General features: G+C 70.3%; 50 protein-coding genes and 2 pseudogenes (2 of these 52 cut by a window edge). 24 read left to right on the top strand and 28 right to left on the bottom strand.

Features of this window, described 5'->3' with window-relative positions; all coding sequences use genetic code 11:
• Positions 1-467: the 3' portion of an ABC transporter ATP-binding protein gene (locus QF037_RS09605; protein WP_307023650.1), read on the top strand. It extends 346 nt beyond the left edge of the window; the window shows 467 of its 813 coding nt (coding positions 347-813); its start codon lies beyond the left edge, outside the window; it ends in the stop codon at positions 465-467.
• On the opposite strand, the gene QF037_RS09610 is transcribed toward QF037_RS09605, so the two are convergent.
• The 13 genes from QF037_RS09610 to QF037_RS09670 form a co-directional block, all read right to left on the bottom strand.
• On the bottom strand, positions 436-2,577 hold the full coding sequence (locus QF037_RS09610; protein WP_373463694.1) for a discoidin domain-containing protein: 2,142 nt from the start codon (positions 2,575-2,577) through the stop codon (positions 436-438). The genes QF037_RS09605 and QF037_RS09610 overlap by 32 nt on opposite strands.
• 78 nt (positions 2,578-2,655) lie before the next feature.
• The gene (locus QF037_RS09615; protein WP_307023652.1) at positions 2,656-4,239 is read right to left on the bottom strand and encodes a glycoside hydrolase family 13 protein; all 1,584 of its coding nucleotides are present in this window, start codon (positions 4,237-4,239) and stop codon (positions 2,656-2,658) included.
• Positions 4,240-4,273: 34 nt separating this feature from the next.
• Complete coding sequence (locus QF037_RS09620; RefSeq protein WP_307023653.1) at positions 4,274-5,134, bottom strand: carbohydrate ABC transporter permease; 861 nt, start codon at positions 5,132-5,134, stop codon at positions 4,274-4,276.
• Positions 5,131-6,090, bottom strand: a complete 960-nt coding sequence (locus QF037_RS09625; protein WP_307023654.1) for a carbohydrate ABC transporter permease — start codon at positions 6,088-6,090, stop codon at positions 5,131-5,133. Before QF037_RS09625 ends, QF037_RS09620 begins: the two co-directional genes overlap by 4 nt.
• Before the next feature lie 5 nt (positions 6,091-6,095).
• On the bottom strand, positions 6,096-7,442 hold the full coding sequence (locus QF037_RS09630) for an ABC transporter substrate-binding protein (RefSeq protein WP_307023655.1): 1,347 nt from the start codon (positions 7,440-7,442) through the stop codon (positions 6,096-6,098).
• Between the two features lie 146 nt (positions 7,443-7,588).
• On the bottom strand, positions 7,589-8,584 hold the full coding sequence (locus tag QF037_RS09635) for a LacI family DNA-binding transcriptional regulator (protein ID WP_307023656.1): 996 nt from the start codon (positions 8,582-8,584) through the stop codon (positions 7,589-7,591).
• Positions 8,585-8,668: 84 nt separating this feature from the next.
• The gene (locus QF037_RS09640; protein ID WP_307023657.1) at positions 8,669-9,364 is read right to left on the bottom strand and encodes a GntR family transcriptional regulator; all 696 of its coding nucleotides are present in this window, start codon (positions 9,362-9,364) and stop codon (positions 8,669-8,671) included.
• Positions 9,365-9,462: 98 nt separating this feature from the next.
• A complete protein-coding gene (locus QF037_RS09645) occupies positions 9,463-10,464 on the bottom strand; it encodes a proline racemase family protein (RefSeq protein WP_307023658.1) in 1,002 nt (333 codons plus the stop codon).
• Between the two features lie 37 nt (positions 10,465-10,501).
• Entirely contained in the window at positions 10,502-11,407 is a 906-nt protein-coding gene (locus tag QF037_RS09650) for a dihydrodipicolinate synthase family protein (RefSeq protein ID WP_307023659.1), read from the bottom strand.
• Between the two features lie 46 nt (positions 11,408-11,453).
• Positions 11,454-12,845, bottom strand: coding sequence for an FAD/NAD(P)-dependent oxidoreductase (locus QF037_RS09655; protein WP_307023660.1), 1,392 nt, complete (start codon positions 12,843-12,845; stop codon positions 11,454-11,456).
• Positions 12,838-13,140 (bottom strand): (2Fe-2S)-binding protein, encoded by a 303-nt coding sequence (locus tag QF037_RS09660; protein ID WP_307023661.1) that lies wholly within the window; start codon positions 13,138-13,140, stop codon positions 12,838-12,840. Before QF037_RS09660 ends, QF037_RS09655 begins: the two co-directional genes overlap by 8 nt.
• Entirely contained in the window at positions 13,137-14,297 is a 1,161-nt protein-coding gene (locus tag QF037_RS09665; protein WP_307023662.1) for an NAD(P)/FAD-dependent oxidoreductase, read from the bottom strand. The genes QF037_RS09660 and QF037_RS09665 overlap by 4 nt, the downstream gene beginning before the upstream one ends.
• Positions 14,298-14,404: 107 nt before the next feature.
• A complete protein-coding gene (locus QF037_RS09670; protein WP_307023663.1) occupies positions 14,405-15,064 on the bottom strand; it encodes an MmyB family transcriptional regulator in 660 nt (219 codons plus the stop codon).
• A gap of 237 nt (positions 15,065-15,301) precedes the next feature.
• Between QF037_RS09670 and QF037_RS09675 the strand changes: the two genes are divergently transcribed.
• On the top strand, positions 15,302-15,958 hold the full coding sequence (locus tag QF037_RS09675) for a helix-turn-helix domain-containing protein (protein ID WP_307023664.1): 657 nt from the start codon (positions 15,302-15,304) through the stop codon (positions 15,956-15,958).
• A 32-nt stretch (positions 15,959-15,990) separates the two neighbouring features.
• A complete protein-coding gene (locus tag QF037_RS09680) occupies positions 15,991-16,521 on the top strand; it encodes a toxin-antitoxin system, toxin component (protein ID WP_307023665.1) in 531 nt (176 codons plus the stop codon).
• Between the two features lie 16 nt (positions 16,522-16,537).
• Here QF037_RS09680 and QF037_RS09685 read toward each other — a convergent pair whose 3' ends face one another.
• The gene (locus QF037_RS09685; protein ID WP_307023666.1) at positions 16,538-17,560 is read right to left on the bottom strand and encodes an alpha/beta fold hydrolase; all 1,023 of its coding nucleotides are present in this window, start codon (positions 17,558-17,560) and stop codon (positions 16,538-16,540) included.
• 222 nt (positions 17,561-17,782) lie between these two features.
• Between QF037_RS09685 and QF037_RS09690 the strand changes: the two genes are divergently transcribed.
• Entirely contained in the window at positions 17,783-18,010 is a 228-nt protein-coding gene (locus QF037_RS09690) for a hypothetical protein (protein ID WP_266885729.1), read from the top strand.
• Positions 18,011-18,019: 9 nt separating this feature from the next.
• On the opposite strand, the gene QF037_RS09695 is transcribed toward QF037_RS09690, so the two are convergent.
• Positions 18,020-18,694: a 4'-phosphopantetheinyl transferase family protein gene (locus QF037_RS09695; RefSeq protein ID WP_307023667.1), complete on the bottom strand. Its 675-nt coding sequence runs from the start codon at positions 18,692-18,694 to the stop codon at positions 18,020-18,022.
• Positions 18,642-19,550, bottom strand: coding sequence for a metallophosphoesterase family protein (locus QF037_RS09700; protein ID WP_307023668.1), 909 nt, complete (start codon positions 19,548-19,550; stop codon positions 18,642-18,644). Before QF037_RS09700 ends, QF037_RS09695 begins: the two co-directional genes overlap by 53 nt.
• Before the next feature lie 271 nt (positions 19,551-19,821).
• Here QF037_RS09700 and QF037_RS09705 point away from each other — a divergent pair, with 271 nt between their 5' ends.
• On the top strand, positions 19,822-20,967 hold the full coding sequence (locus tag QF037_RS09705) for an ATP-grasp domain-containing protein (RefSeq protein ID WP_307023669.1): 1,146 nt from the start codon (positions 19,822-19,824) through the stop codon (positions 20,965-20,967).
• Positions 20,968-21,151: 184 nt separating this feature from the next.
• The gene (locus QF037_RS09710; protein ID WP_307023670.1) at positions 21,152-22,831 is read left to right on the top strand and encodes a carbohydrate binding domain-containing protein; all 1,680 of its coding nucleotides are present in this window, start codon (positions 21,152-21,154) and stop codon (positions 22,829-22,831) included.
• 108 nt (positions 22,832-22,939) lie between these two features.
• Here the strand turns inward: QF037_RS09710 and QF037_RS09715 are convergent, their stop codons facing one another.
• From QF037_RS09715 to QF037_RS09730, 4 genes are all read right to left on the bottom strand, one after another.
• Entirely contained in the window at positions 22,940-24,190 is a 1,251-nt protein-coding gene (locus QF037_RS09715; protein ID WP_307023671.1) for an alpha-L-fucosidase, read from the bottom strand.
• Positions 24,191-24,193: 3 nt separating this feature from the next.
• A complete protein-coding gene (locus QF037_RS09720) occupies positions 24,194-27,247 on the bottom strand; it encodes an alpha-mannosidase (RefSeq protein ID WP_307023672.1) in 3,054 nt (1,017 codons plus the stop codon).
• Positions 27,248-27,340: 93 nt separating this feature from the next.
• Positions 27,341-28,678 (bottom strand): 6-phospho-beta-glucosidase, encoded by a 1,338-nt coding sequence (locus tag QF037_RS09725; RefSeq protein WP_307023673.1) that lies wholly within the window; start codon positions 28,676-28,678, stop codon positions 27,341-27,343.
• Positions 28,675-29,439: a DeoR/GlpR family DNA-binding transcription regulator gene (locus QF037_RS09730; RefSeq protein ID WP_307037072.1), complete on the bottom strand. Its 765-nt coding sequence runs from the start codon at positions 29,437-29,439 to the stop codon at positions 28,675-28,677. Before QF037_RS09730 ends, QF037_RS09725 begins: the two co-directional genes overlap by 4 nt.
• Before the next feature lie 152 nt (positions 29,440-29,591).
• Here QF037_RS09730 and QF037_RS09735 point away from each other — a divergent pair, with 152 nt between their 5' ends.
• The 9 genes and pseudogenes from QF037_RS09735 to QF037_RS09775 all read left to right on the top strand — a co-directional run bounded on the left by QF037_RS09735 (position 29,592) and on the right by QF037_RS09775 (position 41,672).
• A complete protein-coding gene (locus QF037_RS09735; RefSeq protein ID WP_307023674.1) occupies positions 29,592-30,605 on the top strand; it encodes a carbohydrate kinase family protein in 1,014 nt (337 codons plus the stop codon).
• 57 nt (positions 30,606-30,662) lie between these two features.
• On the top strand, positions 30,663-31,949 hold the full coding sequence (locus QF037_RS09740) for an extracellular solute-binding protein (RefSeq protein ID WP_307023675.1): 1,287 nt from the start codon (positions 30,663-30,665) through the stop codon (positions 31,947-31,949).
• Positions 31,949-32,899, top strand: coding sequence for a carbohydrate ABC transporter permease (locus QF037_RS09745; RefSeq protein ID WP_307023676.1), 951 nt, complete (start codon positions 31,949-31,951; stop codon positions 32,897-32,899). Before QF037_RS09740 ends, QF037_RS09745 begins: the two co-directional genes overlap by 1 nt.
• A 14-nt stretch (positions 32,900-32,913) precedes the next feature.
• Positions 32,914-33,753 carry a carbohydrate ABC transporter permease gene (locus QF037_RS09750; RefSeq protein ID WP_307023677.1) on the top strand — a complete coding sequence of 280 codons (840 nt, stop codon included), beginning with the start codon at positions 32,914-32,916 and terminating at the stop codon, positions 33,751-33,753.
• Positions 33,750-36,683: a glycoside hydrolase family 2 TIM barrel-domain containing protein gene (locus QF037_RS09755; protein ID WP_307023678.1), complete on the top strand. Its 2,934-nt coding sequence runs from the start codon at positions 33,750-33,752 to the stop codon at positions 36,681-36,683. Before QF037_RS09750 ends, QF037_RS09755 begins: the two co-directional genes overlap by 4 nt.
• Positions 36,684-36,718: 35 nt before the next feature.
• Positions 36,719-38,551, top strand: a complete 1,833-nt coding sequence (locus QF037_RS09760) for a LamG-like jellyroll fold domain-containing protein (RefSeq protein WP_307023679.1) — start codon at positions 36,719-36,721, stop codon at positions 38,549-38,551.
• Positions 38,552-38,571: 20 nt separating this feature from the next.
• Positions 38,572-40,239, top strand: coding sequence for a histidinol-phosphatase (locus tag QF037_RS09765; RefSeq protein ID WP_307023680.1), 1,668 nt, complete (start codon positions 38,572-38,574; stop codon positions 40,237-40,239).
• Between the two features lie 67 nt (positions 40,240-40,306).
• Positions 40,307-40,507, top strand: a pseudogene (locus QF037_RS09770) (hypothetical protein); the annotation flags it as partial.
• A gap of 334 nt (positions 40,508-40,841) precedes the next feature.
• Positions 40,842-41,672, top strand: a complete 831-nt coding sequence (locus QF037_RS09775) for a PaaX family transcriptional regulator (RefSeq protein ID WP_307023681.1) — start codon at positions 40,842-40,844, stop codon at positions 41,670-41,672.
• On the opposite strand, the gene QF037_RS09780 is transcribed toward QF037_RS09775, so the two are convergent.
• The 4 genes from QF037_RS09780 to QF037_RS09795 are packed head-to-tail and all read right to left on the bottom strand — an operon-like array spanning position 41,663 to position 45,462.
• Positions 41,663-42,118 (bottom strand): MaoC family dehydratase, encoded by a 456-nt coding sequence (locus QF037_RS09780; protein WP_046256236.1) that lies wholly within the window; start codon positions 42,116-42,118, stop codon positions 41,663-41,665. The genes QF037_RS09775 and QF037_RS09780 overlap by 10 nt on opposite strands.
• Positions 42,115-43,629 carry an acyl-CoA synthetase gene (locus QF037_RS09785; protein ID WP_307023682.1) on the bottom strand — a complete coding sequence of 505 codons (1,515 nt, stop codon included), beginning with the start codon at positions 43,627-43,629 and terminating at the stop codon, positions 42,115-42,117. The genes QF037_RS09780 and QF037_RS09785 overlap by 4 nt, the downstream gene beginning before the upstream one ends.
• A gap of 10 nt (positions 43,630-43,639) precedes the next feature.
• On the bottom strand, positions 43,640-44,515 hold the full coding sequence (locus tag QF037_RS09790; RefSeq protein ID WP_307037074.1) for an amidohydrolase family protein: 876 nt from the start codon (positions 44,513-44,515) through the stop codon (positions 43,640-43,642).
• Between the two features lie 29 nt (positions 44,516-44,544).
• Entirely contained in the window at positions 44,545-45,462 is a 918-nt protein-coding gene (locus tag QF037_RS09795) for an SDR family NAD(P)-dependent oxidoreductase (RefSeq protein WP_307023683.1), read from the bottom strand.
• A gap of 220 nt (positions 45,463-45,682) precedes the next feature.
• Here QF037_RS09795 and QF037_RS09800 point away from each other — a divergent pair, with 220 nt between their 5' ends.
• The 5 genes from QF037_RS09800 to QF037_RS09820 all read left to right on the top strand — a co-directional run bounded on the left by QF037_RS09800 (position 45,683) and on the right by QF037_RS09820 (position 50,258).
• Positions 45,683-46,108, top strand: coding sequence for a MarR family winged helix-turn-helix transcriptional regulator (locus tag QF037_RS09800; RefSeq protein ID WP_307037076.1), 426 nt, complete (start codon positions 45,683-45,685; stop codon positions 46,106-46,108).
• 88 nt (positions 46,109-46,196) lie between these two features.
• Positions 46,197-47,570, top strand: coding sequence for an alpha/beta hydrolase family protein (locus QF037_RS09805; protein WP_307023684.1), 1,374 nt, complete (start codon positions 46,197-46,199; stop codon positions 47,568-47,570).
• The gene (locus tag QF037_RS09810; protein WP_307023685.1) at positions 47,567-48,325 is read left to right on the top strand and encodes an IclR family transcriptional regulator; all 759 of its coding nucleotides are present in this window, start codon (positions 47,567-47,569) and stop codon (positions 48,323-48,325) included. Before QF037_RS09805 ends, QF037_RS09810 begins: the two co-directional genes overlap by 4 nt.
• A gap of 86 nt (positions 48,326-48,411) precedes the next feature.
• Entirely contained in the window at positions 48,412-49,593 is a 1,182-nt protein-coding gene (locus QF037_RS09815; RefSeq protein ID WP_307023686.1) for a sensor histidine kinase, read from the top strand.
• Positions 49,590-50,258, top strand: a complete 669-nt coding sequence (locus QF037_RS09820) for a response regulator (RefSeq protein ID WP_307023687.1) — start codon at positions 49,590-49,592, stop codon at positions 50,256-50,258. Before QF037_RS09815 ends, QF037_RS09820 begins: the two co-directional genes overlap by 4 nt.
• On the opposite strand, the gene QF037_RS09825 is transcribed toward QF037_RS09820, so the two are convergent.
• Complete coding sequence (locus QF037_RS09825) at positions 50,255-50,665, bottom strand: VOC family protein (protein WP_307023688.1); 411 nt, start codon at positions 50,663-50,665, stop codon at positions 50,255-50,257. The two genes, QF037_RS09820 and QF037_RS09825, sit on opposite strands and share 4 nt — an antisense overlap.
• Positions 50,666-50,864: 199 nt before the next feature.
• On the opposite strand from QF037_RS09825, the gene QF037_RS09830 reads away from it, so the two are divergent.
• Together QF037_RS09830 and QF037_RS50920 are read left to right on the top strand one after the other, a co-directional pair.
• Complete coding sequence (locus QF037_RS09830) at positions 50,865-52,970, top strand: MMPL family transporter (RefSeq protein WP_307037078.1); 2,106 nt, start codon at positions 50,865-50,867, stop codon at positions 52,968-52,970.
• A 402-nt stretch (positions 52,971-53,372) separates the two neighbouring features.
• Positions 53,373-53,702 (top strand): annotated as a pseudogene (locus QF037_RS50920) (hypothetical protein); the annotation flags it as partial.
• 6 nt (positions 53,703-53,708) lie between these two features.
• Here QF037_RS50920 and QF037_RS09840 read toward each other — a convergent pair.
• Together QF037_RS09840 and QF037_RS09845 are read right to left on the bottom strand one after the other, a co-directional pair.
• Entirely contained in the window at positions 53,709-54,185 is a 477-nt protein-coding gene (locus QF037_RS09840) for a helix-turn-helix domain-containing protein (protein ID WP_307023690.1), read from the bottom strand.
• Positions 54,146-54,436, bottom strand: a complete 291-nt coding sequence (locus QF037_RS09845) for a hypothetical protein (RefSeq protein WP_307023691.1) — start codon at positions 54,434-54,436, stop codon at positions 54,146-54,148. The genes QF037_RS09840 and QF037_RS09845 overlap by 40 nt, the downstream gene beginning before the upstream one ends.
• 249 nt (positions 54,437-54,685) lie before the next feature.
• Between QF037_RS09845 and QF037_RS09850 the strand changes: the two genes are divergently transcribed.
• Complete coding sequence (locus QF037_RS09850; RefSeq protein ID WP_307023692.1) at positions 54,686-56,071, top strand: glycoside hydrolase family 16 protein; 1,386 nt, start codon at positions 54,686-54,688, stop codon at positions 56,069-56,071.
• A 39-nt stretch (positions 56,072-56,110) separates the two neighbouring features.
• On the opposite strand, the gene QF037_RS09855 is transcribed toward QF037_RS09850, so the two are convergent.
• Positions 56,111-57,016, bottom strand: coding sequence for a helix-turn-helix domain-containing protein (locus QF037_RS09855; protein WP_307023693.1), 906 nt, complete (start codon positions 57,014-57,016; stop codon positions 56,111-56,113).
• Between the two features lie 146 nt (positions 57,017-57,162).
• On the opposite strand from QF037_RS09855, the gene tkt reads away from it, so the two are divergent.
• Positions 57,163-57,671 carry the 5' end (the start) of a transketolase gene (tkt, locus tag QF037_RS09860; RefSeq protein ID WP_307023694.1) on the top strand. 1,567 nt of this gene lie beyond the right edge of the window, so 509 of the gene's 2,076 nt are visible here — the first part of the coding sequence; the start codon lies at positions 57,163-57,165; its stop codon lies off the right edge, out of view.

A 57,671-nucleotide genomic window follows, 5' to 3' on the forward strand; every position in this document is an offset into this window, starting at 1 on the left:
CCGACGCGCTGGAGTCGGTGGGACTCGCGGACGCCGCCGGGGCGTATCCCTGGCAGCTGTCCGGCGGGATGCAGCAGCGCGTGGCGATCGCCCGCGCGCTGGCGTACGAGCCCGAAGTGCTGCTGATGGACGAGCCGTTCGCGGCCGTCGACGCCCAGACCCGTGCCGATCTGGAGGACCTGGTACGGCGGCTGTGGCGGGAGCGCGGCATCACCATCCTGTTCGTCACCCACGACATCGACGAGGCGGTGTACCTGGGCGAGCGGGTGATCGTGCTGTCCGCCTCCCCCACCGTCGTACAGGAGCAGCTGAAGGTCGATCTCCCGGACGAGCGCGACCAGTTGCACACACGGGTGGCCCCCCGCTTCGCCGAGCTCCGAACCCATGTGTACGAGCAGATCCAGGCGGCGAAGCGCGGGGTCCCGCAGGACGCGCTCACGAAGTCGGATACACCTCCACCTCACTGAACTGCCCTGCGGGCCAGCCCGTGTTGGCGCTCACGGACAGGCGCAGGTAGCGAAGGCTCGTACCGCTGGGAAGGGAGACGGTGGCCGTGTTGCCGGTGGCGGGGTCGAAGCGGTGGCCCGCGGGCCCCAGGACCGTGGTGTAGGTCGAACCATTGGTGCCGCCCAGCACCGTGACGGTCTGCGTACGCGCACCCCACGCGGCGGAAGGCGGCAGCTTCAGCACCAGGCGCCGTACGGCTTGCGTGGAGCCCAGGTCGACGGTCCAGGACTGCGGAAAGGCGTCGTTGGTCGACTCCCAGTAGCTGTTGGCGTCGCCGTCGACCGCCTTGCCCGGTGTGTAGGCGTCCTGCGATCCGGTGGCGGTGGCCGGCCGGCCCATGGCGAGGTTGCGAGTCGGATCGGGGTCCGGGTTGCCCTGGCCGGGCTGCGGCCAGGTCGAGCAGTCCGACCAGGTGCTGCTCCAACCGGAGTTGCCGCCGCCGTCGGTGAGGTCGAAGGTCCCGGAGCCCGCCGGATAGGGGCAGTTGTAGATGCCGGCGGCCCCGACGCCCGTCGCCGTGACGTTGCGGAAGGTGGCCGCGCCCTGGGCCTCCGCCTGCACCACGACCGTCCCCGTGTTGCGCACGGTGGCACCGTCCACGGTGACACCCCGGACCGGGTACCCCTGTCCGCCGCCGGACACGAACTCGAAGGCGCTGTACGGGCTGTCGGTGATGGTCGTGTCGGTGATGCGGATGTTCGCGTTGATGGCGCTGTCGTAGGAGTCGACGCGCAACGCGCCCATCGGATGGTTCCAGTTGGGGTTCATCGCACCGGTGCGCACCAGTGTGTTGCCGTCGACCGTGATGGTGCCGGCCAGCGGGTGGAAGGGGTCGAGGAACTTCTGGTTGGAGATCGCGATGCCGCTGCCGAGGGCGTTGGTGTCGGAGATCAGGTTGTTCCTCACGGCGATGTCGGTGCCGCCGTAGATCGCGATTCCGTTGGCCAGGTTCGGCTGGCTGATGGTGTTGTCCTCGAAGCTGCTGTCGGTGTCCGGCGCGTACAGGGACCACATGGCGAGCGCGTCGTCGCCCTGGTTGCGCAGGAAGTTGTTGCGGACGCGGACGCCTCGGGCGTTGCCGTTGAGATTGAGGCCGTCGGCCGTCATGTCGAGGAGGCGGTTGTTCTCGACGACGAGGTTGTCGTTGTTGCCCAGCAGCCAGAGGCCGACCTTGAGGTGCTGGAGCCACATGCCGGAGACGCTGGAGTTCGGGCCCAGTGATCCGTTGACGAAGTTGTCGGGGTCGGAGTCGACGCGCTCGGTGACCTCGCCGATGACGGCGAAGTTCTTGATGTGCACGCTTCCGGACGAACCGGACTGGTCGATGAAGCGGGAGGTGTGCACGACCGAGTGCCAACTGCCCGCGCCCTGCAGGGTGACGTTCTGGACGCCGCTGAGCGAGGAGGTCAGCCTGTAGTCGCCCGGCGGGATCCAGACGATCCCTCCTTGAGCGGACGCGATGGCGTCCCGGAAGGCCTGTGTGGAGTCGCCGTTGCCGCTCGGGTCGGCGCCCTTGGAGACGACGGACACGGACCCGGCGGGCTGTGCGGCGGCCGCGACGACCTGCTCGAAGTCGGCTACGTCCACGGTCACTTGGGTGCCCGTGGACTGGAAGGCGACCTTGTCACCCGCCTGCACGTTCTGGCCGAGCACCAGGCGGGCGTTGTCATAGAAGTGGTGGGTCCTGGCGCCCGGGATCCAGGGGGTGTCGACGTAGGAGTACTTGGAGGTGACCGCGAGCGTTCGGGAGATCCGGGTGCCGTTGACGTACACGTCGAGCGAGCCCGACTGGCCGTCCGGGACGCTGTAGGCGAGGTTCACCGCGTTGGCCGCGCCCGGCACGGTGAACTCCACACGCTGCCCGGAGGTGATCCGGACGGCCTGGCGCCCCGATGCCTCCGAGGCGAGCGTGCCCTGTGTGTGGTCGGGGCCGATCTTCGAGCCGGTCGTGGTCGCGGACTCCGCCTCGACCGAGGTGAACGGGAGTGTGGCGCCGACGGCCGCGTGCGCGGTGGGGGCGGTGGCGGTGAGCAGTCCGGCGGCGAGTACCACCACCAAGGCTGCTGGCATGCCCCTGACAGTTCTGTGCATGTGCTGATCCCTTCGGAGTGGGGGTGCAAGGGGATAGCGGAGTACATGCGGCCGGGCTCAGACGCGGAGCCAGACCGCGGTGTCCCTCGGCAGACTGCCGTCCGTGTGTAGTGGACCGCTGGCGAGGAGCAGTTCGGTGTGGGCGGGCAGCTCGGCGGGAGCGTCGGCCAGGTTCACCACGCACAGGGCGGTGGCGCCCCGGGTGAAGGCGAGGACGCCCCCGGGTGCCGGGAGCCAGGCGAGCGGGCCGTCGCCGAGTGCGGGGCGCAGGCGGATCGCCTCGCGGTAGAGGGCGAGCATGGAGGAGGGATCATCCTGTTGTCGGTCGACCGCATACGATGTCCAGTCGACCGGCTGCGGTAGCCACGGTGTCTCCCGCGAACCGAATCCCGCGTACGGCGCCGCGGCCGTCCACGGCAGCGGCACCCGGCATCCGTCGCGTCCCGGATCGACGCCGCCCGACCGGAAGTGCATCGGATCTTGTATGCGGTCGACGGGAACCTCCGCCTCGGGCAGCCCCAGCTCCTCCCCCTGGTACACGTAGACCGCCCCGGGCAGCGCCAGCGACAGCAGGGCGGCGGCACGGGCGCGCCGGGTGCCCAGGGTGAGGTCGGTCGGGGTGCCGAAGGCCTTGGTGGCGAAGTCGAAGCCGGTGTCCGTACGGCCGTAACGCGTCACCGTCCGCGTGACGTCGTGGTTGCACAGGACCCAGGTCGCGGGCGCTCCCACCGGGGCGTGCTCGGCGAGCGTCTCGTCGATGGACCGGCGCAGTCGCCGCGCGTCCCAGGGGCAGGTCATGAAGGAGAAGTTGAAGGCCGTGTGCAGTTCGTCGGGGCGCAGATAGCGGGCGAAGCGTTCGGTGTCGGGGAGCCAGACCTCGCCGACGAAGATGCCGTCGTACTCGTCGGCGATCGCCCGCCAGGAGCGGTAGACGGCGTGGAGTTCGTCCCGGTCGACGTACGGGTGCGGGTCCCGTCCCTCGACGAAGTACGGCAGACGCGGGTCCTTGACCAGAAGGGCCGCCGAGTCGATGCGGACGCCGGCGACGCCCCGCTCGAACCAGAAGCGCAGGATGTCCTCGTGCTCCTGGCGGACCGCGGGATGGTCCCAGTTGAGGTCGGGCTGTTCGGGGGCGAAGAGATGCAGATACCAGTCGCCGTCGTCGAGGCGGCTCCAGGCCGGTCCGCCGAACTGTGACTGCCAGTCGTTGGGCGGGAGTTCGCCCTGCGGACCGCGCCCGCGCCGGAAGTGGAACAGCTCGCGTCCGGGTCCGCCGGCCAGGGCGGCGCGGAACCAGGCGTGCTGGTCGGAGACGTGGTTGGGGACGACGTCGACGATGACGCGGATGCCCAGTTCGCGGGCCTCGGCGATCAGTTTCTCCGCCTCGGCGAGGGTGCCGAAGGCGGGATCGATCGCGCGGTAGTCGGCGACGTCGTAGCCGCCGTCCTTCATCGGGGACAGGTACCAGGGGCTGAACCACAGGGCGTCCACGCCGAGTTCGGCGAGATACGGCAGCCTGGCGCGGACGCCGGCGAGGTCACCGGTGCCGTCGCCGTCGCCGTCCGCGAAGCTGCGGACGTAGACCTGGTAGATGACGGCGGAGCGCCACCACTCCTTCGGCGCATGGGTGGGCTGTCCCACTGGGCTTCCCTTTCTGTGGACGGGGGGGTCGGCGTCAGCCCTTGGTGCTGCCCGCGCTGATCCCGGCGATGATGTGCCGCTGGAAGACCAGGAACAGGGCGACCATCGGGATGCTGGCGATCACCATCGCGGCGATGAGCACGGTCAGCTGGATGTTCTGGGACAGCTGGACGAGTGCCACGCTGATGGGCTGTTTGTCGGTGTCGGAGAAGACCATCAGCGGCCACAGGAAGTCCTGCCAGACGGCGACGAGCGCGAAGATCGACACCACCCCGAGGACCGGCCGTGACATCGGCAGCACGATCGACCACAGGACGCGCAGCTTTCCGGCGCCGTCGATCTCGGCGGCCTCCAGGACGTCGCGCGGGATCTGGTCGAAGAACCGCTTGAGAAGGTAGAGGTTGAAGGCGTTGGCGACGGCCGGGAGCCAGATGGCGAGCGGGTCGTTGAGCAGGCCCAGGTCGGCCACGGTCAGGTATTTCGGCACCACCAGGGCCTGCGCCGGGACCATGAGGGTGGCCAGGATGCCGCCGAGGATCGTCTTGCCGAAGACGGGGTTCAGCCTGGACAGCGCGTAGGCGGCGGCCGTGCACAGAACCAGCTGGAACGCCCAGGCGCCGGCCGCCTGGACCACCGTGTTCCACAGGTGCTGGGGCAGTTGCATCAGGTCCCAGGCGTCGCGGTAGCCGTCCGTGTGCCACCGCTCCGGGAGGAGGATGGGCGGTGTCCGCGCCACCTCGTCGGGGGACTTCATCGCGCCGGTGACCATCCAGTAGACGGGGAAGAGGAAGGCGAGCGTGAAGAGCAGGACGACGCCCGTGAAGACGGTCCAGTACAGGGCCCTGCCGCGGGGGCGGGCCAGGGTCGCCGGGGAGACGAGGGTGCGGGTGCTCACGCGGCGTCCTCCTCTCCGGAGCGGGTCAGGCGCAGATATCCGGCGGAGAAGGCTCCGAGCAGGATCAGGAGCATGACGCTCAGCGCGCAGGCGCCGCCGAAGTCGTTGTAGAGGAAGGCGTACTTGTAGATCAGGTAGAGCACGGTGACGGTGGCGTTCTCGGGACCGCCGCCGGTGATGACGAACGGTTCGGTGAAGACCTGCATCGTCGCGATGATCTGAAGGAGCATCAGCATGAGGATGACGAAGCGGGTCTGGGGCACCGTCACATGGCGGATGCGCTGGAGGAGGCTCGCGCCGTCCAGCTCGGCGGCCTCGTACAGCTCGCCGGGGATGGACTGGAGCGCGGCCAGATAGATCAGGACGGTGCCGCCCATGTTGGCCCAAGTGGCCACGATGGCGAGGGAGATGAGCGCGGTGTCGGCGCCGTTGGACCAGTTCGAGGTGGGCAGGTGCAGGAACCGCAGCGCCTCGTTGGCGAGGCCGGTCCCGGGGTCGTAGAACCATTTCCACAGCAGGGCGCTGACCACCGGCGGGATCATCACGGGCAGATAGACCACGACTCGGAAGAACGCCTTCGCGTGCCGCAACTCGTTGAGCAGCAGGGCCAGTACGAAGGGGATCGCGAAGCCGATCAGCAGGGCCAGCACGGTGAAGGTGAGGGTGTTGCGCCAGGCCGCCGTGAACTCCGGGTCGTGCCACACACGGCTGAAGTTGTCGGTGCCGACCCACTCGGGTGACGAGCCCGGCGTGTACTTCTGGAAGGCGATCACGATGGCGCGGAGCGCCGGGTACCAGGAGAAGACGGCGAAGCAGAGGAGGCCGCCGAGGAGGAAGGCGTGGGCGCCGAGCTGGTCGGTGAGGCGGCGCCGCCTCCGGTCCCCTGCCGGGGGCGGCGCCTTGACCGGTCGTACGGGGATCGTCTCGACCGGTCGTCGATGGGCCGTCCTGGTCATCGGGGTCAGCCCCGGGCCAGGATGCCGTCGATCTTCGCGGAGGCGTCCTTCAGGAGCCCGTCGATGTCGGCGTCCTTCTTGGTGAGGACGGCGGAGACGGCGCCGTCGAGGACGGAGTAGATCTGCTGGGCGTGCGGTGGCTCGATCTTCATGTCGAGGTCCTGGTTGCCGTCGAGGAAGGCCTGGTAGTTCTCCACCGGGACATTGGCGTTGGCCTTCTTGACCTGCTGGTCCTTGGCGTCGGCGGCGCCGGTGAACAGACGCGGCTCGGGGAGGCCGACCGGGGCGTCGCTCTTCTTGGCGCGGGCGTAGTCGCCGAGGAAGCCGTCTCCGGGGGTGAGGAACATGTGGTCGAGCCACTTCAGTCCGGCGCGGATCTGGGCGGGGCTCGCCTTCTTGTTGAACATGTAGCCGTCCCCGCCGATGAGCGTGCCCTGTCCGCCGGGCATGGGGGCGAGGGCGAGGTCCTGGTACTCGCCGCCCTTCTCCTTCACCAGGATCGGGATGTTGTCGGGCGCGGAGAGATACATGCCGAGCTTGCCCGAACCCATCATCTGCTGGACGTCGTTGATGACGAGGAGCTGCTTGCTGCCCATCGAGTCGTCGGTCCAGCGCATGTCGTGCAGGTTCTGGAGGACGGCCCGGCCCTCGGGGGTGTCGACGGTGGCCTTCTTGCCGTCGTCGCTCACGACGTCGCCGCCCTGGGAGTACAGCTCGGCGGTGAAGTGCCAACCGCCCTGGTTCTGGGCGCTGTAGTCGGCGTAGCCGACGGTGCCGTCGCCGAGAGCGGCGATCTTCTCTGCCGCGGCGCGGAGTTCGTCCCAGGTGGCCGGTGGCCGGTCAGGGTGGAGGCCGGCCTTCTCGAAGAGGGCGCGGTTGTAGATCAGGCCCATGGAGTAGCCGGTGCGCGGGATTCCGTACACCTTGCCGTCGACCGTGTACACGTCCCTCAGCTGCTGCTGGATGGTGCCGTAGCTCTTCAACTCCTTGACGTACGGCGTCAGATCAGCGGCCTGCTTGATGTCGACGACGTGCTTGGCGTCGGTGAAGTACGTGTAGAAGACGTCCTCCATCTGGCCGCCGGCGAGCTTGGCGTCGAAGGTCTTCGGGTCCTGGCAGGGGAAGGCGTCGTGGGCGACGACGTCGATGTCCGGGTTCTGCTTCTCGAAGGCGGCGACGTCCTCCTCGAAGAACGCCCGGTCGACCTTGGCGCTCTTGGGCGGCATGCAGTTGACCGTGATGCGGGTCTTCCCGCTCCCCGAGTCGTCGTCCGACCCGCAGGCGGAGGCGGTGAGGACGAGGGAGCAGATGCTGAGCGCGACGAACGTACGGCGGAACCCGGTGCTTCTCATCGGTGGACCCCTCTGGGCATGAGCAAGGAGGGCACGGCGACGGGCGGAGCGAGCCCGCCGTGCTGGCGCCGCACACTCAAGCACCGGCGACATCTGTCCGCAAGATGCCGCGCGGAATCTGTAATTATTCGACAGGAGGAGGGATCTCAGCTGCGAGGCGCTTGGGCCGTGGAACCCCGGACCACCAGTTCCGGCTCGAAGAGCAGCTCCTCCGGGGTCACGGAACCGCCGCCGATCTGTGTGTTCAGCAGTTCCACCGCCGCCCGTCCCATGGCCTCGATGGGCTGGCGGACCGTGGTCAGCGGGGGTTCCGTGCAGTTCATGAACGCGGAGTCGTCGTAGCCGACGACCGACACCTGCGCGGGCACCCGGAGTCCCTTGCGGCGGGCGGCCCGGACCGCGCCGAGGGCGAGCGGGTCGCTGGCGCAGATGATCCCGGTGACCCCCCGGTCGATCAGCCGGGAGGCGGCGGCGTGACCGCCTTCGATGGAGAACATGGCTCGGGCGACATGCTCGTCGGGGAGCTCCCCCAGACCGCGGGCGGCGGCGAGCTTGCGCGCCGACGGCACATGGTCGTCGGGTCCCAACACCAGCCCGATGCGCTCATGGCCCAGCGAGGCGAGGTGGCGCCAGGCCTGCTCGACGGCGACCGTGTCGTCGCAGGAGACCCCGGGAAAGCCGAGGTCGGCGATGGACGCGTTGACGAGGACGACGGGGATGTTGCGGTCGGCGAGCAGCCGGTAGTGGTCGTGCGGGGCGTCGGCCTGGGCGTACAGGCCACCGGCGAAGACGACGCCGGAGACCTGCTGCTGGAGCAGCAGCGCCACGTAGTCCGCCTCGGAGACACCGCCCTTGGTCTGGGTGCACAGCACCGGGGTCAGTCCGAGCTGGGCCAGCGCCCCGCCGATGACCTCGGCGAACGCCGGGAAGATCGGGTTCTGCAACTCGGGCAGCACGAGGCCGACGAGCCGCGCGCGCTCCCCGCGCAGCTGTGTGGGCCGCTCGTAGCCGAGCACGTCCAGGGCGCTCAGCACCGCCTGCCGGGTGGTCTCGGAGACTCCGGGCTTGCCGTTGAGCACCCGGCTGACCGTGGCCTCGCTGACCCCGACCTTCTTCGCCACCTCGGCAAGTCGTCGCGTCATGCGCGCAAGAATAGCGCAAGAAATGCAAGCGGCTTGCGTTCCGATGGATCGGGCTTGCGTGGTTCCGGTCGCTCCGGAATGCCGCTACTTGGCCGCCCACAGACCGCGGACGTGACCGAGATGGCGTGTCATCACCGCGCGCGTCGCCTGCTCGTCGCGTGCGATCAGTGCGTCGATGAGTTCGAGGTGCTCCTCGGCGGAGGCCAGCAGACGGCCGGCCTCGACCAGTGCCGTGAGCCCGTAGAGACGGGACCGCTTGCGCAGGTCGCCGACGACCTCGACGAGATGGGCGTTGCCGGCGAGGGCGAGCAGGCCCAGGTGGAAGCGAGTGTCGGCCTCGACGTACGCCACCAGGTCGCCGGCCGCCGCTGCCTGTACGATCTCCCGGGCCGCCGGGCGCAGCGCCTCCAGCGAGACCGGGTCGGCGGTCCTGGCCAGCTCCGTCACCGTGGGAATCTCGATGAGCGCACGGATGTGGGTGTACTCGTCGAGTTGTCTGTCGGAGACGGCGGTGACCCGGAAGCCCTTGTTGGGAACGGTGTCGACCAGGCCCTCCTTGGCCAGGTCCAGCATCGCCTCGCGCACCGGCGTCGCCGAGACACCGAAGCGGGCGGCGAGGGTCGGCGCCGAGTACACCTCGCCGGGCAGCAGTTCACCGGCGACCAGTGCGGCCCGCAGGGCGTCGGCGACCCGTTCCCGGTAGCTGCTCTTCTTGCCGCCGAGAACGGGCAGGGCCGGGGCGGTGGCAGGGGTGGGGGCGCTGGTGCGCTGGGCAGCCATGAGGGCGGTCTCCTAGTGGTGCAATGTCACGCGACATCGTCATTATCGACCTCCCGGTGAACCTGCCGGGACGCCGAGGACGGCCGCCGGGGGAACACCTAGAGGACGAACCCGGCCGGGAAGGGGTCGGTCGGGTCGAGCAGGTACTGGGCCGTGCCCGTGATCCAGGCCCGGCCGGTGAAGCTGGGCAGGACGGCGGGGATGCCGGCGACCTCGGTGGTGCCGAGGAGGCGGCCGGTGAACTGGGTTCCGATGAAGGACTCGTTCACGAACTCGGTGTGCAGGGGGAGTTCGCCGCGCGCGTGGAGCTGCGCCATGCGCGCGCTGGTGCCGGTTCCGCAGGGTGAGCGGTCGAACCAGCCGGGGTGGATCGCCATCGCGTGCCGGGAGTGCCGGGCGGTGGCGCCGGGAGCGTACAGGTGGACGTGGTGACAGCCGCGGATCGAGGGGTCCTCCGGGTGGACGGGCTCCTCCTCGGCGTTGATCGCTTCCATGAGGGCGAGGCCGGCCTGGAGGATGTCGTCCTTGCGGGAGCGGTCGAAGGGCAGCCCGAACTCCTCCAGCGGCAGGATGGCGTAGAAGTTGCCGCCGTATGCCAGGTCATATGTCACCGTGCGCCCGCCGACGAGTGTGATCTTGCGGTCGAGGCCCACGGAGAAGGACGGCACGTTCTTGAGCGTGACCGACTTCGCGGCGCCGTCCTCGACCTCGACCTCGGCGACGACGAGTCCCGCCGGGGTGTCGAGCCGGATGGTGGTGACCGGCTCGACGACCTCGACCATGCCGGTCTCCACCAGCACGGTGGCCACCCCGATGGTGCCGTGTCCGCACATCGGCAGATAGCCGGAGACCTCGATGTAGATGACGCCCCAGTCGCAGTCCGGGCGGGTGGGCGGCTGGAGGACGGCGCCGCTCATCGCCGCGTGGCCTCGGGGTTCGTTCATCAGGAGCTGCTTGATGTCGTCGCGGTGCTCGCGGAAGTACAGCCGCCGCTCGTTCATGGTCGCGCCGGGGATCGTGCCGATGCCGCCGGTGATCACGCGGGTGGGCATGCCCTCGGTGTGCGAGTCGACGGCGTGCAGGACGAGTTTGCTGCGCATGACGCTCCTGATGAACCTGGGGGATCCGACGGGACGGTCAGGCGAGTCCGGCGGCGACCGCCCGTTCGGTGGCCGCGCGCACCGCGGCCTCCTGCTCGGGCAGCAGCGGGACGCGTGGCGGACGGACGGGGCCGCCGTGCCGGCCGACGATGTCCATGGACAGCTTGATGGACTGGACGAACTCGACCTTGGAGTCCCAGCGCAGCAGCGGGTGCAGCTGCTCGTACAGCTTCTTCGCGGTGGCCAGGTCGCCCGCGACGGCCGCCCGGTAGAGCTCCACGCTCGCGCGGGGCAGTGCGTTCGGATAGCCCGCCACCCAGCCCTTGGCCCCGGCGATCGCCAGCTCCAGGAGGACGTCGTCGGCGCCGATCAACAGGTCGAGCCCGGGGGCGAGTTCGGCGATCCGGTACGCGCGGCGGACGTCGCCGGAGAACTCCTTGACCGCGTGGATGTGGCCCTCGGCGTACAGCTCGGCCAGCAGCTCCGGGACCAGGTCGACCTTGGTGTCGATGGGGTTGTTGTACGCCACGACCGGCAGTCCCGCCTTCGCGACCTCGGCGTAGTGGGCCAGCACGGACCGCTCGTCGGCGCGGTAGGCGTTGGGCGGCAGCAGCATCACGGAGGCGCAGCCGGCGTCCCTGGCCTGCTCGGCCCAGCGGCGGGCCTCGGCGGAGCCGTAGGCGGCGACACCCGGCATCACGCGCTCCCCTCCGATGGCCGCCACGGCCGTCTCGACGACCTTGGCCCGCTCCTCGGGGGTGAGAACCTGGTACTCGCCGAGGGACCCGTTCGGTACGACGCCGTCGCAGCCGTTCTCGACCAGCCAGACGCAGTGCTCGGCGAACCTGTCGAGGTTGACGGAGAGGTCGTCGTTCAGCGGGAGGGCGGTGGCGACGAGGACGCCGCGCCAGGGGCGGCCGCCGATGTTCTCGGTGCTGGTCATCTGGGATCCCGTCTCATCGATAGGGTGTGACATTTTACTGGCGGCCTCAGCCGTCCTCGGGCTCGGCGGCCAGGACGCCGAGGGGCACGGGTCCGGCGAACGGCCGAAGCGTCGGCGTGAGCGCGCACCCGGCGAGCCCCGCGACCGCGGGTCCGCACACCCGCCCCTGACACCAGCCCATCCCGGCGCGCGTCAGCAGCTTCACGGTCCGCACGTCCCCGGCGCCGAGCTCGTCGACGGCCTCCCGGATCGCTCCCCCGGTGACCTCCTCGCAGCGACAGACGACCGTGTCGTCGGTGATCTGCTCGGTCCAGTGGGCGGGCGGCAGGTACACGGCGTCCAGTGCGGCGAAGAACGCGCGCAGCCGGGTGCGGGTGCGCGCGGCCGCGGCCCACTCGCGCGCGTCGGGGGCGATGCCGCGCAGACGTGCCGCGATCGACCGGCCGGCGATGTGTCCCTCGGCCAGGGAGAGGGCGGAGCCTCCGATGCCGGTGGTCTCGCCCGCGGCCCAGACGCCGGGGACGTCGGTGCGCTGCTCGTCGTCGACGTGCACGTCCATCCCGTCGAGCCGGCAGCCCAGCGTCTGGGCGAGGTCGGTGTGCGGGAGCATGCCGTGCCCCACGGCGAGGGTGTCGCAGGCGATACGGCGCCCGGTGCCGGACCTGACCCGCCCGTCAGCGTCGAGCGCGGCGACGGTCACCGCCTCCAGGCGCCGCGCGCCGTGCGCCTCGACGACGGTGTGGCGGGCGAGGGTGCGCACCCGGTGCCGGAGCAACCGGGCCGCGTACCGGGCGCCTTCGGCGACTTTGCCGGGCCGGGCCGCCAGGGCGCGGGTCCGCCGTACGAAGTCCTTCGGGTCGGCGGACTCGACCAGCGCGGCCACCTCCACACCGGCGGCGGCGAGCCCCGTCGCGACGGGGAGCAGCAGTGGGCCGGTGCCGGCGACCACAGCGGTGCGTCCGGACACGGCGAGGGTGCCCTTGAGCATGGCCTGGGCGCCGCCCGCCGTCACGACGCCGGGGAGGGTCCAGCCGGGGAACGGCAGGACCTTCTCGTAGCCGCCGGTGGCGAGGAGGACGGCGTCGGCGCGGACCGCGGCGGGGTGCTCCTGCTCGGGGCCGAGCAGGGCGTGCGCGGTGAAGCCGGCGCCCCGCTGCTCGACGAACCACACGTGATGCTCCGTCAAGAGCCGTACGTGGCCCGCCTGTACGTGGGTGCGCAGGACGTCCCTCAGTCGCTCCCAGGTGCGCCATTGGTGGTGCAGGGCCTGCGGGCGGCGAGCGCGGAGGTCTGCGGCGGGCCGGCGGTAGAACTGGCCGCCGACTTCCGCGGCCGAGTCGATCAAGGTGACTTGTACGCCCCGGGACGCGGCGGCGACGGCGGCGGCGAGTCCGGCGGGGCCCGCCCCGATCACGGCGAGGTGCGGCCGGTCAGTCATCGTGGCCCGTCCCCTCCTGCGTACGGATCGCGTCGCCCGGCCGTAGCGGCACGAGGCAAGCCCGCCGGTTGGGGCGGTCGTTGACGGTCACCAGGCAGTCGAAGCAGACGCCGATGCCGCAGAAGACGCCGCGCGGCCGGCCCTCTGCGCGGGTGGTGCGCCAGGAGGTGACACCGGCGGCCCAGAGTGCGGCGGCGACGGTCTGTCCGGGCAGGGCCTCGATCTCACGGCCGTCGAGGGTGACCGCGAAGGCCGGGCCCGGCCGGGCGTCGGCCAGTTCGAGCGGGGATCTCACGCGGTTTCCTCCACGGGGGCGGGGAAGCGGTCGGGGCGGAACGGCGTCAGGTCCAGCTCGGGCGTCTTCGCGGTCAGCGCCTGGGCGATCAACTGCCCGGTACCGGTGGCCAGTCCGATGCCCGCGCCCTCGTGTCCGCAGGCGTGGTGCAGACCGGGGACGCGCGGGTCGGGGCCGATCGCGGGGAGGTGGTCGGGCATGTACGGGCGGAATCCGAGGTAGGCGCGCATCGCCCGGACGTCCGTGAGGAACGGGAACAGCCGGGTCGCGCCTGCCGCCAGGGCCCGTAGGGCCGGCAGCGAGAACGACCGGTCGAAGCCGACCCGTTCCCGGCTCGCGCCGATCAACACGGGCCCCGCGGCCGTCCCTTCCACGACCGGCGAGGTCTGGAGCGCGGCCGAGTCGCTGGCCACGTCGGCCACGTAGTCGGCGGCGTACACCTTGTGCCGGACCATCCGCGGGAGGGGTTCGGTGACCAGGACGAAGCCGCGCCGCGGGAGGACGGGGAGGCGGGTTCCCGCGAGCGCGGCCAGTTCGGCGCCCCAGGTGCCGGCCGCGTTGACGACCGCCGGGGTATCGATGTCGCCCCGGTCCGTGCGGACGCCGCACACCGCGCCGTCCGGGGTGAGCCGTACGTCCGTGACGGTCCGGCCGGTGAACAGCCGTGCGCCCGAGGCGCGGACCAGGTGGGCGGCGGCCAGCGCGGGCATGACCTGGCAGTCCTGCGGATACAGGACCCCGCCGGGCAGACCGGGGGCGAGGTGCGGCTCGAGGTCGTACAGGCCGTCTCCTACGACGGTTTCGGCGACGACCCCGGCGGCGCGCTGGGTGCCGGCGAACCGTTCGAGCGCGGCGAGCCCGTCCGGCGTCGAGGCGACGACCACGCCGCCCTTGGCCTCGTACTCGACGGCCTCCCCCAACTCCTCGGCGAGCTCCGCCCACAGGCGCCCCGACAGCAGGGCCAGGTCCAGTTCCGGGCCGGGTTCCTTGTCGGAGACGAGGAGGTTGCCCTCACCGGCTCCGGTCGTGCCGCCGGCCACCGGGCCGCGGTCCACGAGGATCACGTCGAGGCCCGCCCGGGCCGCGTACAGGGCGCAGGCCGCGCCCACCATCCCGGCTCCGACGACCACGACATCGCAGGTCAGTCGCTTGCTCACGGCAGTACTATGTCACATACCTCTCTATCTGGGAACGCCGCCACACAGCACCACACGTAAAGAAGAGAGGTGTCCGACGTGGCCGAGGACCGGTGTGGGCCGCGGCCTCACTCCGCCGCGGGGACCACCGTCAGGTGGGCGGCGGAACGGCGTGCGCCACGGGACCTGGCCGTCGCGGGGCGCGCCTCGCGCAGTACCAGGGTCAGCCGGGTGTAGCCCAGCTCCCGGAGGGTGGAGGACGTCTCGTCGACGACACGGCAGTCGGTGGCGCCCCAGCGCGGGTCCGGGTGCAGGACCGGGCGGACCCCGCCGTCGTGGGCGAAGGCCCGCTCGCCGACGGCGCGGATCCAGTGCGGCAGACCGTGCCGGTAGGCCGCCTCCATGATGGGGTCCTGGGCGATGTCCCGGCGGATCGACTGCAACCCCTGGTCATGACCGTGGCGCTCCACGGCGTCCGCGAAGTGGGCGAGCATCGGCAGGCACCAACTGGACTCGTGCTCACCGAGAACCGTGCCCGCGTCCGGATGGAACAGGACGAACCTGAGGAAGTTGTCGTCGGGCATGGCGGTGGGATGCGGGCCCACACCACGGAAAAGTGTCTCGAAAGCGGTGTTCGACAACACGACGTCCCACCGGTGGTCGAGAACGACCGAGGGAAAGGGGACCGCTTCGAGAAGGGTGGCGTAGTCCTGCAGATACGCCCGGGCCTCAAGACTCTCGGGGACGGGCCGCAGCTCCGGCCGCTGCCCTCCTGCCTGTTGTGCCATCGGGAGGTCACCCCTCTTGCCTATGCGGCCTTCACGCGGCGCCCTGATCCTGATGCCCGGGCGCAAGGCGTGTCAACTATCGTGGCATTTCATGCCTGTTGACGGCTGAAATTGGCCACAGTTGTGGCGAGGCCTGGATGTAAGTTCGAACAAGGGGCTACTCTCCCCGGAGTTCACGGCAACCGCTTGTGATGATCTTCTTGTGAGAAGCCAGTGAGAGACGTAGGAGATCTGCCGGTGACGGATGGCTTCGCGAGTCCGGCCGCCGCGGAGACGGCCGCGCTGCCGGGCGTCGTCGCCCGGGTCACCGCGCTCGCCGACCGGCTCGGCGTGCCGCACGCGGAGGTCTTCCACACCGGTCGCCTGTCGGTGGCCTCCGGCGTCCCCGAGCCCGTGGTCAAGTCCCTGCTCGGCGGCCGCCCCGCGGGCGAACCCGACGTACAGGCCCGTTTCCTCCAGCGCCTGGACCTGCTGCGCCGCACCCGGCTCAAGCCCAACGGCCGCAAGTACACCCAGCAGGAGATCGCCGACGGCGCCTTCATGTCACGGCAGCAGGCGGGTGCCCTCATCAACGGCGACCGGCGTCCCACCATGGAGCACTGCGACGCCATCCAGCGCTTCTTCCGTGTGCACGCCGGTTTCCTCACGGCCGAGGACCCCGAGGCGCTCGCCGGGGCCCTGCAATGCACGGAGCAGGAGCTTCTGCAGAAGCTGGCCGACCGTGAGAAGGAGGCGACGGCCGCGGCGGGCGATCCGCTGGAGCGGCTGCTGCAGGACCACGGCGTCCGCGGAATCGCCTGGCGGGCCGCGCAGCTGCCCACCGACCAGCACCGCGACAAGGTCGCCGAATGGCTGGACATGCTCCTGGAGAGCGTCAAACGGCCCGAGTCGTGAGCCGGGGGATGACTGTGGGCATCGGTAGGGAAATGCGTCGCCTGTGCGGCGAGCTGGTGGCGGAACTCACCCTCCCCGCACCGGCGCGTCCGGCGGACCTGTACACCGAACTCTGCGAGGCGATGAGCCGGCGCCGCGGCCGCCCGGTCCACTTCCGTACGGCCGCGTTCCCGCCCGACACGGCGAGTGGGCTGTGGCTCGACATGGCCGACCAGGACCTCGTCGTCGTGGAGGAACGCACCGCTCCCGGGCACCAGTTGGTCATCCTCGGACACGAGCTGTGGCACATGAAGGCCGGGCACTGCAGTCACCACGTCGAAGGCGCCGCGGTCGCGGCCCGCATGCTCAGTGACGACGCCGACCTGCGAGCCACCGTGCTGAAGGTCGCCGCCCGCAGCCGCTTCGACCAGACCGACGAGCAGGAGGCCGAACGCTTCGGCCTGCTCCTCGCCAGCAAGTGCCTGACCTGGCTCGACGGTTCGCCGGCCCGGGGACCGGTACAGCGCGACCGCCTCGCGGGCCGTATCGAGGCGTCGCTCGGCTACCTCGGTCCGCAGAGCTGACCGGCACCGCCGCCGGTCAGGTCGCGCTGCGTTCGCTCGCCTCGCGCAGGTCGCGTTCGGTGGCACGGCTGAGCGGGAGGCCGGGCCGCCCCTCGCACAGCAGCTCGCGCCAGTGCTCACGGCTCCAGTCCGCCGGAGCCGTGGTCGCGGTGAACTCCTCGACCAGGGAGACGAACCGCCCCGGGTCGGCGTGGAACGGAAAGTGTCCCGCCCCCTCGAAGATCTCCAGCCGGCTCCCCGGCATCGCCTCGTGCGCCCCGAACGCGTGCCGCACCGGCACCACACTGTCCCGGTCGCCCCACAACAGCATCGTCGGCATGCCCTCGGTCAGATAACACCGGTCGAGCATGGTCACCACCTGCCCCCGCCAGTCGACCACCGCGCGCAGCGTGCGGATGAAGGCGTTGCGCGAGGTCTCGTCCGGCAGCGCGTCCACGAGGTTCAGCAGGTCGGGGGCGTCCTGCCCGAGATCGGTGTCGAGCAGCTTCATCAGCCCTACGGCGAGCCCCACTTGCCACCGCATACCCGGCAGCCGCAACGACGACAGCATCAGATGGGCCCCGGGCAGCGACACCATCCGCAGCACGGGATTCACCTCGCGCCCCACGCCGCCCGCGCTGACCAGGATGAGCCGCTCGGTGCGCTCGGGGAACTGATAGGCGAACTGCATGGCCACCCCGCCGCCCAGCGAGTGCCCGACCAGTGTCGCCGACTCGATGCCGAGGGTGGTCAGCAGATCGCGCACCCCGTTGGCGTACGCGGCCACCGAGTAGTCGGCGCGGGGCTTGTCCGAGGCGCCGTGGCCGAGCAGGTCGGGGGCAATGACCGTGTGGGTGCGGGCGAGGTCGGGGATCAGCTCGCCCCAGGTGTCGGAGGAGTCCCCGATGCCGTGGATGAGGACCAGCGCGGGCCCCTGGCCGGCCATCCGGAAGGCACGGCGGTAGCCGTGCACGACCCGGTACTGCAACTCGAGTTCACCGTGGCCCACCGAGCGCAGCCGTACGGTGCGCGCCGGGCGCCGGTGCGGGACGTCGACCACGCACGTGCCTCCCCGTTCCCTGGGCCGCCGAGCAGCGGCCGAAAGCCCTTGCATCCAGCGTAGGACGCCTTTCCCACCGGGGATTTCGCGGAGGTTTCACCTCCGCTAAGCGGGCGAACCGGGGAGTGGGCGGGCCTCATTGTCAGTGGTGGGCGGCAAGCTGGAGTTGCACCCCCTTGTACGGGTGCGTGACCGATGAGCCGACTTGGGGAGAGCCGACCGATGCACACCGCCGTACTGACCGACCGCGAGCGCACCGCCGTCCAGGCCTACCTGCGGCTTCTGCACACCGTGCGCGCCGCCTTCGACGGTCCGCCGGACGCGCCGCGGCCACCGGTCGTGCCGCCCGCCGTGCTCGCGGAGGCGGAACAGGCCCTGGCGGACGCGGGCCTCGTGGGCAACGAGGAGGAGTTCTTCCGGCTGCTGCAGAGCTGGTTCCCGCGTCCGTGAGGGACCGGCTCAGGCGTGCGGCACCACGACGGCGGTGGCGACCAGCCCGCGCCGGACGGTCCAGCGGCCCTCGAAGCGGCCCAGCCGCCGGCCGCCCACCGTCGGTCCGGGCACGAGGAGTTCGGCGCTGAAGCCGCCGCCGAGCCGTTCGCCGGGGTGGGCGAAGAGCTCGATGTCGGCCTCGGTGAAGTCGAGCCACTTCCCGGTCAGCGGGAACCACGCCTTGTAGACGGACTCCTTGGCGCTGAACAGCAGCCGATCCCAGTGGATGTCGGGCCGCTGCCCGGCCAGCCCGCGCAGCCGGTCCGCCTCGGCGGGCAGGGAGGTGCAGGCCAGGACCCCGTCGGGGAGCGGCTCGTGGGGCTCGGCGTCGATGCCGAGGGAGGCCAGGTCGGCGGCGCGGACCAGGGCGGCGGCGCGGTAGCCGTCGCAGTGGGTCATGCTGCCGGCCAGTCCGGTGGGCCACCGCGGGGCGCCGCGGGCGCCGGGCAGGACGGGCTGGGGCGGGACGCCGAGTTTCTCCATGGCCCGGCGGGCGCAGGAGCGTACCGCGGCGAACTCGCGTCGGCGTTTGTCCGCCGCCCGCGCCACGACCGCCGCTTCCTCGGGGTACAGCGGCGCGGTCTCGTCGTCACCGTACGTCTCCACGGCCACCACCGTGTCCGGCAGCAGCTCCTCGATCACGGGGCCCGACCTCCTTGGGCAGGATGCGGCGCAGCCGTCCCGGCGGGTCGGGGCGCTCGCGCCACTCCCGGGGGTATCCGACCGACACCTCTTCGAAGCGGACACCGTCGTGCCAGGTGGTCCGCGGGATGTGCAGATGACCGTAGACCATGGTCTCGACGCGGAACCTGCGGTGCCAGTCCGCGGTGAGCGCCGTGCCGCACCACATGGCGAACTCGGGGTACCAGAGCACCTCGGTCGGGTGCCGGTCCAGCGGGTAGTGGTTGACGAGCACGGTGGGCAGGTCGTCGGGCAGCTCGGCGAGTCTGCGGGCCGTCGCCTCGACCCGGGCCCGGCACCAGGCCTCGCGGCTCGGGTAGGGGTCGGGGTGCAGCAGGTGCTCGTCGTTGCAGACGATGCCGGTGCCGTACGCGTACTCCAGCCCCTCCTCCTTGGTCGTGCAGCCCGGGGGCAGGAAGGAGTAGTCGTACAGCAGGAAGAGCGGGGCGACGGCGACCGGGCCGCCGGGGCCCTCCCAGACCGGGTAGGGGTCCTCGGGGGTGGTGACGCCGAGGTCGCGGCAGAGCGCCACGAGGTGTTCGTAGCGCTCGACGCCGCGCAGGGTGACCTCGTCGTCGGGGTGGGTCCACAGTTCGTGGTTGCCCGGGACCCAGACGACCTTGCGGAAGCGGCCGGCGAGCGTCTCGAGGGTCCAGCGGATCGCGGACACGGTCTCGGCGACGTCACCGGCCACCAGGAGCCAGTCCTCGTCCGTCCCGGGGTGCATCCCCTCGACGAGGGCGCGGTTCTCCGGGTAGCCGACATGCAGGTCACTGATGGCCAGCAGTTGTCCGGAACCCCCGGCCCTCGACGTCACCTCTGGCCCCCTCCGAGCACACGAATGGGACCACGACAGCACATCCACGGCGCCCGGACAAGCGGGCCCGGCCCCGCCCGGAGGGGGATCGATCAAGATCGAATAATCCGTAACATGCGCGTTGCACGCCGGGCCCTCGGGAAGCCGTATGATCGCCCCAACACCACCGCCATGAACTTCCCTTCGCGCAGGGCGGTTTGGTGACCCTCCTCACACCCTGGCCGGGTTCGGCCTCCTTCGCCGTGCCCGAAAACCCCGAAAGGCGGCCTGCATGATCTCTCGCGTACGCGTCTGGCTCAACCGCACGTACGCGGAGAACGTGTTTTTCATGGATCAGCTGCGCCGAAATCCCTGTGATCGCGCCGTCAAGATCCATGCGACGCACGGCGACGCGGACTCCCCCGTACTGGCCGCCGCCGACACCGCCGAGCTGGAGCCGGAGGGCCTGTCCCCGGCCGCGTACGTCGAGTACGCGCTCGATCAGTGCACCCGCCGCGGCATCGACGTCTTCGTGCCCCGGCTGCACCAGTCGGCGATCGTGGCGCATCGCGCGGACTTCGCGGCAGCCGGTACGGCACTGCTCGCGCCGCCGCCGGAAGCCGTGGCCGTCTTCCACGACAAGGTGATCGCGTACGAGGCCGTCCAGGCCATCGGGGTGCCCGTGCCGCCGTGGTACCGGGTGCGGACCGCCGAGGAACTCGTCGTCGCCGTCGAGAAGTTGGAGGCGGACGGGTACAAGGCGTGCTTCAAGCCGGCGTCCGGTGCGGGCGGGGTGGGCTTCCGTGTGATCACGCGCGCCCCCTTCTCGCTCGATCACCTCAACGGCTTTCCCAGCCCGTACGTACCGCTGGACACGGTCGTGGAGGCGCTGACACAGGCCGACGAGCCGGTGGACTGGCTGGTCATGCCACGTCTGGAGCAGCCGGAGGTCTCGGTCGACTGCCTCACGGGGACCGACAACCGGATCCGGCTGGCGGTGGGCCGCACCAAGAACGGGCGCCGTCGTGGGTTCACGCTGCACGAGCAGTGGCTGGAGCCGGCGCGGATGATCGCGGAGGGGTTCGGGCTGCACTACCTGTCCAACATCCAGTTCCGGATGTTCGGTGACACGCCGGTGCTGATGGATGTCAACACCCGGCCCGCCGGCGGGTTGCACCAGCTGTCGCTGTGCGGGGTCAACGCGCCTTGGTCGGCTGTGCAGTTGGCGCTGGGTGAGGACCCGGGGGAGATGACTCCGCCGTTCCTGGGTCAGGACTACACGGTGGTGTCGGGGCCGCGGCAGCTTCGGCCTGTGGCCATTCCGCATCAGAGGGCGGAGGTTTCCGAACCTCTTCCTGCGCCGGCGCCGGAGCCTGCGGCGGCTGAGGCGGTTGCCGTCGACTCCGTCTCGGCTGCGGGCCAGGTACTGCCGCTTTAGGTTGTGTACCGGGTGCGGGTCGTCTGCGGCTGATCGCGCAGTTCCCCGCGCCCCTTAAAAGCATCTTCACCCACCGGTATGGACCAATTCCGCCGCTCACTCTTGACAGGCGGATTGGTCCATACCAACTTGTGTTGCGCACTTCGCTGTACTCCCGAACACCCCCATTCTTCAGGGAGATCACGTGCGCACTCCTCTTCCACGGCGTTCCAGACGCCTCTTCGCTCTCCTGGGTACCGCGGCTCTCGCGCTGGCCGGGGCTGTCGCCCTTCCCGGTACGGCCCAAGCGGCCAATGTTCTGACCAATCCCGGATTCGAGTCGGGGGCCCTGAGCCCCTGGTCCTGCGCCGGGAATCTCGGGTCGGTCGTCTCCTCCCCCGTGCACGGCGGCTCCAAGGCGCTTGCGGGTGCGGTGAGTTCGAGCGACATCGCCAAGTGCAGCCAGACCGTCGCCGTGCGGCCGAACACCGCCTACACGTTGAGCGGCTGGGTGCGCGGCAGTTACGTCTACCTCGGTGTCGACGGCGGTTCCTCCACGTGGACCTCGTCGCCGTCGGCGTACAACCAGCTCAGTGTGTCCTTCACCACCGGTGCCTCGCAGACGAGCGCCACCGTCTACACCCACGGGTGGTACGCGCAAGGCACCTACTACGCCGATGACATCAACCTCGACGGCCCGGGCGGCGGTTCGGACACGCAGGCGCCGACCGCGCCGGCGAGTCTGCGGTCCACCGGGAAGACGTCGTCGAGCGTGTCGCTGGCGTGGAACGCGTCCACGGACAACGTCGGTGTCACGGCGTACGACATCTACAGCGGGTCGAACCAGGTGCTCAGCGTCTCCGGGACGAGTGCCACCGTCAGCGGGCTCTCCGGCAGCACCGCCTACACGTTCACCGTGCGGGCGCGGGACGCGGCCGGGAACTCCTCGGCGGCCTCCAACGCCGTGAGCGTCACGACGGACGCGGGCGGCGGGGGCGGTACCGGGTTCAAGCAGGCCGCGCCCTACCTCTACCTCGGCTGGGGTGATCCGCCAAGCGCCACCTCGGTGATGAGCTCGACCGGGATCAAGTGGTACACGATGGCGTTCATCCTGTCTTCGGGCGGCTGCAACCCGGCCTGGGACGGCAGTAGGCCGCTGACCGGCGGCAACGACCAGAGCGTCATCAACTCCATCCGTTCCGCGGGCGGCGACATCGTGCCGTCGATCGGCGGCTGGAGCGGCAACAAGCTCGGGCCGAACTGCTCCACCGCCGAGGCGCTGGCGGGCGCCTACCAGAAGGTGATCGACGCCTACGGGCTCAAGGCGATCGACGTCGACATCGAGAACACCGACGAATTCGAGAACGCGACCGTGCAGGACCGGATCCTGAACGCCCTGAAGATCGTCAAGGCGAACAACCCGGGGCTGCGGACCGTCCTGACCTTCGGGACGTCGACGACCGGTCCCACGTACTGGGGCAACCGGCTCATCGAGCAGGCCAAGGCACTCAACGCCGGCATCGACGTGTTCACGATCATGCCGTTCGACTTCGGCGGCGGCGCCGACATGTACGGCAACACCGTGAACGCGACCGAGGGACTCAAGGCCAAGCTGAAGTCCACCTTCGGGTGGGACGACGCGACCGCCTACGCCCACATCGGCATCTCCGGTATGAACGGGCTCTCCGACCAGCAGGAGCTCACCTCCACCGCCACCTGGACCTCGATCCGGGACTGGGCGAACTCCCACCACATCGCGCGGCTCGCGTTCTGGTCGGTCAACCGTGACCGGCCGTGCCCGGGCGGCGGCGTGGTCAGCAACTGCTCCGGCATCAGCCAGAGCAACTGGCAGTTCACCTCGATCACGGCCGGCTTCACCGGCTGAGCCGGCTGACCGGGTACCCCCACGCCTGCGCCGACTCGGCCAGGCGTGGGGGCAGTTCGACGGCGACGTCGGCCTCGCGGGCCTGGGGACCGTCGTCCCGTGGCGTCGTCAGAACCGTCCCGCGCCTCGGTACAGCTCCAGTTCCCCGTCCAGTTCGACCGCGAGCACCGTGGCGTGCGGGTCGAGGTCGGTCTCGGCGGGCGGGTCGATCCACAGCACGCCGACGGCCTCGTGCAGTCCGCCGACAACACGGTGGGCGAGATCCGTGCCGGTGCCGAGGACGGTGACCTTGCGGACCGGGGTGGCCAGGCCGCGCACGCCGATCTCGGCGCGGGGGATGTCGAACAGGGTGAGGTAGAGCGTACGGCCGTCGGCGGAGAGGGTGCTGGGCCCGTAGTGGTGCCCGGCCGGCAGCCCGCGCACCGTCCCGTACACCGCCTCCGCGTGTTTCGCGATCCACTCCCCCAGCCCTTCGAGGCGCTCCACCTGCGGCTGCGGGATGGTGCCGTCCTCCATCGGGCCGACGTCGAGCAGCAGGTTGCCGCCCCCGCCGATGGTCTCGGTGAAGTAGCGGACGAGCTGGGTGAGCGACTTGTGGTTGTGGTCCTGGTGCTGGTAGCCCCACGAGTCGTTGATCGTGAGACACAACTCCCAGGGGCCACTGGGCGGTTCGATGGGGGCGCCCTGCTCGGGGGTGGCGTAGTCGCCCTCGCTGAGCATGCGGGCGTTGAAGACGACGTCGGGATTGTACGAGCGTATGAGCGCGGCGAGTTCGGGAATACGCCACTGCTCCTCGCTGCGGTCCCACTCGCCGTCGAACCACATCAGGTCGGGCCGGTAGCGCGAGGCCAGCTCGCGGATCTGGCCGTCCCGGTAGGCGATGAACCGCTCCCAGGCCGCCAGGTCCTCGTCCTCGGCCGCGCATTCGGAGTAGCGGTTGTCCTCCTGCTCCGGTGGGCGGCCCGGCTTGCGGGTGGTGGCGTAGTCGGGGTGGTTCCAGTCGGAGTGCGAGTAGTAGAACCCGACCTTGAGGTCCTTCTCGCGCAGGGCCTCGGCGTAGGGGCCGATGTAGTCCTTACCGAGGCTGAGGTCGCCGAACTCCGTGTCCCACAGGGCCACTCCGTCGTGGTGACGGGTCGTCAGGACGGCGTACCGGGCGCCGGCGCGGGCGAACAGGTCGGCCCACTCGCGAGGGTCGTACCTGGCGCCGGTGAAGCGCTCCAGCTGGGACATGTACCGGTCGTGCGGGACGATGTCGTCGTAGAACGACCAGGACTCCTGGACGCCGTCGACGGCGTAAATGCCCCAGTGGACGAAGATCCCCAACTTGGCGTCGGTGAACCAGTGTTGCATGGGCATGGGTCAGTTCACCTCGGCACGCTTCAGTCGCAGGGTGAGGATCTGGAAGGGACGCAGCGTCACGGGGACCGTGCCGTCGACGGCCGCCTCGTCCTCGGTCAGGGGTCGCTCCAGCAGGTCGGTCACCCGGGCCCCGGCGAGCGGGAAGCCGGTGCGCAGGACGCCCTGGGCGCGGCCGCCGCGGGACTCGTAGAGCCGTACGACCACATCGCCCGAGGTGTCGTCGGCGAGCTTGACCGCCTCGACGGTGATGCCCTCGCCGTCGACGGAGACGATCGGCTCCGGCTCGCCCGCCGAATCGGCCACGCGCAGGGGCAGGTTGAGGGCATATCCCTCGGCGACCGCGTCCTCGATGCTCGCGCCGGGCAGCAGGGAGTAGGTGAAGCGGTGCTTGCCCTGGTCGGCCTCCGGGTCCGGGACACGCGGGGCGCGCACCAGGCTGAGGCTGACCTTGGTCGTCGTACCGCCGTCCTCGCGGACCGTGCGGGAGACGTCGTGGCCGTACGTCGAGTCGTTGATGACCGCGACACCGTAGCCGGGCTCCGCGACATGCACCCAGCGGTGGCCGGAGACCTCGAAACGGGCCGCCTCCCAGCTGGTGTTGGTGTGGGTGGGGCGCTGGATGTGACCGAACTGGATCTCGGCGGAGGAGTGCGGGGCGCGGATGTCGATCGGGAAGCCCGCCTTGAGGATCTTCTCGGCCTCGTGCCAGTCGATCTCGGTCTCGAAGTCGATGCGGGGGCTGCCGGCGCGCAGGGTGATGGTCTGGGTGATCTTCGAGCCCTTGCCGAAGGCGCGGGTGACGCGGATCGAGCCGACCAGCACGTCACGTTCGACGACCTGCACGGACTCGATGTCCACAAGGTCCGTGTAGCGGTTCTTGTAGTGCTTGTCGATGTCCCAGGCGTCCCAGTAGTTCGGCAGGTCCGTGTGGAGGCGGAGCAGGTTGCCCTTGTCGGCGAGGACTTCACGCCGGGCGATCCGGTCGTAGACGGAGGCCAGGGTGCCGTCCTCGGCCAGCTCGACGCGGACGAAGCCGTTGTCGAGGGCGCGGTCCTCGACGATGACGAGATCGTCGGGAACGACGTTGTCGACGGGCGCGCTGCCGTTCGCCGGGACCTGCACCCAGCCGGTCGTTCCGTCCGCGTGCCGTACCACCTCGCGCCGCTCGAACGGGCCGGTGTTGAAGACCCGCGTCTGTCCGCCGCCCAGCGCGGCGATCGCCTCGCCGGTCAGCTCCTCCAACTCCACGGCCACCCGTGCGTATTCGGCCTCCGCCTCGCGGTGCACCCAGGCGATCGACGAGCCCGGCAGGATGTCGTGGAACTGGTGCAGCAGGACCGTCTTCCAGAGGCAGTCGAGCTTCTCGTAGGGGTAGGCGTAGCCCGGCGCGTGCAGGGCGGCCGTCGTCGCCCACAACTCGGCCTCGCGGAGCTTGTGTTCACTGCGGCGGTTGCCCTGCTTGGTGCGGGCCTGGGAGGTGTAGGTGGCGCGGTGGAGCTCCAGGTAGAGCTCGCCGTTCCAGACGGGGGCGTCCTCGTACTCGGCGCGGGCCTTGGCGAAGAACTCGTCGGGGTGCTCGACGACGACCTTGGGCGAGCCCTCCAGGTCGGCGAGGCGCCGGGCGCGTTCCATGATCTCGCGGGTGGGACCGCCACCGCCGTCGCCCCAGCCAAAGGGGGCCAGGGAGCGTGAACCGGCGCCCTTCTCGGAGTAGTTGCGGACCGCGCGGTCCATCTCCTCGCCGCTGAAGCGGGCGTTGTAGGTGTCGACCGGCGGGAAGTGGGTGAAGATGCGGGTGCCGTCGATGCCCTCCCACCAGAAGGTGTGGTGGGGGAATTTGTTCGTCTGGTTCCAGGAGATCTTCTGGGTGAGGAACCACTCGTTGCCGGCGAGCTTGGCGAGCTGCGGGTAGGCGGCGTTGTAGCCGAAGGAGTCCGGCAGCCAGACACCCTTGGTCTCGATGCCGAAGTGCTCGATGAAGAACCGCTTGCCGTGGATGAGCTGGCGGGCGATGGCCTCGCCGCCGGGCAGGTTGCCGTCGGACTCGACCCACATGCCGCCGACCGGGGCCCACTGGCCCTTCTTCACGGACTCCTGGATGCGGGCCCACACATGCGGGTAGTTGTCGCGCACCCACTCGTACTGCTGGGCCTGCGAGCAGGCGAAGATGAAGTCGTCGTACTCGTCGGCCAAGGACGTGACGTTGGAGAACGTCCGGGACGTCTTGCGCTTGGTCTCACGGATGGGCCACAGCCAGGCCGAGTCGATGTGCGCGTGGCCGACGCCGGAAATGGTGTGGGCGCTGGCGTGGGCGGGCTTCGCCAGGACCGGGGCCAGCACCTCGCGGACCGCCGCCGCGCTGCCGGAGATGTCGTCCAGGTCGAGGGCGTCCATGGCCCGGTCCAGGGCGTGCAGGATCTCGTGGCGGCGCGGCTCGTGATCACCGAGGTGGACCATGACGCCGAGCAGCACCTGGAGATCGAGGTCGAGGTGCCAGACCTCCTCGTCGAGGACGGCGATATCGGCGCGCTGGAATGTATACAGTGGACGGTCGCCTGCCGTCAGTACATCGCCGAGCAGGGTCGGAGCCGCGAAGTTGTTCGCCAGGATGTCGGGGTTGGACGCCGCCTCGACCAGGTAGTCGATCTGCTCCCCGCCCGCCGCCGGGTTGGCGATCGGCACGTACTGGTTGAGCGGGTTGACCGCCTTCAGGGGACGGCCGTCGGGCAGGTGGACCAGCGCCTCGGCCTGGTTGCCCGGCCAGTCGCCCACGAAGCCGAGGTCGATGACCGCCTCGACGCGCTTCCCGGCGAACTCGGCGGGCACCTCGCCCCGCATCCGGAACCAGGTGGTGCCCCAGGGCGGACCCCACGGGGTGTCCATCGCGAAGGGCGCGTACCGGGCCGCCGCGGCCTCCTCGAAGGAGACCGGCTCCCCCGGTGCCTGCCAGGCCTCGACCTCGAAGGGGACGGTGGCCGCGTAGATCGCGGGCTTGATGCGCTGGTTGTGGAGGCGCTCTACGCGTTCCTCGATCCGGCGGCGTTCGTCGTGCATGAGAGGTCTCCAGGAAGGGAGCGAGCGGGTGGAAGCGGAGGGAGGCGGGCCGGGCGGGGCACCACGAGGGGAAAGCGCTTTCCCCTCATGTGCTCACTTAAGGTACGCCAGGCCCGGATGGACCTCGGTGTAGCCCTCGACCAGTCGGCGGGCGACGTTCACGGAGTCGACGAGCGGGTGCAGCGCGAACGCCTTCACCGCCGTCGCACGGGAGCCGGACTCGGCGGCGGCCAGCACCTCGCGCTCGACCGCCTTGACCGAGCAGACCAGGCCGCTCGCGTGGTCGGGCAGCGGGGCGACGGCGACCGGGTGGGCGCCGTTGGCGTCGACGAGGCACGGGACCTCGATCACGGCATCGTTGTCGAGCACCGAGAGGGTGCCCTGGTTGCGGACGTTGAGGATCAGGGTGGTGCGCTCGTCGCGGGCGATGGCCCGCATCAGCGCGAGGGCGACCTTCTCGTAGCCGCCGGACAGGTCGTCGGCGTCGCGCTCACCGGCGCCGGCACTCTCGCGGTTCTCGGACATGTAGGTGGCCTCGCGCTCGGCGCGGGTGCGGTCCCAGGCGGTCAGGGCGGCCGCGTCCGGGCGGCGCATCTCCTCGTAGAAGGCGGCCTGCTGGTCGGCGAGGAAGGCGCCGCGGGTCTTCTCGGCCTGCTGGTAGGCGCGGACAGTCTCACGGTTGAAGTAGTAGTAGTGCAGGTATTCGTTGGGGATCGCACCGAGCGACTGCAGCCAGTCGACGCCGAAGAGCTTGCCCTCCTCGAAGGAACCGAGCAGCCCGGGGTCGGCGAGCAGCCGCGGGAGTTCGTCGCGGCCGGCGACACGCAGGCCGCGGACCCAGCCGAGGTGGTTGAGGCCGACGTAGTCGATCCACGCCTCGTTCGGGTTCGCGCCGAGCACCCGGGCGATACGGCGGCCGAGGCCGACCGGTGAGTCGCAGATACCGATGACACGGTTGCCGAGGTGGCGGGACATGGCCTCGGTGACGAGACCTGCCGGGTTGGTGAAGTTGATGACCCAGGCGTCGGGGGCGAGGCGGGCGACCCGCTGGGCGATGTCGACAGCGACGGGTACGGTGCGCAGACCGTAGGCGATGCCGCCGGCGCCGACCGTCTCCTGGCCGAGGACGCCCTCGGCGAGGGCCACCCGCTCGTCGTCGGCGCGGCCCTCCAGGCCGCCGACGCGGATCGCGGAGAAGATGAAGTCGGCGCCGCGGAGCGCCTCGTCGAGGTCGGTGGTGGCGGTGACGGTGGGGGCGTCGTCGACGGTCGACGCCTGTTCAGCCAGTACCCGGGCGACTGCATGCAGTCGGCTGTCGTCCAGATCGTGCAGAACGACTTCCGTGACCCGCCCCTCGGCGCGGTCCGTCAGGAGCGCCCCGTACACGAGCGGCACGCGGAATCCGCCGCCGCCCAGAATCGTCAGCTTCACGCCTGTACCTTTCCTGCCACGACCACCGCGACGCCCGCCTCCTCCAGGGAGGCCCTCGTCGCCGCGTTCACCGGCGCGTTCGTCACCACCACGTCCAGGTCCTCGGGACCGCAGACCTTCGCCATCCCCGTACCCGGGAACTTCGCCGCGTCGGCGAGCAGCACGATCCTCTCGCTCGCCTTGATCATGGCGCGCTTGACCGGCACCTCGACGACCGTCGTGTCCATCACCTGCCCACCGGGGCGCACTCCACTGGTGCCGAGGAAGAGCCAGTCGGCGTGCAGCTGGCGGAGGTTGTCCTCGGTGAGGAAGCCGACCAGGGAGCGGTACTCGCGGCGGACCATGCCGCCGAGCAGGACCAGCTCGATGCCCTCGTCGTCGGCGAGCTCCTCGTAGACCACCAGGTTGCTGGTGATCACGGTGAGACGGCGGCCGTGCAGCTGGCGGGCCAGGCGGTAGGCGGTGGTGCCGATGTCGAGCAGCACCGACTGCCCGTCCTCGATCAGCCCCGCCGCATGCGCGGCTATGGCGTCCTTCTCGGCCACGCGCACCTCGGCGACCTCGTCGAAGGGCTGGTCGCCCTCCTCGGCGCGGGCACCGCCATGGACGCGGGTGAGCAGCCCGTCCTCCTCGAGTTTGACCAGGTCACGTCTGATCGTGGCGGGGCTCACACCCAGCTGCTCGGAGAGGTCGGTCACGGCCGCGGGACCACCGGAGCGCAGGGCCCGCAGGATGAGTTGATGTCGTCGTTCTGCCAGCACGATGTGAACAGTACTCGTCATTGCCAATCATTTCCATGCTCACTTCTGCTCAGGTATTGACCAATGTCGCGGAGCGGCGCACGATTCCGGTCATCGAATTTGAAGAGTTTTGACGAGCTCCGTCATGGAGCGCCGGACGAGAGGATGTGCGCGTGGACGACGACCGGCCCGATGTACTGCTGACCGGGCTGCTCTTCTACGACCTCGTCCTCACGGGTCTGGGCGGGCCGCCGACGCCGGGCGAGGAGATCTGGACGGCCGGCATGGGATGCGGCCCCGGCGGCATCGCCAACCTGGCGGTCGCCGCGTCCCGCTTCGGCCTCAGAACCTCCCTGGCGACGGTCTTCGGCGACGACTTCTACGGCGAGTACTGCCGGGACGTCCTCGACGACCAGGAGGGCGTCGACCTCTCGCTCTCCCGCACCGCGGACGACTGGCCCACCCCCGTCACCGTCTCCCTCGCTCACGGAAACGACCGCGCCCTGGTCACCCACGGCCAGGAGCCCCCCTACTCGCAGGACGTGCTGATGGGCGACCCGCCCGAGGCGCGCACCGCCCTCGTGCACCTCGAGGCCGAACCCCGCGAGTGGATCGCCAGGGCCGCAGCGAACGGCACCCACATCTACGCCGACGTCGGCTGGGACCCCACCCGGCAGTGGTCCACGGACCTGCTGGACCAGCTGAAGCTGTGCCACGCCTTCCTCCCCAACGAGACCGAGGCGATGGCCTACACCCGCACCGACAGTGCGGTCGCGGCGCTCGGCACGCTCTCCGAGCTGGTGCCGGTCGCCGTGGTCACGCGAGGCGGGGCCGGCGCGGTGGCCGTGGACCAGACCACCGGCGAGTACGCGGACGTCCCGGCCCTCGACATCGATGTCCTGGACGCGACGGGCGCCGGAGACGTGTTCGGCGCAAGCTTCGTCGCGGCCTCGCTCGGCGGCTGGCCGCTGGAGGAGCGACTGCGGTTCGCGGCGCTCGCGGCCGGGCTGTCCGTCCGGCATCCGGGTGGGGCGCTGGCCGCACCCGGCTGGTACGGCGTCGACCGCTGGTGGCGGTCGCTCGCCGACCGCGAACTGAAGACTGCATACGGTTTTCTGTCCGACCGGATCCCGGCCGACCCCGGGCCTCCCGTCCAGTACGCCCCTGTCACTCCCCCCGCACGGTAGTTCTGACCCCCCGTACATATGCGAAGACCCGAAAACCCCCGAAAGGCGGTGGGAGCTGTGCGGCTCTCACGAAGAGGCCTGCTGCGCGCGGGCCTGGCCGGTACGGCCGCCACGGCGCTCGGCGGCCTGGCGTCCGGCTGTGCCGTTCCGACCGGCTCGACCGGCCGGAACATGGTCCTGTGGTACTGGAGCGGCGGCCTGAGCGACACCGTCGTCAAGAACGCCAAGGCCCGCTACGACAGTTCGGTCGACCTCCAGGCCATCCAGATCGGCGGCCAGTACCGCTCCAAGCTCATCACCACGATCACCGGCAAGGCCCATATCCCCGACATCGCGGGGCTGAAGGGCGAGGACATGGCCGCCTATCTGCCGAACGCGGACCAGTTCATCGATCTGCGGACGCTGGGCGCGGAGAAGTACAAGGACCAGTACCTGCCCTGGAAGTGGGACCAGGGCGTCGCCGACGACGGCACGATGGTCGGTTTCCCGATCGACTGCGGGCCGGTCGCGCACTACTACCAGTACGAGGTCTTCCGCAAAGCCGGACTGCCGTACGAACCCGACGACGTGTCGAGCGAACTGAACACCTGGGAGAAGTTCTTCGACGCGGGTGTGCAGCTCGGCAAGCGCGTCCCCGACGCCAAGCTGCTCACCGACGTCAACGCCGTCTTCGAGAACATCGTGCAGCAGGGCGCGAAGCGTTACGTGGACAAGGACCGCCACTTCATCGGTGACCAGCAGCATGTGCGCGACGCCTGGGCGTTGGCCGTCGAGGCCAAGCGGCGCGGGATCGTCTCCGACCTGGTCAGCGGTACCCCGGACCAGTTGTCGGCCATCCAGGACGGCAAGCTGCCGAGTCAACTCGGCGCCTCCTGGGCCAGCTTCGACATCAAGAACGGCGTGCCGAAGACCAAGGGCAGGTGGAGGGTGGCCGACATGCCGCTGCGGCCCGCCAACAACGGCGGCTCGTTCCTGTCGATCACCAAGGCGTGCCGGGAGCCCGAGCAGGCCTTCCAGATCATCACCTGGATGCTCAACTCGGCCAACCAGGCGCAGGGTTACGTCGACGCGGGTCTCTTCCCCTCCACGCCGGCCTCCTACGACCTCAAGCAGATGCAGGAGCCGGACGACTTCTTCGGCGGCCAGGTCACGACCGACATCTTCGGACCCGCCGCGCAGAAGATCGTCGTCGCCTACAACAGCCCGTACGACATCGCGCTCGGGCAGCCCATCAAGGACGAGATCAAGAACGTCGGCGTCCTCGGCAAGGACCCCGAGAAGGCCTGGAGTGACGCCATGAGCAAGTGCCGTCGCATCGCGAAGCACCTGGGGGTGAGCTACTGATGGCCGTCCTCGAGCAGACCCCGCCCGCCGTGGTCCAGCCCTCCGCGGTCGGACCGAAGAAGGGGTTCCGCAAGTACTGGCACCTCTACGCCGCCATCTCCCCCTTCTATCTGATCTTCCTGGGCTTCGGCCTGTTCCCGGTCGGCTTCTCGCTCTATCTGTCCTTCCACCGCTGGGACGGCCTCGGCTCGATGGAGTGGGCCGGGCTCTCGCAGTACCGGTACCTGCTGAGCGACAGCGACTTCTGGAACTCGATCGGCAACACGATCATCATCTGGGCGATGGCCACCTTCCCCATGATCCTCATGGCGATGATCACGGCCGTGATGCTCAACTCGGCGGTCCGGTTCAAAAGCCTGTACCGCGTCGCGTACTTCCTGCCGAACGTCACCTCGGTCGTCGCCATCGCGATCGTCTTCGGCTCGATCTTCTCCACCAACGCCGGCATGGTGAACGCGGTCCTGCACGCGGTCGGGATCGACCAGGTCGCCTGGCTGAACACGCCCTGGGGCATCAAGGTCACCATCGCGGCGCTGATGACCTGGCAGTGGACCGGCTACAACGCGATCATCTTCCTCGCCGGCCTCCAGACCGTCCCGAGCGACCTGTACGAGGCGGCGCGCATGGACGGCGCCGGGCCCGTCCAGACCTTCTTCCGGATCACGCTGCCGTTGCTGCGGCCCACGCTGCTCTTCGTGCTCGTCGTCTCGACCGTCACCGGCCTGCAGAGCTTCTCCGAACCACAGGTCCTGCTCCAGACCTCGTCCAACGACTCGACGTTCGCGGGCGGTCCCGGCCACTCGGGCCAGACGATGGTCCTCTACTTCTTCCAGCAGACCTTCGACAACAACGACTTCGGGTACGGCGCCGCCGTGGCGTGGGGCATCTTCCTCGTCGTCGTCCTCTTCTCGATCATCAACTGGCGCCTCGTGCAGCGCCGCGGCGACTAGGAAGGGCCCGCATCATGGCATCCATCAAGGGGTCCCGCCGCAGAGGGATCGCGCTGCACCTCCCGCTGATCCTCGGCACGCTGATCTCGGCCTTCCCGTTCTACTGGGCCGTGATCATGTCGACGCACAGCTCGACGGAGATCTTCTCGTACCCGCCGAAGCTGCTGCCGGGCACGCACTTCCTTCAGAACGTCCGCAATCTCTTCGACGCCATCGACTTCTTCGGGTCGATGTGGAACTCACTGCTGGTCGCGGCGTCGGTGACCTTCCTGGTCCTGCTCTTCGACTCCCTCGCCGCGTTCGTCTTCGCCAAGTTCGCATTCCCCGGCAAGGGACCGCTGTTCGGGCTGCTCATGGTCATCTTCATGGTGCCGGCGCAGCTGTCGGTCATCCCGCAGTTCGTCCTCATGGCGAAGATCGGCTGGATCGGCTCGATGACCTCGCTGATCGTGCCGGCCGCGGCCAACGCCTTCGGCATCTTCTGGATGCGCCAGTACATGAAGACCGCCATCCACGACGAACTGCTCGACGCCTCCAGGCTCGACGGTGCCAACTTCCTGCGCCAGTACTGGCACGTGGCGCTCCCGGTGGTCCGCCCCGGCCTCGCCTTCCTCGGCATCTTCACCTTCATGGGGCAGTGGAACGACTTCGCCTGGCCCCTGATCGCCCTCACCAACCCGGACAACGTGACCCTCCAGGTCGCGCTGTCCCAGCTCAACGGCACCCACGGCACCACCGACTACGGCATCGTGATGACCGGCGCCCTGCTCGCCCTCATCCCGCTGCTGATCGTGTTCGCGGTCGGTGCCAAGCAGATCATCGGCGACCTCGCGAAGGGAGCCGTGCGCGGATGACGAGCGATCCCCTGCTCGCCCTGCGTCCCTGGGAGGCACCCGAGGTGACCTCCTGGGGACGGCTGCCCATGAACGCCGTCGACCGGCGCTCCGGAGCACTCCCCCTGGACGGCGACTGGAACTTCCAGCTGCTGCCAGCTCCGGACGCGCCGGTCGGCGGTCCGTGGTCGACGGCGTACGTACCGGGCGTCTGGACCATGCAGTCCATTCAGGGCGCTGACGACCTTCCCCAGTACACGAACATCCGTATGCCGTATGCGGAATTCCCACCCCTGTCGCCTGTATACAGAAACCCGACGGGTGTGTACGAGCGCACGGTCGACATCCCTGCCGAGTGGACCGGCCGCCGGATCGTGCTCCAGGTCGGCGCCGCCGAGAGCGTGCTGCTCGTGCAGGTGGACGGGCGGCCGGTCGGCCTTTCCAAGGACTCCCACCTCGCCGCCGACTTCGACCTCACGCCCTTCGTCCGGCCCGGCGAGCGCGCCACCGTGCGCCTGACCGTCGTCAAGTGGTCCGACGCCTCGCACATCGAGGACCAGGACCAGTGGTGGCACGGCGGGATCACCCGCTCGGTGCTGCTGTACGCGACCGATCCCCTGTATCTCGCGGACGTGACCGTACGGGCCGCGTACAGCGGTGAGCTGCGGGTCGACTGCCGGGTGCGGGACGCGGGCGGCGCGCTGCCGGCCGGGTGGTACGTCACCGGCGAGCTGGACGGGCGGCTCCTCGCCCAGGACGCGGAGTTCGACCGCGCCAACGTCGAGGACGAGCGGGTCTCCGACTTCCTCGGCGAGGTACGGCTGCACACCACCGTCGCCGACGTGCGCACCTGGAACGCCGAGACGCCCGAGCTGTACGGCCTGTCCGTCCGCCTGCACCGCGCCGACGCGACGGTCGCCGACACCTCGTACCACCGCATCGGCTTCCGCGACGTCGAGATCGTCGGCCGGAACCTCCTCGTCAACGGCGAGCGGGTGTTCATCCGCGGCGTGAACCGGCACGACTTCCATCCGCTGACGGGCCGGACGGTGTCGTACGACGACATGCGCGCGGATCTCGTCCTGCTGAAGCGGTTCGGCTTCAACGCGATCCGCACCGCCCACTACCCGAACGACCCCGGGCTGTACGACCTCGCCGACGAGCTCGGTTTCTACGTCGTCGACGAGGCGGACATCGAGGCCCACGACCACGCACACGAGATCGCCGACGACCCGCGCTATCTGAACGCCTTCGTCGACCGGGTCTCGCGGATGGTGCTCCGCGACAAGAACCATCCGTCGGTGATCATCTGGTCGCTGGGCAACGAGTCCGACTACGGCGCGAACCATGACGCCGCGGCGGGCTGGGTGCGCCGGCACGATCCGACGCGGCCGATCCAGTACGAGGGTGCGGCCAAACTCGACTGGGCGGCCACCGACGACGCCTCCGACATCGCCTGCCCCATGTACGCGCCGCTGGAGGACTGCGTCGCCCACGCACTGTCCGGCGAGCAGACCAGGCCGCTCGTCCAGTGCGAGTACTCGCACGCCATGGGCAACAGCAACGGCACGCTCGCGGACCATTGGGCGGCCATCGAGTCAACGCCAGGTCTTCAGGGCGGGTTCATCTGGGAGTTCTGGGACCACGGCATTCTCCAGGATGTGAACGACGGAAGACCGGTCGGGCGTGGGGGCGCCGGGCTCTATGACAACGGTGTCGCCGCGCCCGGCCTTCGCTGGGCGTACGGCGGCGACTTCGGCGAGACGATCCACGACGGCGCCTTCATCGCCGACGGCGTCGTCTTCCCGGACCGCACTCCCAAGCCCGCGATGTACGAGCACCGGGAGATCGCGGCGCCGGTGCGTATCGAGTGCTTCCGGCACGAGGGCATCGTCCTCGGCAACCATCAGCACTTCCGCGGCCTGGACTGGCTGGCCGGTGAATGGGAGCTGTCGCTCGCCGACGGTGACACGCTGACCGCGCCCGCCAGGCTGCCGGATCTGCGGCCCGGTGAGACGGCGGTCGTGCCGCTGCCCTTCGAGGTACCGCGTGAGGGCGGCGAGGCCTGGCTGACGCTCAGGGTGACGACCTCGCGGGACGAGGCATGGGCGCCGCGGGGCACGGTGGTGTGTCTGCCACAGGTACGGCTGCGCGAGGCGGCCCCGGTCCCCGCTTCCCCAGAGAACCGTTCCGTCGAGGTCGACGCCGACGGACTGCTGGTCCACCCCCTGCTCACCGCCGCCCCCACCCTGTCCCTGTGGCGGGCGCCCACCGACAACGACGAGCTGGGCGGCATGGCGCTGCGCTGGCGGACCTGGGGGCTCGACTCGCTCGTCCGCAAGACGGTGTCGGTGCGAGAGGACGACGGCCGGGTGACCGTCGTCGCGGAGTACGCCGGCACCCTCGGCGTCGTGCGGCACCGGCAGGTGCTCACGCCGGTCGAGGGCGGCGTCCGGATCGACGAGGAGGCCGAGCTGTCGGCGGAGTTCGACGACGTGGCGCGGGTCGGGTCGGTGTTCGAGACGGTGGCGGGCCTGGACCTGCTGGAGTGGTTCGGGCAGGGGCCCTGGGAGTCGTACCCCGACCGGAGCGCGGGCGCGCCGGTGGGCCATCACTCCGTGCCGGTCGACGAGTTGTTCACCCCTTATCTGCGTCCGCAGGAGAGCGGCGGTCGCCACGGCGTACGGCGCTTCACGCTCTCGGCGCCCGACGCGACCGGGCTGACGGTCGCGCTCGACGAGCCGCGCCAGGTCTCCGTGACCCGCTACCGGGCCGAGGACCTCACCTCCGTCACCCATCACGACCGACTGGAGCCGCGTGCCGGGTGCGTGGTGCACCTCGACGCGGCCCACCGGGGTCTCGGCACGGCTTCGTGCGGCCCCGACACCTTCCCCTCCTACCTGGTCGCACCGGGTGTCCACCGCTGGAGCTGGACCCTGCGCACTCTCTGAACTCCACCGGATTTCACCCCTTTTACGGAGCACACGTGTGCACTTCGCATGAGCACGGGTCCGAGCATGCCCAGGCGGGCGCCGGACGCCGCAGTTTCCTCCGCGCGACCGCGCTGCTCGGTGCGGCCGCCACGGCCGGCGTCGCGCTGCCGGGCGTGGCCGAGGCCGCCGCGCAGAGCCGTTGGCGGCCCGACACCGACAGCCGGCGCTTCACCCTCGCGGTGATGCCCGACACGCAGTACCTCTTCGACGGGCCGAGCATCGACAAGGCGCCGGTCGAGGCGTCCCTGCGCTATCTACTGGAGCGCTGCGAGGACAAGGGTGCCGAGAACCTCGTCTTCCTGTCCCACCTGGGCGACCTCACACAGAACGGTACGGCGGCCGAAGTCACCGCGATCAGCGAGGCGTTCGGGCTGCTGGACCGGCGCGGTGTCGGCTACAGCGTCCTGGCCGGCAATCACGACGTGAAGTCGTCGACGGACGACCAGCGCGGCTCGACGCCGTATCTGGACGCCTTCGGACCGGACCGGTTCCGGGGCAAGCCGACCTACGGCGGCGCCTCTTCCGACGGCTACAACACCTTCCACCTGTTCACGGCCGCGGGCCGCGAGTGGATGGTCCTGGCGCTGGACTGGCGGCTGTCGGCGAAGGGGTACGCGTGGGCGAAGGACGTCCTCGCCCGGCACCCGAGGACACCCGTCGTCCTCACCACCCACGAACTGGTCGTCGAGGACGACACCCTGTCGGCCTACGGCCAGCAGCTGTGGGACCGGCTGATCGAGGACCACGACCAGATCTTCCTCACCCTCAACGGCCACTACTGGCCCGCCGGCCGCGCGACCCGTAAGAACGCGGCGGGACATGACGTCCACCTGCATCTGACGAACTACCAGAACCGCTACTTCGGCGGCGCGGCGATGATCCGCCTCTACCGTTTCGACCTCGACCGGAACGTCATCGACGTCGAGACGGTCTCCCCGTGGATCCTGGGGCGGGCGGGCAAGGGCCTCAACGAGCTGGAGCGGCAGGAGATCGAACTCAGCGGTGACGCCGACCGGTTCACGGTCGAGGTCGACTTCGCCGAGCGGTTCTCCGGATTCGCACCGGTGCCCGCGCGGGCGGAGCGTCCGGTGTCGCGGCTGCTGATACCGGGCACGGTGGCCTACTGGCGCTTCGAGTCGGCGGCGAAGGACACCGTCCGTGACCTGTCCGGCCGCGGCAACGACCTCTCCCTGGTCACCGTCGGGGGCGGCACGCTGGGCTGGTCCGCCGACCACCACCCCGATCAACCCGGGCACGGCAGCCTGGAGTTCCAGGGCTACAAGTCCCCGCTGAAGGGTGCGTATCTGCGCACGGTCGACGGTGCCCCGATCAACTCGGCGACGTTCAAGGCCGGTTACACCATCGAGGCCTTCTACCGCCTCCCCGCCGACTGGGACCCCTCCCATCACGCCTGGTCCGGCATCGTCAGCCGCACCGGCACCGGCGGCGCCGCCGGCAAGACGGGCGACGACCCCGACGAGCCGCTGGCCACGCTGTCGCTGTCCAACGACCGCGAGCCGCAGTGGGCGATGCGCCCGCTCAACCAGGAGGGAATCGCCACCAACTGGGGCCAGGAGACCCCGCTCGAGACCTGGTGGCATCTCGCGGTCGTCAACGACGGCAGGCACACCACGCTCTACGTCGAGGGCTGCCCCGTGGTCCGCAATCCGAAGGCCACCTCGATCGGCATCGCCTCCGTCGGACTCCCCTGGCTGCTGGGCGGCTACGAGTACGGCGGGAAGATCGACCAGATCCTGCACGGACGCCTCGGTGACGTCCGCGTCGTCGAACGGGCGCTGCCCGTCACCTCCTTCATGACGCACTGACCCCCTTCTCGAGGATCACCATGACCGAGCAGCAACTGCCCGACTGGGCCGACCCCTCCGTCTCGCTCACCGCTCTCGATCCGCAAGGGCTGTCCAGGCGCGGACTCCTGCGCCGCGCAGGCCTGTTCGGCGCCGCCTTCACTCTCGGCTCGGCCGCCGTGCCCGCCGCCGCCTCCCCGCAGCGCCTCGGCGGCGACGATCCGAGGCTGGCGTATCTGGTGGGCGACCACCACGTCCACTCCGTCTACAGCCACGACGCCAAGTACACCTTCTCCCAGCAGGCCAAGGCCGCCGCCACATACGGCCTGGACTGGATGGTGTTCAACGAGCACTCCAACTTCGGACACGCCTACTACGGCGCGAAGCTGGAGCACCAGGAGATCCTCCAGGCCCGTGCGGAGAACCCGCGTCAGCTGATCTTCCAGGGCCTCGAGTGGTACATCCCGGCGGCCGAGCACTGCACGGTGTTCGCGGCGCCCGGCCCCCACGAGGTGGACCTGCTCACGCAGTTCGAGCTCGCTTACGACGGCAAGCTGCTCAACTACACCGAAGGTTCCGCCGGAGCGACCGACACCGCCCGCAACGAGGCGCATGCCGTCAAGGCGATCAAGTGGCTGGCCGAGCAGCGCCGTTCGGGCTATGTCGACGATGTCCTCGTCGTCGCCAACCACCCGCTGCGGCTCGGCATCGACTCCCCGCACGAGATGCGCAACTGGCGGGACGCGGCCCCCGAGATCATGATCGGCATGGAGGGCGCGCCGGGCGCCCAGGGCGCGGCCATCCCCGGCTGGCGCGGCACGACCTCGATCCGCGGCGAGTACGAGAACAAGCCGACCGCCCAGTCCTGGTCCGGCTATCCGGCGGACGCCTACCTCACCTACGGCGGCTTCGACTGGGCGACGGCGACCGTCGGCGGCCTGTGGGACGCGCTGCTGGCCGAGGGCAGACTGTTCTCGATCACCACCAACTCCGACAACCACCGGACCGTCTTCGACACCTGGAAGAACGGCGACTGGCCGGCGGGCCAGAACTTCGACAACACCGGCAGGCTCCCCGACCCGGTGAACACCGACACCCCGCAGCCCGGTAGCGACTTCTGGCCCGGCCAGTTCAGCCGCACCCACGTGGGCGTCACCCGCTACGGCTACCGCGCCGTCATGGCGGGCCTGCGCGCGGGCCGCGTCTGGCTGGACCACGGGCATCTGCTCGACGGGCTCGACGTACGGGTCAAGCGGGACTGCGACACCGGGCGGGGCGTCACGCTGGGCGGCCGGCTGCGCGTCCGCGAGGGCGAGCGGATCAGCCTGTACGTCACCGTCACGACCGCGTCCCGGCCCAACCCGCAGGGAGTCCTGCCCGAGTTGGCGCACGTGGACGTGATCCGGGGCGCGGTGCGCGGCGCGGTCACCGACCGGGACACCTGGCAGGCGCCGGACACCAAGGTCGTACGCGCCTTGGACGTCAGCGGCCGCAAGGGGACGTACACCCTGCGCATCCCGCTGACCGCCGGGGACGAGTCCTTCTACGTCCGGCTGCGCGGCAGCGACGGCAACCGCCATGGTGCGGGGTACCTCGGCGCCTCGGTCGACCCGAACGGGCCGATCCCGCACGAGCCCGGGAACGGTGACCCGTGGGCGGACACGTGGTTCTATTCCAACCCCGTATTCGTCGACGTGGCAGGTGCCTGATGAAGCGTCATCTCCTCGCCCTGGGCTGATTATGGGGATCGCTCGTGCTCGGCGCGGCGGGCACGGCGGCGGCGGTCAGGGACTGGCGAGCCGCGCGGACGGCACACTGCTGTACCGCGGGCTCGCCGCCATCCCGCTGGACCTGCGGCTCAAGGGCTGGAACCACGTCGGCGACCCGGACATCGCGCGCGGGTACTCGTTCGACGCCTACCAGGGCCCGGACACGGCCACGTCGAAGATGTTCGCCGTCACCACACCGGCCGGGAAGTGCGTGAGATCCAGGGCTGCGACTTCTTGAAACCTCCCTTTCGCGAACGAACGGGATTCCTGGCTCACACTGCTCGGCCGCTCGGCGAACGATCGAGTCTGACGCGCTCAACGCCAGCCGGGTTGGAACCAGCCCGGATTCCCCCAAAGCGGGAGGTAGTTGTGCTCGCTTGGCTCTCGCTGAGCACGGTGTGAATTTTTCACATACAGCGATCGTCTCGTTACCGTCGGCGTTCCCCGCGCCTGGGACATTCCACCGAGCCTCTACGCGGCGACAACAGCCGGTACCCGTACCGGCAGGTCACAGGCTGATCGGAGCGAGGTACGGTGACCGCGTGACCACGGAAGAGTCGCTGCGGCCCCAGTCCCTCATGCTCACGTTCCTGGGCGACCAGGTGCTCGGGCGTGACGTGTGCGTGTACTCGGGCAGCGTCATCGACGTGTTCGCCCGTGCCGGGATCGGCGAGCAGGCGACGCGCTCGACGCTGACGCGGATGGTGAACCGCGGCCTGCTGCGCCGCCAGCGCGAGGGCCGCCGGATGTACTTCGGACTGACCGAGCACTCGGAGGCCGTCCTGCGCGACGGTGAGCGGCGCATCTGGCAGACCGGCGCCGTCAACCGGCAGTGGGACGGCACCTGGACGCTGCTCGGCTTCTCGCTCCCCGAGTCCTGGCAGCGGCAGCGCCACGACCTGCGCTCCAAGCTCACCTGGAGCGGCTTCGGCCCGCTCTTCAGCGGTCTGTGGATCGCGCCCGGCGAGGTCGACGTGGCTGAACTCGTCGCCGACCTGGGCCTGTCCGCCCATGTCAAGGTCTTCCGCGCGCACGCCGACACCGGCATGGACATCGGCGCCATGATCGAGGAGACCTGGGAGCTGGCCGAACTGGCCGAGCGCTACGAGCAGTTCGTACGGCGCTGGCAGCCCTGGGAGACCCGGGCGCCGGAAGCCGACGAGGCTCTGGCTCAGCGGCTGCTGCTCCAGGCGGAGTGGCTGCGGGTCATCCGCCGCGATCCGCGGCTGCCGGTCAAGCACCTGCCGGACGACTGGCCGGCCGAGCAGGCGGAGAAGACGTTCCGCGCGGTGCACGAGCGGCTCACCCCGCCCGCGCGGGTTGCCTCGGAACGTCTCCTCGACCTGGTGCCCGTACGCCCTGATCAGGCGTAGAAGCGGGACAGGCTCTGCAGTACGGCCGCCGGCTTGGCGCCGCCCTCGATCTCGATCGTGCCGTCGACGGTGATCTGCACCCCGCCCGCCACGTCCTCGACCTCGGCCAGCCTGCCGACCAGACGGATGCGCGAGCCGACCTTCACCGGCGAGGGGAAACGGACCTTGTTCAGGCCGTAGTTGACCTTCGTCGTGACGCCCTGGACGTCCAGCAGTTCGGTGAAGAGCGGGATAAAGAGGGAGAGGGTCAGATAGCCGTGCGCGATGGGGGCGCCGAACGGCCCCTCGGCGGCCTTCTCGGGGTCGACGTGGATCCACTGGTGGTCGCCCGTGGCGTCGGCGAACGTGTTGATGCGCTCCTGGGTGACCTCGATCCACTCGCTGGTGCCGAGGTCGCTGCCCGCCAGCTTCTTGAGTTCGTCGATGCCGTTCACGGTGATGCTCATGAGGTTCCTTCACTGTTGCCGTACCGGGTACGGACACGGGACTTGAGGAGCTTCCCGGAGGCGGTGCGCGGCAGTTCGTCCGCGATGACCACCGACTTCGGGATCTTGTACTTGGCGAGGCGGCCGGACAGGGCGGCCAGCACCTCGTCGGCGTCGAGCGAGGCGCCCTCGCGGGGCACGACGACCGCGCGCGGCACCTCGCCCCACTTGTCGTCCGGCACGCCGATGACCGCGCACTCGACGATGTCGGGGTGAGAGAGGAGCAGGTCCTCGATCTCGGCGGGGTAGACGTTCTCACCGCCGGAGATGATCATGTCCTTGATGCGGTCGACGATATGCACGTAACCGTCCTCGTCGACCCGGGCGGCGTCCCCGCTGCGGAACCAGCCGTCCGCGAAGGCGGCGGCCGTCTCCTCGGGCAGCCCCCAGTAGCCGGGCATGACATGCGGTCCGCGGACGTGGACCTCGCCGGTCTCGCCGACGTCGGCGGGGGTGAGGTCGGGCCTGACCACCCGTACGTCGCTGAAGAAGTGGGGTACGCCCGCCGAGCCCGCCTTGCTGAGCGCGTGCTCCGCGTCCAGGAACAGCGTGCCGGGGCTCGCCTCCGTCATGCCGTAGCCCTGGAGGAAGGTGAGACCCCGCTCCTGGTACGCGGCGATCAGCGGTGTGGACACCGGGGAGCCGCCGCAGGTCAGGATCCGCAGGGAGGAGAGGTCGGCGCCGGCCCAGCGCGGATGCCGCGCCACCTGCTCGAACATCGTCGGCACCCCGAACATGAAGGTGATCCGGTGCCGTTCGATGAGGTCGAAGGTGGCCGCCGGGTCGAAGGCCTCGACCAGGACACAGGTGCCGCCCTTGAGCAGGACCGGCAGCGTCAGCATGTTCAGCCCGGCCGTGTGGAACAACGGGGCGGAGACCAGGGCGCGTTCGTCGGCGATCAGGTCGGTGTCGACGAGGACGTTGATCGCGTTCCAGGTCAGGTTCCCGTGGGTGAGCATGGCGCCCTTGGGGCGGCCGGTCGTCCCCGAGGTGTACATGATGATGCAGGTGTCGTCCGGGGCGACCGGCTCGTCGACGGGCTCCTCGGAGGCCGACGCCAGCGCCTCCTCGTACTCGGCGCCGACCTCGACGTACACGCGCACGTCGGTGCTGCCCGGGAGTCCGGCGACCAGCCCGGTGTGCGACGGCCCGTAGACGAGGGCCTTGGCCCCGGAGTCGGCGAGCTGGTAGGCGATCTCGGGGCCCGCGAGGCGGGTGTTGAGCGGGACGAAGACCGCGCCCAGGGTGCCTGCCGCGAACAGGGTCTCCAGGTAGGAGGGGTGGTTGGGGCCGAGGTAGGCGATCCGGTCGCCGCGGCGGACGCCCCTGGCGCGCAGGGCGTGGGCCAGGCGCGTGGTGCGTGTATGCAATGTGCGGTAGTCGGTCGACTGTTCGCCGTGGACCAGAGCCGTGCGGTGCGGGGTCTTGCGGGCCCGGCGTGCGGGCCATGACCCCAGTCCCTCGTTGCGCATGCGGGGCCCCTTACGGCTTCGTCAGCCCGAGCAGACGGGCGGCGTTCTCCTTGAGGATCTTCGGCTTGACCTCGTCCTTGATCGACAGCTTCTCGAAGTCCGCGAGCCAGCGGTCGGGGGTGAGGACGGGGAAGTCGGAACCGAAGAGGACCTTGTCCTTGAGCAGGGTGTTCGCGTACTGCACCAGCTGCGGAGGGAAGTACTTCGGCGACCAGCCGGACAGGTCGATGTGGACGCCCGGCTTGTGGGTGGCGACGGCGAGGGCCTCGTCCTGCCAGGGGAAGGACGGGTGCGCCAGGATGATCTTCAGGTGCGGGAAGTCAGCCGCCACGTCGTCGACGTGGAGGGGGTTGGAGTACTTGAGCCTGATCCCGCCGCCGCCCGGGACTCCGGCGCCGATGCCCGTCTGCCCGGTGTGGAAGAGGGCGATCGTGCCCGTCTCCTCGATGACCTCGTAGAGGTCGTACGCCACCGAGCGGTCGTTGGGGAAGAAGCCCTGGATGCTGGGGTGGAACTTGAAGCCCTTCACCCCGTACTCCTCGACCAGTCGGCGGGCCTGCTTGACCCCGGCCCTGCCCCGGAAGGGGTCGATGGAGGCGAACGGGATCAGCACGTCGGAGTTGGCAGCGGCCGCCTCGGCGACCTCCTCGTTGGGGACCGGCGCGGTGCCGGTCGCCGACTCCGCGTCCACCGTGAAGATCACGGCGGCCATCTTCCGCTCGCGGTAGTAGGCGGCCGTCTCCTCGAGCGTCGGCTTCCGTTTGCCCTCGACCTTGAAGTAGGCGGAGGAGGCGTCGTGGAGGTCGTCGTCCAGGGAGGAGTGCCCCTGGGAGGAGACCTCGGCGTGGGTGTGGACGTCGATGGCGACCAGGTCGTCGACGTTCATTGAGGGAGCGGCGTTCGTCGAGCGAGTCATCACGCCTCCGGAAGCTTCGGCGCCGGGATGCCGACGGACTGGAGTTCGGCGCCGACCGACGTCGGGAAGGCGTCGGCCAGTGTGTCGGGGGTCCAGCCGCCGTCGGCGTAGGCCGTCTTGATCTCCTGCGGATGCGACCAGAGTGCCACCTTGTCGCCGCCGATGCCGATGGCCTGGCCGGTGATGCCCCGGGCGGCCTCGGAGGCGAGGAAGGGGACGAGGGCCGCGCAGTCCTCGGGGGTGCCGAAGCCCTCGCCCTTGCGGAGGAAGTCCGGGAGCGGCTCGCCCTGCTTCATGGCGTCGATGTACGGGGCGAAGGCCGGGATCGTCTCGGTCATCGCGGTCGCGGCGACCGGCACGATCGCGTTGACGGTGATGCCGGCCCGGCCCAGCTCCATGGACCAGGTGCGGGCGAAGGCGGCGATGCCGGCCTTGGCGGCGGAGTAGTTCGTCTGCCCGAAGTTGCCGCGCTGCCCGGCCGGGGAGCCGACCAGGATCAGGGAGCCTCCCTCGCCCTGCTCGCGCATCCGGACGGCGGCGGCGCGGGCGCAGGTGAAGGTGCCCTTGAGGTGGGTGGTGATCACCGCGTCGAAGTCGTCGTCGGTCATCTTCCAGAGCACCTTGTCGCGCAGGATGCCCGCGTTGGTGACCAGGATGTCGATCCGTCCGAACTCCTCGACGGCCCTGTTCACGAGCCGCTCGGCGGCCTCGGTGGTGCCGACGGGGACGACCTCGGCGACGGCGCTGCCGCCGGCCTCGGTGATGGACTTCACGGCTGCCTCGGCCACCGCCTCGTCGACGTCGTTGACGACCACGGACGCGCCGTGGGCGGCCAGAGCGTGCGCATAGGCGAGGCCGAGGCCCCGGCCGCTGCCGGTGACGACGGCGACCTTGCCGGAGAGATCGATGCTGGGCACGGGGGAGGTCCCTTCACGAGCTGATGCGGGTGGTGCGGAGGCCGCCGTGCGGCTCCGCTGCCGAGATCGAAGCTAAGAGCAATAATTGTTGACGTCAATAGTTGTTGATGACCTACGGGTGCGTCATGCTGGAATCTGCACGACAGACCGACCCAGGGAGCCCGCCATCACACGCCAGCACGTCACCAACCCGAACCTGATCGACGCGGACGAGCCGTGGATGCGCGGGCTGCATGCCGACGCGGGCTATCTGCTCTACCGCCTGGGGCAGCGCTCGGGGCAGCTGTTCAACGCGTTCCTCCAGGAATCGGGGCTGCGACTGCGCCACTACGCGCTGATGCGCTTCCTCGCCGGTTCCGACGGCGCGCTCCAGCGCGAGCTGAGCAATCGGCTCGGCTACGACCCGAGCGCGATCGTCGGCCTGGTCGACGACCTGGAGAAGCTGGGCCTCGCCGAGCGGCGCCCCTCCCCCGACGACCGCCGCAGCCGGATCGTCGTCCTGACCGAGGACGGCCGCGCGTTCCTGCGCGACACCGACGAGGCGGGCCGGCGGGTGACGAACGAGCTCCTGGACCCGCTGGACGCCGCCGAGCGGGAGGTCCTGCACGGACTGCTGCTGCGGATCGCGGAGGACGGACTCACCTGATGTTGTGCAAGTGATTGACGGCGATACAGGGACTACCTAACTTCACTCCGTCCCGCGCTCCCGCCCCCGCATCGGAAGGGACCCCGTGTTGAGAACCCCCACCGCTCTCGCCGTACTCGCCGCGACCCTGTGCACAGCCGTCGCCGTCCCCGCCCAGGCCGCCCCCACGGACACCCACCTCGAGGGCCAACTCGCCTCCGGTGCGAAGTACTTGATGGACGTCCCCGCCGACTGGAACGGCACTGTGCTGCTCTACAGCCACGGCTACCGCCCCGCCGCCGCCCCCGTCTCCGCGCAGAACGCGCCCAGTCCGGCCACCCTCACCGAGCTCCTCGACGAGGGCTACGCCCTCATCGGCTCCTCGTACGCGACGAACGGCTGGGCGATCACCGACGCCGTGCCGGACCAACTGGCCACGCTGGACCTGTTCACGGAGAAGTTCGGCAAAGCCCGCGAGACCATCGCCTGGGGCACCTCGTACGGCGGTTTCGTCACGACGGCCCTGGCCGAGCGGCACGCCGACCGGTTCGACGGCTCGCTGTCGATGTGCGGTCTGGTGCAGGGCGGTGTCGCGAACTGGAACAGCACCCTGGACCCGGTGTTCGCGCTCAAGACGCTGCTCGCGCCGGACGCCGACATCCCACTCGCCGGGTTCGCCGACCAGTCGGCGGCCGTCGGCGCCGCGAACGCGCTCTCCGCGAAGGTCGCCGAGGCCCAGCGGACGCCCGAGGGCCGGGCCCGTATCGCGCTGGCCGCCGCCCTGCACAACATCCCCGGCTACAACGACCCCTCCCAGACCGAGCCCGCCCCCACCGAATGGAACGCCCAGCAAGCCAACCAGTACGCGGCGGTCTCCGGCCTCTTGAACCTGCCCGCCTTCAGCTGGCGGCAGGAGGCCGAGAGCCGAGCGGGCGGCAACATGTCCTGGAACACGGGCGTCGACTACACGGCGATGCTCGCCCGGTCCCCGCTGTTCAAAGAGGTGAAGGAGCTCTACAAGGAGGCCGGCCTCGCCCTGCGCACCGACCTCGGGGCCCTCAACCGCGCACCCCGGATAGCCGCCGACGCCAAGGCCGTTCGGTGGATGCGGCAGACCAGCGCGCTCTCGGGCCGGCTCACCGACCCCCAGCTGAACATCCACACCACCGGCGACGCGCTGATCCCCGTCCAGGCCGAGAGCGCCTACCGACGGGCGGCCACGGCGGCGCACTCCGGCAGGCTGCTCAGCCAGGCCTACGTCGACAGCCCCGGCCACTGCACCTTCACCACGGGTGAGACGATCGGCGCCCTGCGCACCCTGGAACACCGCCTCGACACCGGCCGCTGGGACGCCTCGCCCGAGGCCCTCAACTCCCGTGCCGCACAAGCAGATTCCACGACGGAGCCCCGGTACCTGAGCTACCGTCCCACCGCCTACCCCCGCCCCTACGACCTCGCCCACCCGGGAGACGCCCGGCCATGACCGTCCGCTCCGCACCCGACCGACTGCTGTCCGTGCTCGCCGCGTTCGACCACGAACACCCGGCACTGAGCCTGACGGACATCAGCCGGCGGGCCGGGCTGACCCTGACCACCGCCCACCGGCTCGTGGGCGCCCTCACCGAGTGGGGCGCCCTGGAGCGGGACGAGTCCGGTGTGTACCACGTCGGACTGCGGTTGTGGGAGGTCGCGGCGCTCGCCCCGCGCGGGCTCGCGCTGCGCCAGATCGCGCTGCCGTACCTGGAGGACCTGTACGAAGCCACCCACGAGAACGTGCAGTTGGCCGTGCGGGACGGCGCCGAAGTCGTCTACATCGAGTGGCTGTCGGGCCGTTCGTCGGTCGGCGTCCACATCCGGGTCGGCGCCCGCTGGCCACTGCACGCCACCGGCGTCGGCCTCGCCCTGCTCGCACACGAGAGCCCGGAGCTCCAGGAGCGGTACTGCGCGGGCCCGTTGACATCCTTCACCCCGTACACCCTCACCGACCCGGCCCGGTTGCGCCGGGTCCTGGCCGACGTACGCCGCACGGGGGTGGCGGTGAGCGACCGCCAGGTCACCGACGACGCCCTTTCGGTCGCCGCCCCCGTACGCGGGACGGGCGGCGCGGTGGTGGCCGCGGTGTCGATCGTGGTGCCGCAGACCGACGCGCAGGTGCCGGTGCTGGTGCCGGCGGTGCGGGTGGCCGCGCGGGGGATATCGCGGGCGCTGGGGTGGAGGCCGTCCGCGCTCAGCGGTTGACAGGCCCCGGATATCCCTCTCACCGGCGAGGCCCGGCGGCACACCCGTCGCGATACTGGTACGGCCCTTGCCCCGAGGAGCCGCTCATGTCCGCCCAGTCCTGGTTCACGCCGGTCGCCGCTCGGCTGCGTACGACGCGTCCGTACGTCGTCGACACGGCGCTCGCCGCGCTCGTGCTGTTCGCCGCCTCGCTCCAGTGGCTCTTCCCCGACGAGGGGGACGACCCGCTCTCCCGGGTCGGCTGGCTGCTCGGCGCGGCCACGGCCGTCCCGCTGGTGTGGCGCAGCCGCGCCCCCTTCGTGACGGCGTGCGCGGTGTCGGTGGCCACCCCCGCCCAGGCCGTCCACCACGCCCCGCCGCCGGACGTGATGTACGGCGGTCTCGTCGTCCTCTACACCATGGCCGCCCGGGGCACGCCCTGGCAGCGGCGCTTCATGCTGGTGGGCTGGACGATCGGCGTCTCGGTCACCATGTTCCACAAGGAGGGCGCGCAGCCCTTCGAGTACGCCTTCCAGCTGCTGAGCGTCGCCTGCGCGTACGCCCTCGGGATGCTGGCCCGCGTCCAACGCGCCTACACCGCCGAGCTGGAGGACCGGGCCCGGCGGCTGGAACGGGAGCGGGCCGCGGACACGGCACGGGCGACGGCGCAGGAACGCGCCCGGATCGCCCGGGACATGCACGACATCCTGGCCCACGCGGTGAGCCTGATGGTGGTGCAGGCCGAGGCCGGTCCGGTCGTGGTGCGCAGTGATCCGGCGCGCGCGGAGGCCGCGTTCGAGGCGATCGCGGCGGCCGGGCGGGACGCCATGTCGCAGCTGCGGCGGATCCTCGGTGTCCTCAAGGAGGAACAGCGCAACGGGACTTCACCGCAGCCGGGTGTCAAGGCGCTGCCCGTGCTGGTCCGGAAGGTCCGCGAATCGACAGGCCTGCGCGTCGAGTTGCGCGCCGCGGGTGAGCCGCGTCCGCTGCCGCCGGACACCGACATCGCGGTCTACCGCGTGATCCAGGAGGCCCTCACCAACACGGTCAAGCACGCGTACGCTTCCTCCGCGACCGTCGAACTCGACTGGACGGAGGAGGCGTTGACGCTGACGGTGACGGACGACGGGCGGGGCACCGCGGTACCGGACGGTGGACACGGGCTGATCGGCATCCGGGAGCGGGCCGCGGCCTGCGGCGGTGACGCGCGCACCGGGCGGGGTCCGGACGGCGGGTTCCGGGTCGTCGTACGCCTCCCGGTGGGCGACCGGCAGGCGGCGCCGGGGTGAGCATCCGGGTGGTCGTCGCGGACGACCAGGAGCTGGTCCGCAGCGGCTTCAGCATGATCCTGGAGGCGCAGGCGGACATCGAGGTGGTCGCCGAGGCCGGCGACGGAGCGGAGGCGGTCGCCGCGGTGCAGCGGCACACGCCGGACGTACTGCTGCTGGACATCCGCATGCCCGTGATGGACGGCCTCGAGGCGGCCCGGCGGGTGTGCGCGCAGTCCGCGTGCAAGGTCGTCATGCTGACCACGTTCGACCTGGACGAGTACGTGTACGAGGCGCTGTACGCGGGCGCCAGCGGCTTCCTCCTGAAGGACGTACGGCGCGACGACCTGGTGCACGCGGTACGGGTGGTCGCGGCCGGCGACTCGCTGCTCGCGCCCGCGGTGACCCGGCGGCTGGTCGCGGACATCGTGAAGCGGCGCCGGGAGGAGGCCACGGCCGACGTCACCCCGCGTCGCCTGGACGTGCTGACCGCGCGCGAGGTGGAGACCCTGCGGATGCTCGCCCGCGGCCTGTCGAACGCCGAGATCGCCACGTCCCTGTTCGTCAGCGAGCACACCGTGAAGACCCATGTCAGCAATGTGCTCGGCAAGTTGGGGCTCAGGGACCGGGTGCAGGCGGTGATCTGCGCGTACGAGACCGGGCTGGTGACGCCGGGCGCGTCCTAGGCCTGGTCGCCCAGCTCGGTGAAGAGGGTGAGCTGGAGCGCGCCCGGCGCTTCCAGACGGGAGTTGAGGGAGTTCCAGGGGGTGCGGGTCGGTTCGGCGATCACCTCGGCGCCCGCCTCGGCCAGTCTCGCCGTCGTGGCGGTGGAGTCGTCGACCTCGAAGGCGACCCGGATGGGTCCGGCCACCCGGCGCCCGACCTCGACCTCGTCGATGAACGCGGCATGGTTCGGGTCGGTGATCTCCAGCGTGGCCCGGCCGGCCTCGAGGATGGTGACCCGGCCGTCGGACGAGGAGAACGCGGCACGTTCGGGCAGGCCGAGGACGTCGCGGTAGAAACGCAGGGCCTCGTCGTAGTCGTCGGCCGTGACGACGAGACGGAGTTCACGGACGGCGGGTGCGTCGGACATGGCGGCTCCTCGGGATCGCGGACGGTGAACCGATCAACTCCGGTACCGGTGCGGTTCATTCCTCCCTCCGGGGAGTGAGACGGAGGGTCGTCTCCCCCGCGCGACGGAGCCCCGGAAACCACTCCCTCCGGCGATCCGGCACCACCCCCTCCCGCACGAGTCTGAGGGCATGTCAACCGATGCCCCGCCGGGAGGGACCGTGCTCTCCGCACTCGCCAGGACGGCCACGCGCCGTCCGCTCACCGTCATCGCGCTCTGGGTGATCTTCCTGCTGCTCGGCTTCGGGCTCGGTACGGGCGTCTTCGGGCGCCTGTCGGACAACGTGCCCGAGGTCCCCGGCACCGAGTCGGAGGCCGCCGCGCAGTATCTCGACCGGGTCGACCCCGCCGGTGAGTCGATCACGGCCGTCGTCGAGGGAACCGCCGTCTCCGACCCGGGACTTCGCGCCCAGGTGGAGCGGGCCGTCGCCGAGGTCCGGGAGGTCGCCGGGGTCGCCGCGGTGCCGGATCCGTACGAGACGCCCGGCCTGCTCGCCGAGGACGGACGGGCGCTCATCATCCCCGTCGCCCTGGAGGGCGGACTGGACGACGACGCCGAGGAACGGACGGTCGACGACGCGACCGACCGCATCAAGGCGATCGACGCGCCCGAGGTCCACGTCAGCGGCGGCCCGCTGCTCGGTCTGCAGATCGGCGAGAAGGCCCAGGAGGACGTGAAGAACGCCGAGTTGATCTCCCTTCCTGTCGTCCTCGCCCTGCTCCTCGTGGTGTTCGGCGGGCTGCGCTCAGCCGCGTTGCCCCTCGTGATCGCGGTGAGCGGCATCGCGGGCGCGTTTCTCGCCCTGTTCCTGTTCAGCGAGGTCACGGACATCTCCGTGTACGCGATCCAGGTCACCACCATGCTGGGCCTCGGACTCGCCGTGGACTACGCCCTGTTGATGCTGGTCCGGTTCCGGGAGGAGCGCAGGAACACCCGCGACGTGACCGAGGCCGTGCACCGCACGGTCGCCGCGGCCGGGCGGACGGTGCTGTTCTCCGGGCTCACCGTGGCGGTCAGTCTGACCGGGCTGCTGGTCTTCCCCAGCGTGTTCCTGCGCAGCATGGGTCTGGCCGTGGCCGCCGTGGTAGTCGTCGACATGCTGGCCGCACTCACCCTGCTGCCCGCGCTGCTCACCCGGTTCGGCGGGAAGATCCCGCCGGCGAAGGTGCGTCCGGAGGGCGAGGAGGGCCGCGTCTTCGCCCGGCTGGCCCGCTTCTCCGCCCGCAACCGGATCGCCGTCCTCGCGGTGCTCGTCCCGGCCCTGCTGGTGCTCGCCCTGCCGGTCGTAGGCATGCGGATCAACCTCGGGGACGCCCAGCAGCTGCCGTCGAGCACCGAGGCACGACAGCTGTACGACACCGTCGACGCCCACTTCCCGCCCGGGACCGGGGTGTCGCCGGTGACGGTCGTCCTGAAGCCGGGCACGGACCAGTCGACCGTCGACCGCATACAGTCGCTCAGCCCCCGCGCCGAGACCCGGGACGTGCCGGGCGGCATCACCGTCGTGGAACTGCCGCCGCCCGGCAGCGTGGACGGCGACGGGGCCACCGATCTGGTGGAGCGGGTACGGGACATCCGGGGCGACGACCCGGTCGAGGTGACCGGACCGGCGGCACGGCTCGTCGACTTCCGCGCGATGCTCGCCGACCGGGCCCCCTGGGCGGCCGTGACCGTCCTGGCCGGCATCTTCCTCCTCCTGTTCGCGTTCACCGGGTCGGTGCTGATCCCGCTGCGCACGATCGCCACGACCCTGCTCAGCCTGGGTGCCGCGCTCGGTGCGGTGGTGTGGGTCTTCCAGGACGGTCACCTGGCCGGACTGCTGGGCGCGGAGGGCCTCGGTGCGCTGAGCCTGACCGCCCCGCCGCTGATCATCGCGATCGCCTTCGGCCTCGCCATGGACTACGAGCTGTTCATCCTGGCCCGGATGCGCGAGGCCCGGCGCCGCACCGGCGACGACCAGGAGGCCGTGGTCACCGGACTGCGCCGCTCGGGGCGGGTCGTCACCTGCGCCGCGCTCCTGCTCGCCGTGGTCTTCGGGGCCTTCATGACGGGCGGCTTCTCCCCCATCCTCCAGATCGGACTCGGCCTCACCCTCGCGGTGCTGATCGACGCCACCGTCGTCCGCATGCTGCTCGTCCCGGCGACGATGGCGCTGCTCGGGCGGCGGGCATGGTGGGCACCGAAGCCGCTGCGACGGGTGCACGACCGGTTCGGGCTGAGCGAGGAGGAGGCACCCCGACCACCACGGGTGACGACGCACGCCTGACGGCGTCCGGCACGCAGGGGGACCCGGCCGAGGGCGCCGGGTCCCCCTGCCGTGCGGCGGCCCTGCGGCAAGTCCCCCGCAGATCCTCACCGGCATCTCAGGAAGCGGCCCGGGGATTCAAAGGATCAGCACATCCGCACGGCGCAGGATGCACACGCAAAGGCGGATATCTCAGGAAGGCCTGTCGTGGGCGTCTCGCACATATCGGACCGGTCCGACCAGCCCTTCGAGAGGTGGTCGCGGCGCGGGGTGCTCACCGTTCTGGGCATGGTTCCGGCCGCGGTGCTGACCGGGTGCGGCGGGTCGGCGGACGCCTCGGAAGGAGCGAAGCCGTCGGCGTCGGCGAAGGTCGCCGCGACGAAGAAGCCGGTCGTCTCGGTGAGCCCCGCGGACGGCACCAGGACGGCCGGGTTCGGCGACCCCGTCGAGGTCACCGTGACCGACGTCCCGCACGCCCAGCGCCTCACCACCTCCGGCACCTTCGTCCACGGCAACTACTGGGCATCCGCCTCGGTGTTCGGCAGCCGGAACACCAGCCACGGCTGCATCGGCCTGCACGACGCGAAGGGCGCGGACGACAGCTCCGTCGCGGGCTACAAGTTCTACGAGAGCTCGATGCTCGGCGACGTCGTGATCGTGAGGAACTCCGGCGAGAGGACCGTCGATCCGGCCAACGGGCTCAACGGCTGGAACCTGTCCTGGGAGGACTGGAAGGCGGGCAGCGCGCGGTAGGGCAGGTCAGGGCGGGGGCGCCACGGGTTCCGGGAAGACACGGGCAACCGCCGCGGTGCGGCTGGAGACGTCCAGCTTGCGGAAGATGTTCTCCAGGTGCTTGCGGATCGTGCTCGGCGCGACCACGAACTGCCCGGCGATGTCCTCGGTCCCCCATCCGTTGGCCACGGCCCGCAGGACGTCGAGTTCGCGCGGGGTGAGCCGCACCGGCTCGCGTCGTCGGCGGGCCGCCTCGCGGTGGACGGCGTCGATGTGCGGACGCAGGAGCTGGAGGGTCAGCCGGTCGCGGTCGCTGAACGGGCGGTCGCGATCACGGGAGACGGAGTACATGCGGATGCGTCCCGGCGCCGTCGGCAGGGCGACGACCATCATGGTGGTGAAGGGCCGCATGTACTCGGTGTAGAGCGCCGTGTCGCGGAACTCCAGGGTCGGCATGTAGTCCGTCAACTGGGCGACCTCCATGTGCCCGTGACTGCGCTCCACGTCCACGCAGTGCGGGTGCTGGTGCTTCCAAACTCCGGGTAGGGGCCGCCGTACTGCACCGCCTGGTAGCCCAGCCCCCGGCGGGTGGGGAGGTCGACCTCGCTGAACTCGACCAGGTCGCAGGAGACCAGCCGTCCCAGCCCGCTGAGGAGGGCCGGTGGCGGGAACTCGTCGGACGCGTCGTGCCGTGCCTCGTCCACGACGTCGAGCATCAGCCGTAGATGGCGTGCGGTGACGGAGTGCCGGCTCATGGCTCCCCCACTTCTTCGGGGCCAGGTCCGACGGTACGCCCGTCCGCGCTCCGGCGAGGCGACCTCTCGGCACATTCGCGGCTTCATGGGGTGAACTCCCCCGCCCTCGAAGGACTTTCACGGTTACACCTCTTGACGGCCGGAGTGGCCGAGAGCACATTGGGCCCACTTTGAGAGCGCTCTCAGACGGTTCCGGGCGCGCTGTCGAGTCACCCGCGCATCCCACCCCGTACCCGAGAGGCACACCCCATGAGTGCACCCTCCGGACCATCCAGACGCCGGCGCGCCCTGATCACCGTACTCTCCACGTTCGGTCTCGCGGCGGCCCTCGCCACGGCCGCGACCCTGCCCGCCAACGCCAACGCGCCCACGCCTCCCACGGGTTGGACGCAGGTCTTCGTCGACGACTTCAACGGCACCGCGGGCACCGGCGTCAACACCTCCAACTGGCAGTACGCGACCGGCACCGGCTACCCGGGCGGCCCCGCCAACTGGGGCACCGGCGAGGTCGAGACGATGACGAACAGCACGTCCAACGTCTCGCTCGACGGCAACGGCAACCTCCGCATCACCCCGATCCGCAACGCGTCCGGCAACTGGACGTCCGGCCGCATCGAGACGAACCGCACCGACTTCCAGCCCCCGTCCGGCGGGAAGCTGCGCGTCGAGGCACGCATCCAGATGCCCAACGTCACCGGCACGGCGGCCGAGGGGTACTGGCCGGCGTTCTGGATGCTGGGCGCGCCCTACCGGGGCAACTACCAGAACTGGCCGAGCGTCGGTGAGCTGGACATCATGGAGAACGTCCAGGGCATGAACCGCGTGTGGGCCACGATGCACTGCGGCACCAACCCCGGCGGCCCGTGCAACGAGACGACGGGCATCGGCAACAACACCCCGTGTCCGGGCTCGACCTGCCAGTCGGCGTTCCACACCTACACCATGGAATGGGACCGCTCGGTCACTCCGGAGACCATCCGCTTCCTCGTGGACGGCACCCAGTTCCACTCCGTCAACGCGAGCCAGGTGGACGCGACGACCTGGTCCAACGCCACCAACCACGGCTTCTTCATCATCCTCAACGTGGCGATGGGCGGCGCCTTCCCGGACGCGTTCGGCGGCGGCCTGGACAGCGGCACCCAGTCCGGCGTGCCGATGACCGTCGACTACGTCCAGGTGCTGTCGGCCGCCGGGGGCGGCACCACCCCGCCCCCGACGGGCTCGCGTGACGCCTACGCGGCGATCCAGGCCGAGTCGTACAACAGCCAGAGCGGTGTGAGCACCGAGACCACGACCGACACCGGCGGCGGCCAGAACATCGGCCACCTCGCCAACGGCGACTGGGCGCTCTACCAGAACGTCAACTTCGGCTCCACGGCGGCCACCCAGTTCGTCGCCCGGGTCGCCAGCGGTGCGGCCTCGGGCGTGAGCGGGCTGGTCGAAGTCCGGCTGGACAGCCGCAGCAACGCGCCGGTCGGGAGCTTCGCCCTGGCGGGCACGGGCGGTTGGCAGACCTGGCGGACCGTGCCGGCGAACATCAGCTCGGTGACGGGCACACACGATGTGTATCTGACCTTCACGAGCGGGCAGCCGACGGACTTCGTGAACGTGAACTGGTTCAACTTCGGTCACTGACACATCACTTGGGTGAGGGGCTCCGCGGGTCGGGGCCCCTCATCGCAGTTCCGCCCGGAACCCCGCCGGGGTCTGCCCCGCGTGCAGCTGGAAGAACTTCGAGAAGTTCGCCGCGTCCGGGAACCCCACCGCCGCGCCCACCCGCCCGATCGGCAGGTCGGTGTGCGCGAGAAGCCGTTTCGCCTCCAGGACGACCCGCTTGTCGATGAACCCCTTGGGCGTCTCCCCGGTCGCGGCGCGCACCGCGCGGACCAGGGTGCGGCGGGAGTAGCCGAGAGTGTCGGCGTACGCGCTGACGCTGTGGTTCGTCGCGAACTCCTTCTCCACCGCGTCCCGGAACAGGGTGAAGGTCGTGTCCGACGGCCCCCGCGCCGCCTCCTGCGAGCTCGCCGCCAGATGGGCCAGACGCAGCAGGAAGGCCGTCAGGGAGTGGCGGAGCACGGCCGTGTGCAGGCTCAGGGGGAGGGTCGCCGTGTCCTTGTACTCGCGCCGCAGCTGCGCCAGTGCCGCTCCCAGCCCCGCCAGTTGCGCCGTGTCGGGGTGCAGCAACGGCGGCAGGTCGTAGCGGTACAGCCCGGTCGCCTCCACCGTCGCCCGCGGCAGAAAGCCCGGTTGCATGGTGAGGACGGTTCCGCGGTACCCGCTCGCCCTGGAGAAGCGGTGGACCTGGCCCGGGCGGATCCAGAGCACGTCGCCGGCGTACGCCTCGTACTCCGCGAAGTCGATCATGTGGCGGACCGGTCCCTTGTCGAAGAGCATCACGACATGGAAGTCGATCCGGTGGACGCGGTGCAGCGGGGCGGCCGCGTGCCAGGTGCGGTGCGGACCCATCGGGCCGACCTGCATGCCGACACCGCCGACGCTGAGCTCGATGGGAAAGGGGAAGGTTCTGATCCCGTTCACACCGCCGTCGCCGTCTCCGCCTTGGATGGGTCTGTCCGCCATGTCCTACTCGTGCCGCCTTGCTCAAGCCGTCCGTGTCCCACTTTCACCACAGGCTGACACACCTCGACCTTCCTCCGTAAAAGTCAGACTTTTAGATTTGAACGCGTCAGAGCAGCTTCCCCGCTCCAACCGAGGACTTCTTGAAGATGAGCACGCAGACACCGGACCGCTTCGAATGGACCGAACTCGACCGGCGTGCCGTCGACACCGCCCGCCTGCTGGCGGCCGACGCCGTGCAGAAGGTCGGGAACGGACACCCGGGCACCGCGATGAGCCTGGCCCCGGCCGCGTACACGCTCTTTCAGAAGGTGATGCGCCACGACCCGGCGGATCCGGAGTGGACCGGCCGTGACCGGTTCGTCCTGTCCCCCGGCCACACCTCGCTCACCCTTTACACCCAGCTCTACCTGGCCGGGTACGAGGTCGAGCTCGACGACCTGAAGGCGTTCCGGACCCAGGGTTCCAAGACGCCCGGTCACCCCGAGTACGGGCACACCGCCGGCGTCGAGACCACCACCGGGCCGCTCGGACAGGGCGCCGCCAACGCCGTGGGCATGGCCATGGCCGCCCGCTACGAGCGCGGCCTGTTCGACCCCGAGGCACCGCAGGGCGAGTCCCCCTTCGACCACACCATCTGGGCGATCGTCTCCGACGG

The sequence above is a fragment of the Streptomyces canus genome (assembly GCF_030815415.1).
Classification (GTDB): domain Bacteria; phylum Actinomycetota; class Actinomycetes; order Streptomycetales; family Streptomycetaceae; genus Streptomyces; species Streptomyces canus_F.

Bases quoted from the DNA above. Each gene is read 5' to 3' on its own strand.
- QF037_RS09610 (WP_373463694.1), bottom strand. From the start codon at position 2,577: ATGCCAGCAGCCTTGGTGGTGGTACTCGCCGCCGGACTGCTCACCGCC.
- QF037_RS09625 (WP_307023654.1), bottom strand. From the start codon at position 6,090: ATGACCAGGACGGCCCATCGACGACCGGTCGAGACGATCCCCGTACGA.
- QF037_RS09630 (WP_307023655.1), bottom strand. From the start codon at position 7,442: ATGAGAAGCACCGGGTTCCGCCGTACGTTCGTCGCGCTCAGCATCTGC.
- QF037_RS09635 (WP_307023656.1), bottom strand. From the start codon at position 8,584: ATGACGCGACGACTTGCCGAGGTGGCGAAGAAGGTCGGGGTCAGCGAG.
- QF037_RS09640 (WP_307023657.1), bottom strand. From the start codon at position 9,364: ATGGCTGCCCAGCGCACCAGCGCCCCCACCCCTGCCACCGCCCCGGCC.
- QF037_RS09645 (WP_307023658.1), bottom strand. From the start codon at position 10,464: ATGCGCAGCAAACTCGTCCTGCACGCCGTCGACTCGCACACCGAGGGC.
- QF037_RS09650 (WP_307023659.1), bottom strand. From the start codon at position 11,407: ATGACCAGCACCGAGAACATCGGCGGCCGCCCCTGGCGCGGCGTCCTC.
- QF037_RS09655 (WP_307023660.1), bottom strand. From the start codon at position 12,845: ATGACTGACCGGCCGCACCTCGCCGTGATCGGGGCGGGCCCCGCCGGA.
- QF037_RS09670 (WP_307023663.1), bottom strand. From the start codon at position 15,064: ATGGCACAACAGGCAGGAGGGCAGCGGCCGGAGCTGCGGCCCGTCCCC.
- QF037_RS09680 (WP_307023665.1), top strand. From the start codon at position 15,991: ATGCGTCGCCTGTGCGGCGAGCTGGTGGCGGAACTCACCCTCCCCGCA.
- QF037_RS09690 (WP_266885729.1), top strand. From the start codon at position 17,783: ATGCACACCGCCGTACTGACCGACCGCGAGCGCACCGCCGTCCAGGCC.
- QF037_RS09705 (WP_307023669.1), top strand. From the start codon at position 19,822: ATGATCTCTCGCGTACGCGTCTGGCTCAACCGCACGTACGCGGAGAAC.
- QF037_RS09715 (WP_307023671.1), bottom strand. From the start codon at position 24,190: ATGCCCATGCAACACTGGTTCACCGACGCCAAGTTGGGGATCTTCGTC.
- QF037_RS09720 (WP_307023672.1), bottom strand. From the start codon at position 27,247: ATGCACGACGAACGCCGCCGGATCGAGGAACGCGTAGAGCGCCTCCAC.
- QF037_RS09745 (WP_307023676.1), top strand. From the start codon at position 31,949: ATGGCCGTCCTCGAGCAGACCCCGCCCGCCGTGGTCCAGCCCTCCGCG.
- QF037_RS09750 (WP_307023677.1), top strand. From the start codon at position 32,914: ATGGCATCCATCAAGGGGTCCCGCCGCAGAGGGATCGCGCTGCACCTC.
- QF037_RS09755 (WP_307023678.1), top strand. From the start codon at position 33,750: ATGACGAGCGATCCCCTGCTCGCCCTGCGTCCCTGGGAGGCACCCGAG.
- QF037_RS09765 (WP_307023680.1), top strand. From the start codon at position 38,572: ATGACCGAGCAGCAACTGCCCGACTGGGCCGACCCCTCCGTCTCGCTC.
- QF037_RS09780 (WP_046256236.1), bottom strand. From the start codon at position 42,118: ATGAGCATCACCGTGAACGGCATCGACGAACTCAAGAAGCTGGCGGGC.
- QF037_RS09785 (WP_307023682.1), bottom strand. From the start codon at position 43,629: ATGCGCAACGAGGGACTGGGGTCATGGCCCGCACGCCGGGCCCGCAAG.
- QF037_RS09790 (WP_307037074.1), bottom strand. From the start codon at position 44,515: ATGAACGTCGACGACCTGGTCGCCATCGACGTCCACACCCACGCCGAG.
- QF037_RS09800 (WP_307037076.1), top strand. From the start codon at position 45,683: ATGCGCGGGCTGCATGCCGACGCGGGCTATCTGCTCTACCGCCTGGGG.
- QF037_RS09810 (WP_307023685.1), top strand. From the start codon at position 47,567: ATGACCGTCCGCTCCGCACCCGACCGACTGCTGTCCGTGCTCGCCGCG.
- QF037_RS09815 (WP_307023686.1), top strand. From the start codon at position 48,412: ATGTCCGCCCAGTCCTGGTTCACGCCGGTCGCCGCTCGGCTGCGTACG.
- QF037_RS09825 (WP_307023688.1), bottom strand. From the start codon at position 50,665: ATGTCCGACGCACCCGCCGTCCGTGAACTCCGTCTCGTCGTCACGGCC.
- QF037_RS09845 (WP_307023691.1), bottom strand. From the start codon at position 54,436: ATGAGCCGGCACTCCGTCACCGCACGCCATCTACGGCTGATGCTCGAC.
- QF037_RS09850 (WP_307023692.1), top strand. From the start codon at position 54,686: ATGAGTGCACCCTCCGGACCATCCAGACGCCGGCGCGCCCTGATCACC.
- QF037_RS09855 (WP_307023693.1), bottom strand. From the start codon at position 57,016: ATGGCGGACAGACCCATCCAAGGCGGAGACGGCGACGGCGGTGTGAAC.